53 protein-coding genes and 1 pseudogene (1 of these 54 running past the window's edge) are annotated in these 57,671 nt (G+C 50.9%); 27 read left to right on the top strand and 27 right to left on the bottom strand.

Annotated elements, in window-relative coordinates; all coding sequences use genetic code 11:
• The 9 genes from IFT98_RS05080 to IFT98_RS05040 form a co-directional block, all read left to right on the top strand.
• On the top strand, positions 1-2,024 hold the 3' portion of the coding sequence (locus IFT98_RS05080; RefSeq protein WP_192047632.1) for a hypothetical protein. It extends 193 nt beyond the left edge of the window; 2,024 of the gene's 2,217 nt are visible here — the last part of the coding sequence; its start codon lies beyond the left edge, outside the window; it ends in the stop codon at positions 2,022-2,024.
• On the top strand, positions 2,014-4,062 hold the full coding sequence (locus IFT98_RS05075; protein WP_192047631.1) for a tyrosine-type recombinase/integrase: 2,049 nt from the start codon (positions 2,014-2,016) through the stop codon (positions 4,060-4,062). Before IFT98_RS05080 ends, IFT98_RS05075 begins: the two co-directional genes overlap by 11 nt.
• Positions 4,059-5,054: a TetR/AcrR family transcriptional regulator gene (locus IFT98_RS05070; protein WP_192047630.1), complete on the top strand. Its 996-nt coding sequence runs from the start codon at positions 4,059-4,061 to the stop codon at positions 5,052-5,054. Before IFT98_RS05075 ends, IFT98_RS05070 begins: the two co-directional genes overlap by 4 nt.
• Positions 5,054-6,334 carry a hypothetical protein gene (locus tag IFT98_RS05065; protein WP_192047629.1) on the top strand — a complete coding sequence of 427 codons (1,281 nt, stop codon included), beginning with the start codon at positions 5,054-5,056 and terminating at the stop codon, positions 6,332-6,334. Before IFT98_RS05070 ends, IFT98_RS05065 begins: the two co-directional genes overlap by 1 nt.
• A 708-nt stretch (positions 6,335-7,042) precedes the next feature.
• Positions 7,043-7,870: a hypothetical protein gene (locus IFT98_RS05060; RefSeq protein ID WP_192047628.1), complete on the top strand. Its 828-nt coding sequence runs from the start codon at positions 7,043-7,045 to the stop codon at positions 7,868-7,870.
• A gap of 403 nt (positions 7,871-8,273) precedes the next feature.
• Positions 8,274-8,903: a hypothetical protein gene (locus IFT98_RS05055; RefSeq protein ID WP_192047627.1), complete on the top strand. Its 630-nt coding sequence runs from the start codon at positions 8,274-8,276 to the stop codon at positions 8,901-8,903.
• Between the two features lie 76 nt (positions 8,904-8,979).
• A complete protein-coding gene (locus tag IFT98_RS05050) occupies positions 8,980-9,774 on the top strand; it encodes a hypothetical protein (protein WP_192047626.1) in 795 nt (264 codons plus the stop codon).
• 335 nt (positions 9,775-10,109) lie between these two features.
• On the top strand, positions 10,110-10,328 hold the full coding sequence (locus IFT98_RS05045; RefSeq protein WP_192047625.1) for a hypothetical protein: 219 nt from the start codon (positions 10,110-10,112) through the stop codon (positions 10,326-10,328).
• Positions 10,329-10,401: 73 nt separating this feature from the next.
• Complete coding sequence (locus tag IFT98_RS05040) at positions 10,402-11,181, top strand: histidine phosphatase family protein (protein WP_192047624.1); 780 nt, start codon at positions 10,402-10,404, stop codon at positions 11,179-11,181.
• Between the two features lie 39 nt (positions 11,182-11,220).
• Here the strand turns inward: IFT98_RS05040 and IFT98_RS05035 are convergent, their stop codons facing one another.
• The 6 genes from IFT98_RS05035 to IFT98_RS05010 all read right to left on the bottom strand — a co-directional run bounded on the left by IFT98_RS05035 (position 11,221) and on the right by IFT98_RS05010 (position 14,097).
• Complete coding sequence (locus tag IFT98_RS05035) at positions 11,221-11,478, bottom strand: hypothetical protein (RefSeq protein ID WP_192047914.1); 258 nt, start codon at positions 11,476-11,478, stop codon at positions 11,221-11,223.
• Between the two features lie 179 nt (positions 11,479-11,657).
• Positions 11,658-12,101 (bottom strand): hypothetical protein, encoded by a 444-nt coding sequence (locus IFT98_RS05030; protein WP_192047623.1) that lies wholly within the window; start codon positions 12,099-12,101, stop codon positions 11,658-11,660.
• 347 nt (positions 12,102-12,448) lie between these two features.
• Complete coding sequence (locus IFT98_RS05025) at positions 12,449-12,901, bottom strand: hypothetical protein (protein ID WP_192047622.1); 453 nt, start codon at positions 12,899-12,901, stop codon at positions 12,449-12,451.
• Positions 12,902-12,914: 13 nt separating this feature from the next.
• On the bottom strand, positions 12,915-13,316 hold the full coding sequence (locus IFT98_RS05020; protein WP_192047621.1) for a hypothetical protein: 402 nt from the start codon (positions 13,314-13,316) through the stop codon (positions 12,915-12,917).
• 12 nt (positions 13,317-13,328) lie between these two features.
• Positions 13,329-13,817, bottom strand: coding sequence for a 3'-5' exoribonuclease (locus IFT98_RS05015; RefSeq protein ID WP_192047620.1), 489 nt, complete (start codon positions 13,815-13,817; stop codon positions 13,329-13,331).
• A 25-nt stretch (positions 13,818-13,842) separates the two neighbouring features.
• Positions 13,843-14,097 (bottom strand): hypothetical protein, encoded by a 255-nt coding sequence (locus IFT98_RS05010; RefSeq protein WP_192047619.1) that lies wholly within the window; start codon positions 14,095-14,097, stop codon positions 13,843-13,845.
• 122 nt (positions 14,098-14,219) lie between these two features.
• Here IFT98_RS05010 and IFT98_RS05005 point away from each other — a divergent pair, with 122 nt between their 5' ends.
• A complete protein-coding gene (locus IFT98_RS05005; protein WP_192047618.1) occupies positions 14,220-14,558 on the top strand; it encodes a DUF7693 family protein in 339 nt (112 codons plus the stop codon).
• A gap of 75 nt (positions 14,559-14,633) precedes the next feature.
• Here IFT98_RS05005 and IFT98_RS05000 read toward each other — a convergent pair whose 3' ends face one another.
• The gene (locus IFT98_RS05000) at positions 14,634-15,923 is read right to left on the bottom strand and encodes an RES family NAD+ phosphorylase (RefSeq protein WP_192047617.1); all 1,290 of its coding nucleotides are present in this window, start codon (positions 15,921-15,923) and stop codon (positions 14,634-14,636) included.
• A 123-nt stretch (positions 15,924-16,046) separates the two neighbouring features.
• On the opposite strand from IFT98_RS05000, the gene IFT98_RS04995 reads away from it, so the two are divergent.
• Positions 16,047-17,228 carry a hypothetical protein gene (locus IFT98_RS04995; protein WP_197976575.1) on the top strand — a complete coding sequence of 394 codons (1,182 nt, stop codon included), beginning with the start codon at positions 16,047-16,049 and terminating at the stop codon, positions 17,226-17,228.
• A gap of 202 nt (positions 17,229-17,430) precedes the next feature.
• On the opposite strand, the gene IFT98_RS04990 is transcribed toward IFT98_RS04995, so the two are convergent.
• On the bottom strand, positions 17,431-17,886 hold the full coding sequence (locus IFT98_RS04990; RefSeq protein ID WP_192047616.1) for a helix-turn-helix domain-containing protein: 456 nt from the start codon (positions 17,884-17,886) through the stop codon (positions 17,431-17,433).
• A 160-nt stretch (positions 17,887-18,046) separates the two neighbouring features.
• On the opposite strand from IFT98_RS04990, the gene IFT98_RS04985 reads away from it, so the two are divergent.
• The 4 genes and pseudogenes from IFT98_RS04985 to IFT98_RS04970 all read left to right on the top strand — a co-directional run bounded on the left by IFT98_RS04985 (position 18,047) and on the right by IFT98_RS04970 (position 20,071).
• Positions 18,047-18,442, top strand: coding sequence for a DUF6957 family protein (locus IFT98_RS04985; RefSeq protein ID WP_192047615.1), 396 nt, complete (start codon positions 18,047-18,049; stop codon positions 18,440-18,442).
• A gap of 42 nt (positions 18,443-18,484) precedes the next feature.
• Positions 18,485-18,955: pseudogene (locus tag IFT98_RS04980) on the top strand (hypothetical protein).
• 2 nt (positions 18,956-18,957) lie between these two features.
• Entirely contained in the window at positions 18,958-19,347 is a 390-nt protein-coding gene (locus IFT98_RS04975; RefSeq protein ID WP_192047614.1) for a hypothetical protein, read from the top strand.
• Between the two features lie 388 nt (positions 19,348-19,735).
• Positions 19,736-20,071, top strand: coding sequence for a hypothetical protein (locus tag IFT98_RS04970; RefSeq protein ID WP_192047613.1), 336 nt, complete (start codon positions 19,736-19,738; stop codon positions 20,069-20,071).
• On the opposite strand, the gene IFT98_RS04965 is transcribed toward IFT98_RS04970, so the two are convergent.
• Entirely contained in the window at positions 20,068-21,255 is a 1,188-nt protein-coding gene (locus tag IFT98_RS04965) for an MFS transporter (RefSeq protein ID WP_192047612.1), read from the bottom strand. The genes IFT98_RS04970 and IFT98_RS04965 overlap by 4 nt on opposite strands.
• Positions 21,256-21,553: 298 nt before the next feature.
• Here IFT98_RS04965 and IFT98_RS04960 point away from each other — a divergent pair, with 298 nt between their 5' ends.
• Genes IFT98_RS04960 through IFT98_RS04950 form a run of 3 tightly spaced genes read left to right on the top strand, consistent with a single transcriptional unit; the run spans position 21,554 to position 24,669 of the window.
• Positions 21,554-22,927, top strand: coding sequence for an MFS transporter (locus IFT98_RS04960; protein WP_342214130.1), 1,374 nt, complete (start codon positions 21,554-21,556; stop codon positions 22,925-22,927).
• A 42-nt stretch (positions 22,928-22,969) separates the two neighbouring features.
• Positions 22,970-23,875 (top strand): LysR family transcriptional regulator, encoded by a 906-nt coding sequence (locus tag IFT98_RS04955; protein ID WP_192047610.1) that lies wholly within the window; start codon positions 22,970-22,972, stop codon positions 23,873-23,875.
• Between the two features lie 14 nt (positions 23,876-23,889).
• A complete protein-coding gene (locus tag IFT98_RS04950) occupies positions 23,890-24,669 on the top strand; it encodes a cyclase family protein (protein WP_192047609.1) in 780 nt (259 codons plus the stop codon).
• 45 nt (positions 24,670-24,714) lie between these two features.
• Here the strand turns inward: IFT98_RS04950 and IFT98_RS04945 are convergent, their stop codons facing one another.
• On the bottom strand, positions 24,715-25,782 hold the full coding sequence (locus IFT98_RS04945) for a porin (RefSeq protein WP_192047608.1): 1,068 nt from the start codon (positions 25,780-25,782) through the stop codon (positions 24,715-24,717).
• Positions 25,783-26,157: 375 nt separating this feature from the next.
• On the opposite strand from IFT98_RS04945, the gene IFT98_RS04940 reads away from it, so the two are divergent.
• The gene (locus IFT98_RS04940; protein ID WP_192047607.1) at positions 26,158-27,159 is read left to right on the top strand and encodes an AraC family transcriptional regulator; all 1,002 of its coding nucleotides are present in this window, start codon (positions 26,158-26,160) and stop codon (positions 27,157-27,159) included.
• A 156-nt stretch (positions 27,160-27,315) separates the two neighbouring features.
• A complete protein-coding gene (locus IFT98_RS04935) occupies positions 27,316-28,716 on the top strand; it encodes a purine-cytosine permease family protein (protein ID WP_192047606.1) in 1,401 nt (466 codons plus the stop codon).
• Between the two features lie 45 nt (positions 28,717-28,761).
• Here the strand turns inward: IFT98_RS04935 and IFT98_RS04930 are convergent, their stop codons facing one another.
• Complete coding sequence (locus IFT98_RS04930) at positions 28,762-30,000, bottom strand: OprD family porin (RefSeq protein ID WP_192047899.1); 1,239 nt, start codon at positions 29,998-30,000, stop codon at positions 28,762-28,764.
• A gap of 324 nt (positions 30,001-30,324) precedes the next feature.
• Between IFT98_RS04930 and IFT98_RS04925 the strand changes: the two genes are divergently transcribed.
• The 3 genes from IFT98_RS04925 to IFT98_RS04915 all read left to right on the top strand — a co-directional run bounded on the left by IFT98_RS04925 (position 30,325) and on the right by IFT98_RS04915 (position 33,595).
• Complete coding sequence (locus IFT98_RS04925; protein ID WP_192047605.1) at positions 30,325-31,113, top strand: cyclase family protein; 789 nt, start codon at positions 30,325-30,327, stop codon at positions 31,111-31,113.
• 4 nt (positions 31,114-31,117) lie between these two features.
• Entirely contained in the window at positions 31,118-32,725 is a 1,608-nt protein-coding gene (locus IFT98_RS04920) for a phytoene desaturase family protein (protein WP_192047604.1), read from the top strand.
• Between the two features lie 252 nt (positions 32,726-32,977).
• On the top strand, positions 32,978-33,595 hold the full coding sequence (locus IFT98_RS04915) for a flavin reductase family protein (RefSeq protein WP_192047603.1): 618 nt from the start codon (positions 32,978-32,980) through the stop codon (positions 33,593-33,595).
• A gap of 22 nt (positions 33,596-33,617) precedes the next feature.
• Here the strand turns inward: IFT98_RS04915 and IFT98_RS04910 are convergent, their stop codons facing one another.
• The 10 genes from IFT98_RS04910 to IFT98_RS04865 form a co-directional block, all read right to left on the bottom strand.
• Positions 33,618-34,061 carry a MarR family winged helix-turn-helix transcriptional regulator gene (locus tag IFT98_RS04910; RefSeq protein ID WP_192047602.1) on the bottom strand — a complete coding sequence of 148 codons (444 nt, stop codon included), beginning with the start codon at positions 34,059-34,061 and terminating at the stop codon, positions 33,618-33,620.
• An 80-nt stretch (positions 34,062-34,141) separates the two neighbouring features.
• Positions 34,142-34,900: a maleate cis-trans isomerase family protein gene (locus IFT98_RS04905; protein ID WP_274603751.1), complete on the bottom strand. Its 759-nt coding sequence runs from the start codon at positions 34,898-34,900 to the stop codon at positions 34,142-34,144.
• The gene (locus tag IFT98_RS04900) at positions 34,897-35,922 is read right to left on the bottom strand and encodes a carbon-nitrogen hydrolase family protein (RefSeq protein WP_192047601.1); all 1,026 of its coding nucleotides are present in this window, start codon (positions 35,920-35,922) and stop codon (positions 34,897-34,899) included. Before IFT98_RS04900 ends, IFT98_RS04905 begins: the two co-directional genes overlap by 4 nt.
• Positions 35,923-35,945: 23 nt before the next feature.
• On the bottom strand, positions 35,946-36,890 hold the full coding sequence (locus IFT98_RS04895; RefSeq protein ID WP_192047600.1) for a fumarylacetoacetate hydrolase family protein: 945 nt from the start codon (positions 36,888-36,890) through the stop codon (positions 35,946-35,948).
• A gap of 36 nt (positions 36,891-36,926) precedes the next feature.
• Positions 36,927-38,051 (bottom strand): cupin domain-containing protein, encoded by a 1,125-nt coding sequence (locus IFT98_RS04890; RefSeq protein WP_192047599.1) that lies wholly within the window; start codon positions 38,049-38,051, stop codon positions 36,927-36,929.
• Positions 38,052-38,085: 34 nt separating this feature from the next.
• Complete coding sequence (locus IFT98_RS04885; RefSeq protein WP_192047598.1) at positions 38,086-40,407, bottom strand: bifunctional salicylyl-CoA 5-hydroxylase/oxidoreductase; 2,322 nt, start codon at positions 40,405-40,407, stop codon at positions 38,086-38,088.
• Positions 40,408-40,421: 14 nt separating this feature from the next.
• The gene (locus IFT98_RS04880; RefSeq protein WP_192047597.1) at positions 40,422-40,850 is read right to left on the bottom strand and encodes an acyl-CoA thioesterase; all 429 of its coding nucleotides are present in this window, start codon (positions 40,848-40,850) and stop codon (positions 40,422-40,424) included.
• Between the two features lie 5 nt (positions 40,851-40,855).
• Positions 40,856-42,373 carry an indolepyruvate oxidoreductase subunit beta family protein gene (locus tag IFT98_RS04875; protein ID WP_192047596.1) on the bottom strand — a complete coding sequence of 506 codons (1,518 nt, stop codon included), beginning with the start codon at positions 42,371-42,373 and terminating at the stop codon, positions 40,856-40,858.
• 51 nt (positions 42,374-42,424) lie between these two features.
• Positions 42,425-43,744, bottom strand: coding sequence for an MFS transporter (locus IFT98_RS04870; RefSeq protein ID WP_192047595.1), 1,320 nt, complete (start codon positions 43,742-43,744; stop codon positions 42,425-42,427).
• Positions 43,741-46,029: a thiamine pyrophosphate-dependent enzyme gene (locus IFT98_RS04865; protein WP_192047594.1), complete on the bottom strand. Its 2,289-nt coding sequence runs from the start codon at positions 46,027-46,029 to the stop codon at positions 43,741-43,743. Before IFT98_RS04865 ends, IFT98_RS04870 begins: the two co-directional genes overlap by 4 nt.
• Positions 46,030-46,626: 597 nt before the next feature.
• On the opposite strand from IFT98_RS04865, the gene IFT98_RS04860 reads away from it, so the two are divergent.
• Positions 46,627-47,655, top strand: a complete 1,029-nt coding sequence (locus IFT98_RS04860) for an AraC-like ligand-binding domain-containing protein (RefSeq protein WP_197976574.1) — start codon at positions 46,627-46,629, stop codon at positions 47,653-47,655.
• A gap of 20 nt (positions 47,656-47,675) precedes the next feature.
• Positions 47,676-48,167: a VOC family protein gene (locus IFT98_RS04855; protein WP_192047593.1), complete on the top strand. Its 492-nt coding sequence runs from the start codon at positions 47,676-47,678 to the stop codon at positions 48,165-48,167.
• Positions 48,168-48,549: 382 nt separating this feature from the next.
• Here IFT98_RS04855 and IFT98_RS04850 read toward each other — a convergent pair whose 3' ends face one another.
• From IFT98_RS04850 to IFT98_RS04840, 3 genes are all read right to left on the bottom strand, one after another.
• Positions 48,550-48,852, bottom strand: coding sequence for a monooxygenase (locus tag IFT98_RS04850; protein ID WP_192047592.1), 303 nt, complete (start codon positions 48,850-48,852; stop codon positions 48,550-48,552).
• Positions 48,853-48,910: 58 nt separating this feature from the next.
• Positions 48,911-49,336 carry an organic hydroperoxide resistance protein gene (locus IFT98_RS04845; protein ID WP_192047591.1) on the bottom strand — a complete coding sequence of 142 codons (426 nt, stop codon included), beginning with the start codon at positions 49,334-49,336 and terminating at the stop codon, positions 48,911-48,913.
• A 164-nt stretch (positions 49,337-49,500) separates the two neighbouring features.
• The gene (locus IFT98_RS04840) at positions 49,501-50,190 is read right to left on the bottom strand and encodes a DsbA family protein (protein WP_197976573.1); all 690 of its coding nucleotides are present in this window, start codon (positions 50,188-50,190) and stop codon (positions 49,501-49,503) included.
• Positions 50,191-50,425: 235 nt separating this feature from the next.
• Here IFT98_RS04840 and IFT98_RS04835 point away from each other — a divergent pair, with 235 nt between their 5' ends.
• Positions 50,426-51,364 carry a LysR family transcriptional regulator gene (locus tag IFT98_RS04835; protein ID WP_197976572.1) on the top strand — a complete coding sequence of 313 codons (939 nt, stop codon included), beginning with the start codon at positions 50,426-50,428 and terminating at the stop codon, positions 51,362-51,364.
• 821 nt (positions 51,365-52,185) lie between these two features.
• Here IFT98_RS04835 and IFT98_RS04830 read toward each other — a convergent pair.
• The 3 genes from IFT98_RS04830 to IFT98_RS04820 form a co-directional block, all read right to left on the bottom strand.
• Positions 52,186-53,469 (bottom strand): ABC transporter substrate-binding protein, encoded by a 1,284-nt coding sequence (locus IFT98_RS04830; protein ID WP_192047590.1) that lies wholly within the window; start codon positions 53,467-53,469, stop codon positions 52,186-52,188.
• A 106-nt stretch (positions 53,470-53,575) separates the two neighbouring features.
• Positions 53,576-54,844, bottom strand: coding sequence for a DUF1479 domain-containing protein (locus IFT98_RS04825; RefSeq protein ID WP_192047589.1), 1,269 nt, complete (start codon positions 54,842-54,844; stop codon positions 53,576-53,578).
• A 156-nt stretch (positions 54,845-55,000) separates the two neighbouring features.
• On the bottom strand, positions 55,001-55,873 hold the full coding sequence (locus tag IFT98_RS04820; RefSeq protein ID WP_192047588.1) for a helix-turn-helix domain-containing protein: 873 nt from the start codon (positions 55,871-55,873) through the stop codon (positions 55,001-55,003).
• A gap of 167 nt (positions 55,874-56,040) precedes the next feature.
• Between IFT98_RS04820 and IFT98_RS04815 the strand changes: the two genes are divergently transcribed.
• Positions 56,041-57,324 (top strand): sugar MFS transporter, encoded by a 1,284-nt coding sequence (locus IFT98_RS04815; RefSeq protein WP_192047587.1) that lies wholly within the window; start codon positions 56,041-56,043, stop codon positions 57,322-57,324.
• The last annotated feature ends 347 nt before the right edge of the window (positions 57,325-57,671 follow it).

Genomic DNA, 57,671 nt, shown 5'->3' with positions numbered 1-57,671 from the left:
CAATATGGATATTTTTTGACTTCATTGAAGCCTACAATGCCCGCAATCCAGCCCAGCTATGGATTCTGAAGATTACCGACCTGAGCGCGGAAGTATACAAGCAGTTCGAAAACCATCTCCTGAAAAGTGATGAAAGCCTGGCTCTTGCTGCCCGACTGAAGACCGCACTCAAAAATGCGTCATCCATGACAGATGCGATTCCAGACTTGTTACTTCCATTTGCGAAAAGAGCAAGCACTCAGGCTAGACTACCCTTTAGCGATGAAACTGAGAATTCGCTTGCAAATGCTTTCACCTCGAGTATTGATCGGCTCTACGAAATCCTTGAGTTTCGCAAGTTAGTTTCCCAAGCCACACCCTATACCTTCACAGAAATTATTTCAAAAGTCACTTACTCGAAAGAAACGATCTTCCAGTGGCTTCAACATAGGTTTGATAGTGGCTTTGAGCTCAATTGGAGTGCACTACATGCTAAGCTGAAACTTTCAAGCAATCCGGAATTACGCGAAATCGCTTCACTTCCCAACTGGCGGGGAGTGATTTACTCGGCCTACAAAAATAGAAGCGAAGAATTCCAATTTGAGAATCCAGAAAACCCATTTCAGTTCCGAAAGATTCTCAATTTTAATCCGGATCCCGCGCGAGTGATCAGAACGTTCATCGAGAACGGCTATCCGTTCGAAGTAGAACTGGATGAAATCATCGAAAAATATTCGGCTATCAAAGTCAACGCATTTGAAAAGTGCAGTGATGTAATCCAACTGATTATGCACAGATGGAGCAAGCCCGTAACGCCGCCTGGCTTCAGTAATCCGATCAAGTGGGACGACCTGCTCAACCTGTACTATCCATCAATGCAGGACATGTCTTGCATCGTACAGTTCATCATGCTTCAGACTAACTGGAACAAAGAGGCGGTCTTGGCGCTCGATCCTAATAATTTTGAGCACGCGCTTACTGGGGCAATGAATGAAAAGCATGTGATGATTCAGACGGAAAAAAACCGTAGCCAAGGGATCGCCAAACCTTACTATGCCCCGAAAGAAATAATCGCCGCGAGCACAACCACCGACATGTACTCGGCTCGGAATTTGATTTTGCTCGCGATAAAGCTTTCTGAGCCCCTTGCTAAGTACGAATTCGATTATGTCCGCCATGGCATGACTTCAGCAGACTACAACACAACATTTTTGTGCCTGCGTTTCTTTGCGGACTGGACGAAGAAAGGTGGACGTCATACCTCTGCTTCCAACGAAAAAGCTTTTCAGCAAGGCATTAAGCAGCTTCTCAAAGAATTTCCCATCTTCGATGAGGATGGTGAAAGGTTGATGAGCGGTATAGACCTAACGTGGCGGCTGCGCGCGACGTGGGTGAAGCGTCGAAAGCAAATCTCAGACAGCTCCAGTTCCCACGGCATGCTGGCAATGCTTCTGGGGCACGCGAGTACGGTCACCACAGACGTGCACTACGACAATTCACCTCCGGCCCAACAGGAGCGTTACGACCGACTCGAGTCCGAACTCGAAGCAGTCCTCCGGTTGATGCGGTCAGGAAAATTCGAAGGAATGCTGGGCACGCCTCCCAAAGAGGCGGCCATTCAGCTTCCACTGAAGATTTTTCATATCCCTGGGATGGAAAGGCCGCTCTGGGGGTGCGCTAACCAGCGCAAGCCCACTTGGATTGGCGCAGCCCGCAATGTGCCATTGGGACAGAGATGCTACGTGGTGAGCAAATGCATGTTCTGCTCTCAATGCATCATTTTTGAAGACTCCCTTCCTTACTTGATTGAGCGCCGCATCCATGTGGTTGAGATCATCGATGATCAGCCAGAGTCTGCTTCTGAATATAGCAACGACTGGGAAGTCGAGTTGATCAAAATAGACTCCATCCTTGAAAACTGGGAAGACGAGCAGGCAGTCAGAGAGGCATCTCGTTACCAGCGGCGGAATACGCCTTTGCTGCCACGAGACATGAATTTCCTCCAAGTAATCCTTGAAGAAGAGGACAGACAAAATGAAAAATAAGACTACTGATATCGTAGAGGAATTACCAGATGATCTCGCTGAGCAGCTGGATATCGACTTCTCTGAAGACATCTTGGACGCTGCAGAGAAAGAAATCGAAGATCTCCTGAAGGAGACCGGCGGCGACTACCGTCAAACGCAAAGCACCCTCTTACAAAAGCTGGCGTTGTATCCTGCCGGAAATTTCCCCGTATCCGAATACTCGATGTATTGCGATGACAGCTGGATAATATTTAAAGGGCCAGATGGCGAAGTTACTCGCATCAACTTTGACGCCATGTCAGAACATGGCGTATCCATCAAAAAATCAATCGTATATCATTTAATTCCTGATTTCGCACCATTTGCGGGTATCCGGTCGTATTTAACTACACTGAACCACGCTCAGAACTTTCGGCGCGTCTACAACTATGTTCTCGTAGATAATAATCTCACAGAAGATGCTGACTCATTATCTTTCATTACGCCAAGGCTTCTGAACGACGCACTTGACAGGTCAAAACTAGCCCCTCAATTCACTCATTACCATTATCTGTTTCTGCACATCCGCTTCTGGATTTCTCTCAGCGTACAAAAATTGATTCCGGAGGAAAATCGTTTATCAGTATCGCCAACTACCGTAGACACACCTGAGCGCAGGAAAGACGTTATTCGGAATTTTACGGGATCCATTGCAAGCTGGGCTCCCTACACCGAAAGCGATCTGAAAAAGCTCGTTGAGCACGCCTTATTCTGGACTGAGAAGGCGATGCCGCGTGTTAAAGAAGCTTCTGATTATATCAAGTCCCGAGAATTCGAAGTCACCTGGTCGAAAACGATCACTCGAAGTGCGGAAGATTTTGATTTAGAAAAAAATCTGAATGTAGTAGTTGCTAGTAAGCAGATTCTAAAACTTCAAAAGACTAAGCGTGAATACAATAACCAGGCCCCTTTCTGGCAGTATTCATGGACTCGCAGCTTTCAACATTCGCTCACCCACATACGGGACGCACTCTACATATTGCTGGCACTGGTTACAGGGCTGCGAGTGAGTGAACTTGAAGCGCTTAAATTTGATCACGTCGTTGAAACAAAGAACGGAAAATTCAAGCTACAAGTCACCCGATATAAAACTAGCCAAGACCCCAATTACAAAGGGGATACGTCTTTCATCCCACTTCCAAAATTTATCGGAAGAAAGGTAAAGGATTTCGAACACTTAAGATACGAACTTGACCAAAAAAGGGAAGGCTATATTTTTCAATCTATGCTCGGTACGAAAAAAGTCGTGCGAGAAGCGTCTATAAAGACAGAGCAAATTACGAAGCGTCTTCAACAACAGCTAGGTATCGACCGCGTCCATACTCATCGCTTCAGGAAAACCATTGCCGAAATTCTTATCAACCGCAGTGAACGGAATGTAGACATCATCCGCCTGTTGTTTGGTCATGCCAGCTATGCGATGACTCTAAGGTACATTGGCCGTAATCCTTACATTGTTCAGAGTGTTGCCAAGGCGATTGAGGAGAACTATATCCAAGAGTTCACCGATATCATCACATCGGTAAAAAGCTCAAGCTCGTCTGGCATCAATGCACAACGTCTCGTCGAAAAAATTGCTGCTCGTCCAGAGTCGTTCTCTGGACAAAGCCTCAAGGTTACAATTTTCACCTACGTCACCCATTTGCTTTCGTCCGGCGAACCTCTGTTCATTCACCGTACGGCCGTAGGCACTTACTGCGTAAGTACGGAAGTGTACTCGTCTCCCGATCTTCCGCCATGCCTGGCCCATCACCGAACTACGGTTAAGGATGCCCTTCCGGAACCACTCCATTGCGATACGGCATGCCCACACGCATTGATCGTCGGTAAGGCGGCACAGGCATTGAAGGACAACACGAACTTCTATCAACAGATGCTGGACAAGGCAAGCGACACTTTATCGGAGACCTCGAAAGCGATGCTGCGACTAAAGGTATTGGAAAACACCAAGCACCTCGAAGCATTGAATAATAATCACGCTTACAAAGTTATTCCTTCAGTGGGTATCAGCGTATGAGTAGCCAAGCCACACGCGACAAACTAATTGGCATCATCAAAGAGCACCAACTCAACCACGGCCAATCTAAACTTCCTATAGCTAAACTTGCTGACCTGGCGGGCATTAGCCGCCAGGCTTTCAACCGCTATTATGGTGATTTAAAGAACTACTCAATTGGCAAAGAATCCGTTGCTAAGTTATTTGCCAATGACAACGAATCACTCGGCGAGATGATCGAGAACAAAGAATCTATGATTCTGCGGCTGGAGCAGGAACTTGCAGCAACCAAAGCTGCACATAAAGCCGAACTTGAAGCTGCAATCTCGAATCACATTTCAACACTGATGAACAACGATATTATGGCGTTCGAGGCCGGACAACTTACAGCAACTCTCACGGGCCAGAGCAATCACAATGCCTACCTTAATAAACGGGTAACCGAGCTTGAAGTAAAAAATGCGAAGCTTACGATGGAGGCCGTGACTTCCGCCCACGCCACCAGCTCCAGTTATGCGGTGAAATCTGACAAAAACTTTATTATATTTGATCTGGATCTTTCGTCAGCTAAAAAATCATATGCAACCTCAAGCGACTTCGATGCATATGAGGACGCTAAAGAAGCAGCAATCACGAATATCACGAAGAATTTGATAAAACTGCCCAATCCGGAAAACATTGATATCGTACTCTTTCAGGATAAATATATTTCAGACTTTGATGCTTTCTGCACTAAGATTGCACCCTATCAAAATCGCACCACCGTTGTTGTACGTCTTCCAATTTACAGTCGAGAAGAGCTACAATTTATACTTAAAGATCTTCAGCAGATATCTAGCATCTCAATACATGTGCCTTTCACCGCGTCGAAAACAACAACATCGGCAAATCGCAGGTTTGGCAATCGCGATATCCCTCCAGAAGAGTTAAAAGATGCGGATAACGCGAAGCCTCCATCTATCACATGGGGCTTTGAACAAGTTATATTTTTCAGAGTTCGGCAGGGCGAATGATGCCAGATTTTGAATTCAAAGAAATTAGCTACTATAGCATCGACCTCAATCTAGAGGTCAAACATCAAGTTATCATTGCAGGTTTTAGAAAAAAGAAACTCTTACTGAGCATACCAAACTTATACCTATATGAAAAAACTCGCTCATCTAAAGAAACATCAAAAAGGTATGCTACCTTAATCACTAAATTTTATAAATTCTTATCGAAACTTCCAAGATTTAACTCTGTAAGCCCCGGCGACTATCATTTCCACGTCATAAACGCTGATTTAAAAAAATGGCAAGTATATCGGCAGATAAACCGCGTTAAAAACGGTAGTGCTCATCCGAGCTCTGAAACCATTTACAATGATGCCTGTGTCGTATTATATTTTTTTAAGTGGCTACACGAACGCCACATCCCTATTAACGTAACCATTCATCTCAAAACCTGGATCGCCAATTTTAAAGACAGACGACTTCTGAGTTACATTGAGACGAAAGCAAAGCAGGTACTGGACGCCGACTCTATTCGCGTGCTTGATAAAGAGTCCAGACAAAAAAGAGCTATTCGTCTAATATCCAATAATGATATTCATACTCTTCTATCTTGCTACCCCGACATGGTATACAAAACGCTTTTCAAATTTGCCCTTGCAACAGCAATGCGCCCTATGGAGCTGGTAAAATTTCCGTACATGGGAAATGGAAAAAACCGCCACATTCTTCCGTACAGCGAGATGAGCAAAGCTGATAAGACTTTTAAATACTCTCTCATTGGCAAGGGGAATAAATTCAGAAAGATCATCATTCCGGCATACGCCTTGAAAATGCTTGATTCTGAATACATCAAAACTGAATACCAAGCTCGCGCCAAGCTTTATAAGGAACGCTTTGGAAAAAAATGCCCGTTGTCAATACTCTTCTTGACATCGGAGGGCGTTCCCGTTACTCAAACTATGATAGCCCAAGCGACCAACTATGCAAAAAAGCTAGCATTCAAAAAAGATCCTGATTTCCAGATGAGCAATAAGTTTTATCATACTAGGAAATGGTGGCCGACCCTTATGATGATTCAGCATCACAACGGAGACGGTATTCTTGAGAAAAACGCAGAGGTCATGGATCTCGCGATCACCGAGGTAATCATAAATCAGCTTGGCCATGAAAATCCAACAACGACCTATCAGCACTACCTTGTTTTGGGACGATTTCTCGTTATGGCCAGAAAGGGTATCACTCATGAGCATATACATGAGAAGACCATCAATATATATGACGCTATCGCTGAGTACTCCTGACAGTCCATATGAGAGTTTTTTTTCAGACAACTCCTCATCAGCCCAACAGACCTTCCGCCTGGGAAGAATCTTGGAATCGAGGGAGCCCTTTTCACCAATTCTCAAAAGCTCGATCTTGCATCCGCTTATTCAACATCCTCCTCCTTTACTAATCCAAAGCAGGTCATATACCGGAGGTCTGCCGGGTCAAGACCTTTCTGCCACCCCAGGTGCGACTACAAGCGACCTCGACCCTATGCTTCGGGTCGATCTAGTTGAGCAGTTAGGCTGAAGCTCGTCTATCCATACCAATCATCGCATCCAGCTAGGAGTATTGTTTTCTAAGCATCACCTCTCGGAACGGCAGTCGTGAATTAAGCCTTCGTCTTGACCTGCGGGCTTTCATGCTCAAGCCGTCAGCCAATCGGGCTGCGCACTCCGCTCGGCTCTCGGAACCGACTCGAGATCATCGTAGGCGGATGTAGTGGTGAGTTGTGGTGTACAGCGCCGCGCTTTGGATTGCCACCGACAGCAAGTGTCTCCACGTCCAAGAGTACGAATGAGGGCAACTAGACAACAGCGGCAGGTATGCTAATTTAAGAGCCATCGGTTCACTGGATCGAGCGGTCGGTTCGCAAAAGGCCATGGGCCTCAGGTTGTCATTCCTCACCACGCAGGCTTTCGACAAGAGTCAGAGAGCAGCCGACATCCTGACCCTGGAAAAATGCCGTGCGCGTTCCTATCTATCCGTTCGATCTCGAGCGGAATCGCCGCTTCAAACGTATTGCGAATACCCTACGTTCCAACTGGCCTATCATTGATGGTCTCAGCCTCATGGTGGCCCACGAAGTCCTCGCTTCAGGGCTTGGGTATCGTGACTTTCACGACCTATTGAAGTCATCAAAAACCTGCCTGCCCGATGCTCCCGTTCCCTCATTGGCAGAGGTGCGGGATTCCGTCAGTACGGCGATCTACCTGCACGCGAAACTTCACGAAATTGCTGAGATTGATGATGGGGCAATAAACTCGTTGGTGATGGCATTGCCACTGCACGAGCTTTTGGCCTTCAAGAGCTTTCGCATGAAGCAGGAATCAAGTGCGAGTTCAGCGCCCGCGCGTAGCCAGCCAGACCTCCTTGATTTCGAGGTCTCGCGCGCCCCGAACCGCTCCTTGCTGATCACGCCCTTGAGCCAAGAAGATCTCAAAGCCCTCGCAGAGGCAGTAGATCGTATTACCAGTCTTCGCGATCGTGCACTGTGTGTCGTCGCGCTGTCAGGAATTCGGCAAGTGGAACTCTTACATCTCAAAGCAGGATACATTCAAGGTGATGGTTTGGTTTTCGATGGTTTTAAGGCTTCGATTTCCAGACCCAAGCGAATGACGTACAGGCTGCCCGCATTAAGTACAGCGGTGCTGTCTCAGTACGTAGAAGAAAGTGGGCTTTCCGACGGGGACTACCTGTTTACCTCCTACAAGAACACGAATCATCCTATGACTCAATTTGAGCTCAAACGGATTTTGCGGGCTTGGTGGCTGGAAGCTCAAATCGTTCCATAGAGCGTGTCCATTCGGGCACTACGAGAGGCGTTCATCATGTGTGCCATCCCACATCGTTCAGTCCCAACCCGCGACGCGCTGGCTGCTGCAATGGGCCATCCTTGGCCTGGGCTGTTGTCGCAATACATTCGCGGGATCGATAAAACGCCCAAGGCCTGACATGCTTGCTTGAGCGCTGGGCTTCGTTCATCGAAGCCCAGCCGCTCGACATTCCTGTTCTGATGCAACTCACAACGTGGTCGACTTTTCACGCAAAGCAATATGGAAAAATTTAGCCATGGATCTCATCGGTATGCTTCTAAGATACTGATATTTCGTCGGAAAAATAATCTTTCGCGGCCCACCAGCTTGACCAAAATCCTACCTACGGCTTTATTTCCTTAATCGTAGAGGAGAAATGTGTATGCCAGCTTTGTTCTATCCCGAGTGCGATCCTGTAGAACCCGGTGATGCCCCTCATCACATCATTTACAGCTGCCTGCAATGGAAAGGCCCGAATCTCGAAGCACTACCGCACGCCGCCAAACAAACCTTTTGCTTCCTGTACGGAGACTTTTTGGATGACCGCGTCATCAAGGCGTTGGAGCACATGCACATTCGCGGCGCCATGTCCCCGGTGAAACTGATCGCGTTCCACGACGACTGCCTCAGCGTCTTTCTCGACAGCGCCACCACGAGCGACACGATTCCTGCCCTTGAGGCGATGTGGGAAAAGTTCGTGGCGATTGATCCTATTCGGTTATATCACGTCAGTTTTTCCAGTGAGGCTGACGTCTACGCAGGCCGCTCGGACTATCCATACTGGGGGGTTGTTCAGGAGATTCTGGAATCGAATTCGTTGGGTATCGCCGACTATGAACCGCCTGCCTTTGATCATGGCGAGGACGAGATCAACTCTGATGAATGGCCGTTTTCTACTCCGTTAGGAGTGTGCGGTCATACCGGATTAGCCCCCTCCTCCCAGTCTGAATCGTCATATGGTCAGTGCTTCACATGCCTCTTCATCAAGTTCCACACCGATCCGAAGACCTGATCCTACCAAGGACGTCTCCGACTACTTTCGGCGTACTGCCGCAGTCACGTTAGTCAAATCACACACGGACATCAGCATGCTGACAGCAGAACAGATTAAGCTGAAAGGGATGTGCTACTTCGGCCATGAAGCTCTGGAGAAAATGCTCAACCCGGTGGTCGCCAAGGGCCAGTGTGGAGGTCATGACAGCCTCGACTGCCTGACCCTCTACGACGCGTTCCTGGTGATCGTTGGGGCGGTTGAGGGCTATGCATGCAGCGTCACTGCTTTCCGAGCATTCAAAGGGTTTTTGGCGGTCGAGCTGCGGCAAGATCAGGCGCTAGTGACGACTACTCTTTGGGGTACATGCAGTTTCTTCAAAGGCTTAGGCGTATTGGGTGACGATGACGTTCTCTGCATTATGAATTCCACCACGATTCAGTGTGACGAGAGCTACCTAGCCTGTAACCCATCTGCAGCAGCACTGGAGCATTATCGATCCTGGTACACAACATCGGAGCCTGGCGTTGGAGTGCACTTTAACCTAGCCGCGATCCACCCACATCTGAGTGAACAATCCCAAGATCACCTCAGCCCACTACTCGCCGCATACTTCGCCGGCTTGGGCGGTTATCAAGCATCGTTGGATGCAGGCCTGATCCAAGGACTGCTCCAGGGGCTCGTGCATCAAAACCCTCAGACTGAATTCAGTGAACTGCGCTTGGGCAGCACGGTAAGCAGACAGTTTGTTTCAGATGCCAAGCGTCACTCTGACCTGCAGATGGAATCGGCTGGCTACTCCGCACGCCAGCAAAGGCAAAATTGGAAATTCAATCTTGATGTGATTGTAAGGTTTTTCGTGGCAAATGGTTTTCTTGCTCTAACAAGGTAGAGGCTGCAGGGCCATCTGCTGTTTTCTTCGTTGATGCTTGTTTTGGCATGCTCCTCCGGAGCCGGCTGTCGTGAACCAAGCCTCTGCTATCGCATCGTCTTGGCCCGCTGGGCTTCCATCCTCATGCCTGCGCGCTCCGCTTGCCCAGCCTACTGCACCGAGACCACGAGTGGCGCGGCCTGACCAAACCATGTGTCAGCTCAGGCGTTACAGAGCAGTGCAAGATCTTCTGCCGATGACGCGATCCGAGGATTTCTCTCAACGGTGCCAGCGAGTAAGCTCCTGGTAACGGAAAGCATCAATCGGATTTTGAGCGGGCGCATCGGAGGTGCAACATGGGCTGGCTGAATGCACTACTTGAACGGCTCTTCAGGGACAGACGCCCAGAGTGGGAAATTCGGCGCGAGAAGGAGTTCATCCAAGCAGCGAATCAGCTCAGAACGTTGCGAGTGACACCCCGGGGTGGCATGTCTATAGACCCCGAAGAAATTCGGGATCAGATCATCGCGGCTCGTGAAGAATACAAACATCTCGTGCACGGAACCAAAGGCTGACCCGATTTGAGGAAGCGACGAAAGATCAGCGCCATGAATACTCCAACACCAGCAGAGGTCATCCGGGTGACGCATGACAGATAGCGTTAAGGCTGACACAGCCAAAGTCGTCAGATTGGTCAGACATGCCCAGAGCGCGGCGAATGCTGGCCTATCGACAACGGCTCCCGACACCATTCCTCTGACTGACCTCGGTCGGCTACAAGCGCAGGCCCTTGCTGACAGTATGACGTCGGTACCGGATCTCATCGTTGTCTCTTCATTTGAGCGCGCCAGAGATACCGCGATCCCTACAGCCAAGCGGTATCCCAACGTCCCGTTCGAGATTCGGGACGTTGAGGAATTTACGTACTTGAGTCCAGAACGCTTCGCAGGCACTACTCAAGCTGATCGAAAGCCGATGGTTGATTCCTACTGGAGCGCGGGAGATCAATTGTTGATAGATGGCCCTGGAGCCGAGTCATTTGTTGAGCTGCTCGAGCGAGCTAAGACGATGCTGGATCAGTTGGCGCATTCAGATGTCATGAGCGTGCTTATCTTTAGCCATGGCCAGTTCATTCGAGCAGTGGCCTGGCTTATTAAGCACGGTGACGAGGCCGGCTCACCAGATATGATGAGGCGCTTCCGAGAGCTTGATGTTGGTGAGCCGCTGGTAAATTGCGCTGGGTATGAGATCGTTTTGAAAGACGGCCAATGGACGGTTGAATTTCAGCTCTGCCAAGATGGCGTTGTAAAATTCATAGACCATTTTTGCACCGATCAGTCCACAGGGCACGTCCCGCTGGCTCCGATGTCTCGAGAAGTACGAGACTTTATCGCACGTTCGAAATCTACTCGAGGCATGCCAGAATAGCTGTCGGCAGACCAATGCCCCGTAGCCCACTTCCACGCCCTAGAACTTACCTTCGCCTTTCAGCAGCTCAGGGTATTGCCTCTCCAGGCTGACCTGCCATTTTTTCCAAGATCCTTCCAAGTTGCCATCGGCGATGACTTCTATGGAGTCTGTGAGCTCGTCCTGCATCTGTTGGAACACAGTGTCCAAGGTTGGATGATCCCCGGCTTCTCGAAGCTTGGTGATCAACTCAAGCAGCTCTGCCCCTGTTGCCAATGGCATTTGGAGGTTGCAGTACACAGTGTCGTCGTCGCCCATTGTGCCCATATCGATTCTCCGCGCTCATGGGTTGAGAGCCTAAATGCCCGCCATTTGGGCGTGCCCCACTGGGGTCGGCTGTCGTAAACCGAGTCTCGGCGTTGCCTCCGTCTCGGCCCTTCGGGCTTCCATCCTGCACGCCTGCGCGCTCCGCTTGCCAGTAGCTAGCTCAGCAGCGCTCAGATCGGGAGTTCGGGCGATGGCCTTGTGATTGCAAAGCCCATCTCCGCGTAGCGCCGATGATGTAACTCGCATGCTCTCAACGCCGCGCTATGTCCGTCAGGAGGCAGTACACCCATTTCCGCGACGTAATCCGCAGGATTAGTCGCTCTGAGGACAACCAGTTCGTCAAAGTTTTCTTGGGCTTCAGTGGTGCGCCTGGAGATGATCTTCCGAGCGATTTCCAGCTGTGCCGTGCTAGGGCCGTTGTCCCAGTAAAACTGCTTGAGATCCTTGTAGATCTGTAAGTGACGGCTATCAAAGCCACCGAGATGCCGGTTGGAATCAAAAGGGTACTGGTCACAGTCGTACTGGTGGAGCACGAAATCCTGCAAGAGGTAAGCGGTACCATACTTACCGTCAACGAGGATGTCACGGTACTGCTCATAGGGTGTTTGGATCATCTGCCTACGCCCTCTCCTGTGCGGCATCTTTCAACCGCAAGATGTTGACAAAATTTTTAACCCCACGATTATCACCACTTGGCCTGATACTTGTCGAGTGCTATTAAGAGTATGCTAACTGCATACCCTTTAGTTGCTTGATAGACTTAGCTCCTGCTTTGAAACCTCAACCGGTAATACTCATCAGGCCCAATTCTCCCCCCTCAACCAATTTGGTTACGGCATGAAATCGATATGGAGAAATTACCTAACCTCTGACCTGAGGCTTAGGTACACCCAGGTTGAGATCTATGCCTGAACAACGGCTGCGAGTTTCGATAGCATCCTACCTTTCGCTGTGTCCATGCCTAGAGGGCGAGCCCCTTCTTGAGGACTTCCCAAGCCAGCTTAGGCCCAGCATTTTCCGCTGCCTTGATCACCTTGCCCAGGAACACAAATTCCTCTTCACGATATGGTAGGTACAAAGTCGCGCCAGTCTTGTGACCAAAATGCTCACTCATATGGGCAAGAAGATTCGCCGCATGATCAGTTCTCTTACCGACGCTATGGAATCGAACGTACTCAACCAACGCGTTACTGGCCATCATGTAAGCGGGCACTTCACTCGCCCGCCCCGGGTCACCCTGCCACCAGACGACCACGTATGCATCTTCTGGCTCGGCCTCGTCTTCTGCCGTTGCTCTGATCAATGTTCCGTCGCGCAGTGAGCGAGCAGCTAGCTGATGATTGATTTCTTCTGTATGGAAAAGAGGTGCTAGATTGCCGATGAAGACAACAACCCTCTGAGATGAATAAGTCACGCCACCGTCCTATTTACGTTCGCAGCGATTCAATACGATGCTCCGCCACGTGCCGCATTTCTGCCTGCCATTTTCTAAGAAAACTATGCCAATCGTGCGCGTAGAACCCCTCAGTCACCCCTGTCGAGCCAATGCTCGCAGCCAAAAATCGAGATCGCCAAGGCTGAGGAATGGCCTCAACTCGCACGATGTTGAGAGTTGAGGCGTGAGGCTCCACCGGAACCTGAACTCGAACCTCCTCCACATCGGAGATCCTCATTACCAACGCGGCATCATCAATTTCTACTTGGTCAATTTCTTCGAGAACCTGGACAAGCTCCCGCGCTGCATCATCGCCAGGCTGCAGGCCGGCGAGGCGCCAGAGAGCCCTCCGCCTTTTGGTTTCGCGGTTTTGAATGTCGTTGTTCCCTTCCACCGCAATGGCTCCTCATTGCTTGAGAGTTGGTGCAAGCTCACGATATAGACTAGCTAGCAGCAGGGCATCCAGGAGCGCGTGGTGTGGGAGCTCCGGGATGGTCATGTCACCTATGTCGTCCGCCTCAAGCTCGCGAAACAGACGAATCAGATTCGTTGCTTGGTTGGTCACGTTCGAAGGCCAGCGGTGATCTACGTATGCGAGCTGACAAAAGAAGTCCCAATCCCACTCGGGTGCATCGGAACAGATCTCGAGGTTGCCATTGAGGTTGCCTAGGAAGGCCAGTAACAACTCCTGGGCTTCGGCCATGGTCTTCCCATGCTCAGGTAGATCCAGCTGCGGCAGGACGTTCTCGAGCACGAACTCACTGCAGTCCTCGACTTGATATGTGTCTGTAAGCTCCACGTAGAATTCATCGCCGCCTTCTGACACCAAGGCCAACGAAATCAGCTTTGTGTCCTCGTTGAGCTGTGTGAACTCACAGTCTAGGAATAGCTTCATGAGTTGGTCTCTCTGACAGCATCCATCACACGTTGAAATCCTCAGCGCGTCCCGTCGCCAGTGGATGAGCGTCATATGCTTTGTCAGCAAGATCAAGCAGTCTTGCCCATGCGTTCTCGTTGATAGCCTTCATGTCAGCGCAGGCGTTGACGTAGCCCGTTGCCGAAGCGAAACGAAAGATGACGTCGGCCACGGTGGCTGCTGCGCTGATCGAGTCGATGCGGATGATGGCCCTAGTCATCGCGTACTCAGTGCTTCCAAGCGTTTCAATCGTGTCCATAGCGCTGCCCTCCTGGAAGTTCGAGACATTGATCATAGCGCTCATTGAGAAGCTATGTGCCTACGCTCGACCCAGATGGATCTACTGCTACCATTGCGCGAAAGAGGGCTGGAGAGACGCCGATGATTGAAACCGACGGAAGTAGAGGGCCTTCACCTCCGCTCACCGCCAGGGATGTGAGCCAGGTATTGCGGGAGGTTACTTTCGGACGCCGCTTGATGGCCAAGGTAGGTAAGCAGACGTGGGACGAAGTCTATGCCTGCCATTATGTCGTCGATGTCGAGGGATGGCGTATCACTCTGTACAACGACTGTGATGAGCTCGACTACTGCGAAGAGTGCGTCAGCCTGGATGGGCGGCGCTGGTCGTTTGACTCTGGAGATCGCTTTGGCACTGATCCGATTGCACTGCTATCAGTGTGGGAGCATCAGACCCTTGAGAAACTGCTGAAGGCTCTCTAGCGGTCGGTTTTTCTTCGGCCACGACGACTGCCGCAGCCGCGCATCTTTTAACACCTATGTCAGCGTACATAGCCTTTAGTAAGCATCCCAGTCGTCGTAGTGCTCGTCGGACTCTGGCTGACCATCATCGCGCTGCAGGTCTTCAGTCATGAATTCGACACGACAAACCTTATGCCTTACCAGCGTGTCAGGCACGTACTCAATCGCAGGCTTCTGCGATGGGGAGCTGCTAAGCAAATCATCTAGGTTGGTGAAAGTAGTTCGAGGCTCGAGTGAAGCCACCGCCGCATGATTAAAAAGGGTCAGGTTAGTGCCCTTCCGCACTTGAGCGGATTCGAACAGTACACCGTCGAGCGGCGGGTCGAATTGTGTAGCTAGGAACTCCGCCATCACTTGGGTAGCCAGGTATTCGTGTTCCTGGTTCGGAAGCACAGGAACGGTAATTTTTGCGTGGAGCGTTTTCAAGAAAATGCGCCTACCTATTTGCTCTTCGTAGCTGGCTTCAAACGCACTCAACGGCCTCGCTTCGTAGGCTTCATCCAGTGCGATGAAATCAAGGACGCGAACGGGTCTTGTGAGTTTGAATTCGCCGCTTACGACTCGTCCTCCGACTGGCGGGCGAAGCTCGGCGACACAAGTCTTTCGGTCAAAAGCTCCATAAAAAGCGGCCAACCCTTTAGGGTTCATTCGGCCAGCACCTGCGGACTCCTTGGGTGGAGGGCCGAGTTCTGCTGCAGGCTTACTAATGATCGAGTCGTATTCTGAAGCGGAATCACAGCGCCTAGCACGAAAGATCTGGTCGTCGACAAGCTCTCTGACAACGGACATCGAGCCATCAGGGCTTTTGAAGGATGAAACTCCTTGAAACAGCCAGTCCAGAAAACCCCTGGCATGCTGACTAAAAAACCGATTTCCATGCTTCATTTCGTTCTGAAAATTCAGCCATCGAGCTTCTGCATCCCTTGGTCGAATCACTCTCCACTCATAGTTTTCCTCATCGCTGTACCTCGCTTCGCCTCCTTGCATGATGTCGTAAGGGGAGCCTTCGTTCAGGTCGCAGAGCACACGCTCTACGACCGGGTCATCCTCATTCAAGCCAAGCAATTCTGCGAGATGGAAGACAAGGGGATCCCCGGTCTGCTCGGTCTCAGAGCGCTTACCATTGTCATCGTACTGATCGTATATCGCTCCAGGGTGGCAATACTTCTGGAGGACATCGTCGACCATGTTGACCAGGCCTTCTAACGGGATTGCCTTACGCCTTTTTAGGCAGAACGAGCACTCCGCAGTCACGCCGGTTCGCCTAATCAACCCAATGAGATAGGCTTCTTTCAAGCATTGGTGGCAGATCAGGTCTTCGTCCATGGGGCTGTGCCTAGCAGAGTTCAGATAGCGGTGATTCTAAATCACAGAGTTGTGGCCCGATGAAAATTTGCTGAACTCCCAGTCGCCGCCTTCAGAGTCTCTCTTTAGGTGGCTACCCCTGGCATGGATTTTTCAGCTGCTAACCAATCCAACGCACCACTGCCCATGAAAGCCTCCTGTGGCGTCTATGCGGATTCAAGAGAACCTTTCGACGGTGGCCACACGCCATATTATGAGCTAGACAACCAGAAAAACTCTCAGCATTATTCATCATTGCCTAAAAGCTTGCCTAGCAAGCCGAGTTTTTGCTCAACGATCAGCCCTCATATCAAAAAACAACGCTTTAAACCTACCTCTCGAATGGGGAAATGCATGGATAAAATTTCCGAACACACCCGCCAAGGTGGCATACTTTCAAATGCCATGTTTGATGTTGAGCATGCGCTGGGAATGTTTGCCTACAGCTACTGTACAATTCCAGCTCAGGCAATCTACGATAAAGAACTATTGAAACCTATGATGGATGTTATATCCACCTGCCACATCTACATAATCGGCTACACACCCATAATAAACTTTATCGATGCTAATCAAGACGGCGAAAAGCTTACTTTGGATTTCAGAATTCTCAGCAAAGATCATTCTGTCTCCTATGACATACCTGGATTAACTCTCAAAAACAGAGAAGATGCTCCCTATTTGGAAGACGAGGACGGAGAGGCATACTGGCCGTCTGCAACAGAAACTCAAGCTAGACTAAACATCGAGTCAGATGGTATTAATTTTGATGTCAAATACATTGGCCAAGCCTATGGCCAAGATGGCTCAAGGAATGCTATAGATAGGCTTTTGAAGCATGAGACGCTGCAGAAAATCGCCTTGAAAGGGGTTCCGGACGGCTACAAGCTCTCCTTGCTACTGCTTGCTATACAGCCAACAAACCAACTGATAACCATGATGAATCCATTTGCGAAAAATGGAGATAGTGGAGATTTGAGAATACAGCAGGGACTTAACAAAGCGCAGAATACCACCGAGGCAGAAAAAATATCTCTGTATGAAGCGGCCCTTATTAGGTACTTCTATCCAGAATACAATAAAGAATTCAAGGACAGCTTTCCATCTACAAACTTGAAGATCCTTCATGACTGCTACGATAAGGATTTCAGCGCCGTAGTAGCGGAGATATGTATAGATGAGTTGCCTTTCATGCTGTGCTCACAAGAGGTCAGGCCAAAGCACTATCATGTAATTAAGCATTACTTGCACAAAGAGGAAGATCGAAGGATGTTTTTCGGGATGTGATCAACCGATGCCGTCAAGCACTTTCGAAACAGTCACCGGCTTCGGATCTCTTAGTCCCCGGTGCGACAGTTCTCAGAGTGCTTCGCGCCGGAGATTCAGACGTTCAGAGCACATCAGCCGTGCTTCATATCTCGATGTAAGTCCTCCAGAAGGCTTCTACAAAGGTTGGCAAGGGCAAGAGCGCTCTGCTGCGGGAGAACTATTAATCAGCACTATGCCACAGCCGCCCTACGGTACTACTTGGCAACCCCAGCTGTCGGCAGACCTCCGATTGAGACAGGCCTGCCTCTTTCAATTCGCGGATCGCATTGAGCTTCACTTCCGCAGCGAGCTTTCTGGGTGGCGTGAGCTTTTGAGGTTCGCCAGGTAGCTCCTCGTCAAGAACACCTAGCTGTTCCAATTCTGTGAGCGTGTCAGTCAAGGCTGCACGTGCAGTCTTACCATCATGGGCTGCAGCCACAAGCGTGAGAAACGACAGGGGCGTTAAGCCCAGCGCGTGAGCTAAATCGGCGCTGAGGTCGACACTGGCAGACGTCGTCGATGCCTCCAAGCGACTGATGTGGGCTTGGTCGGTTTGGGTTTGGAGCTCCGCCTGCGATAAGCCACGCCTAACTCTCAGCCACTGCAACGTTGCTGCGTATGCCTTGCGCAAGGACATCCAGGCGATCCTCTCCAAAAAGGAGACGGTATGCCGGGTTTGATCGTTCCCACTCAAATGTATATAGTCATGGTCGTGGGAATCGTGGGTTTGCCATGGGGTGATTAAGCCCCGGTGACTCGCGGTGAACTCCTCCTATCGCCATGAGGATCATCAATTTATGACTAACTCTCCTGAGCCCGAGCTGCTGCAGGAAGGTCAGATTTCGTCCGCAGGCACGACGCTGTCTAAATCTGAGGTAGAGGCATTGGTGGCTGAGTGCTTCGGTCGCAAGCCTTATTGCTTGGTGGAGGACTGGCTAATTTTTCACGTGGACGAGCCTCCTGAGTCGCTTGCCAGGGTGCGAGCCATGGGCCTGCAGACAATGTTCCTTTATTCCCATTGCGTCACCTACGACAGCCAGGGGCGGTTCCCTCCTGGCGGTTGGGTACGCTCGACGTTGTGCAAGTCCTTTGATGGAATTTGCCTGTTTGAGACGCGGAACACCGTCTACGTGCTGGTGGGCCAGGGACGCGAGATGAACGCCTCGCTGAAGACAATATTCGGCTTATGCTAATTGCAGGTGCGCCAGGCGGGCCTGCTTCACACGAGAGACACGATGTTCCGGATTCACATGCAAGACCTGGCTGGCCCTGTTGGGATGTTTGGAGACAGCCAGGCGCACTTTCACGCGGTGTCACGATCTCTCGCAACGCACTGGTATCACGTCAGTCTCAAGCGCCGGCATGAGGGGCAATTCCGGGCTTATGAAGAACTGGTCAGCGATGAGCCTCGTCTTGTAGAGCTACTCATTGCTCAGGACGAGAGTATGGTTGTGCAGGAAGTCTAGGTCGTCACGCCGAGCTGGATGAACAAAAGCTCGAGCTGGAAGATGGAGAAGTTGAGCACCCTATCCATGGGCTTCAACCGAGTAGATGTGCCGATCTGCGTCCTGGAAGTTGAAAGCGGTGAGGTGTACGTCAGCACGCATCAGCGTGACCTCGATGTCGGCTCCCTGAGCGACGTGAAGGAGTTCTACCGGCGCACTGCTGCGACCACTGATATGGCTTCAGCGGCGGAGGTTGTGTAGCCATGGCCGAGATCAACACTGTTGCGGTCGACTTGCACGTTAAACGCTACTCGGACTTTGACCTGCTTCGCCTCGCCAGAGCAGCAAGCCAGGATTACGACGGGCTGGTTAGTGCGTTTCTGGTAGGTGTCCACATTCATGCCTGCAGCGCCGTCGGCGTTGTCTTCAGTCACATTTCCCCAGGGCCATACCAACGATTTGCGGATGGTCGTCTGATTCGAACATCGGATATTCAATCTGTGACGAAGCAAGGCAGGTTTTGGGTAATCAACACAGTCAACTCGAAGTACGTTATTGCGACGTTCAGGCGTGATGTGGGACGGCGTAGCCTGCGTGAGTTCATCCGTATAGCCGAAGACAGGTATTTGCCAACGCCTGATCGCCTCCAGTAGCTCCTCGTTGTCCCCGTCTCGGGCCGGCTGTCGTAAACCAAGTCCCGCTTTAGCGGGTCTTGGCCCTAGCGGGCTTCCAGCCTCACGCCTGCGGCCATCCTTGGCCTGCGCGCTCCTTCCGGTTTGATCGCAAATCACATGGCCGGGTCTCTACCCGACAGCGAACCTTGAGCACTATGAAGACGCCGCCATAAGTCCTACCCGAGATCGCCATTGGAGAGTTCCGTCAGCGCCATCCGCAGCTGTTTTCTGACCCTAGCGTCGATGTGATTTACTGCGGGCAATCCGGATAAGCCTGGTGGCACCCTGCTGATCGTACCCAGCAACGGCGCAGGCGATGACTGCTCCCGCTTCGCCAATAAAATGAGCTGTTTATCCAGAGGTCGTAATGCAAAGCTTGGCTATTAGTCAGATCACCACCAAACCGCTATCGATTGAACAAGATTTGGATTTGTGCAGAAGACTGGGCTGCGGGCTAGAAATTGCAGAGAGCAAGCTGTCGACTGACTACAGTAAGGCGAAAGACCAGCTTGCGCACATTAAAGAATCAGGCATCCGTATCACCTCCATACAACCAAGAAAAGTCGCTGCTTCAGGCTGCATTGCTTCGGCGGCCGTCGACACATTCTTCTACATCACTGCTCTCTGCACCACCCACCGCACGCATGCGAGATTCCGAATGTTATCGAATCATGCTACGTCAGTATCTACAGTGACTGATTAATCGCCACCCTTCATTCGCCTCGCGATCAGATATACCCCTAGGCCAATTAAAGCCGTAGACGCACCAATGTATCCAGTACTCGTCCACCCCAAACCAGCAGTGATAGCCATGCCGCCAAACCATGGCCCTAGTGCGTTCGCCAGATTGAACGCTGCGTGGTTCGATGCCGCTGCCAGGCTAGGCGCCTCATGGGCGATGTCCATCAACCGAATCCGCAGCGGAGCAGCCAATGCCAGCATAGTACCTACCAGGCCTATACCAATCGCCACACCCCACAGCGAACCTGCAGCAAAGGGAAAAAACAACAACACTGCTATCGACCACACCAGCAACACTCCTACCGCACGAAATTGCAAGCGATCGAAAAGCTTGCCGCCGACGATGTTCCCAATAATACCGCCTACACCAAATGCCGCCAGGCCGAGCGGAATCCACTCCGGTGATGCATGCGTTACCTCAAGCATCGTCGGGGCCAAATAGCTAAACACGCAGAACATGCCCGCAAACCCAATGGACGCAATGGCAAGGGCCATCCATACCTGAGGATGCTTGAAAGCGCGCATTTCCTTGATTGGATCGCTACGCAATTCATCACGACGGTTAGGCACAAAGCGCCACACTAGGGCAAGAGAGGTGATCGCGATCAGCCCCACAAGCGCGAATGCAGAGCGCCAACCGAAAAATTGCCCTAACAGCGTCGCAATAGGGTTACCTAACAGCATCGCTAAGGTAAGCCCCATCATCACTCGTGCCACGGCGGCGGCTCGCTTGTTTGCAGGCACCATGCTTGATGCTACTACTGCGGCAATACCGAAAAAGGCGCCGTGAGGAAGACCGCTAATGAAACGAAACACCATCAGGGTCTCGTAGCTCGACGTGAACGCAGTCGCTAGATTGCCTATGGCATACAGGGCCATCAGCAGGATCAAGAGGTGTTTGCGCAGCAACTTGGCTCCGAGGATGGCCAGTAGCGGGGCACCTACCATAACGCCCAAGGCGTAGGCACTGATGGCATGCCCAACCTGCGGCTCACTTAAGTGAAGGTTGGTTGCGATGTCAGGCATCAGTCCCATGATGGCGAACTCACCTGTTCCAATGGCAAAGCAGCCAACCGCCATGGCTGCTTCCGTTTTGGAAGCGGAGCGGGAGGGTAGGACAATATCGGGGGCTAGCGGAATGGACATGAACGTCGCCTGTTCTAAAGGTGGTAAAGGAAAGAATGGGTAGCACTGACGCACCAAGGTCTCAGACACGTTCCCACCAGATTAACCTTGCAATCAACCAGCCAGATAGGCCAGCCGATGCTCACCAATGCCTGTGCACTGGGTCATGGCAGATAACGAGTTGATCTGATGATGAGCACGAACTCGCAGGCCGAGTAATCGCAGGTATGCGACACCGAAATTCCGGCCTCTACCCTGACGAATAACCCCAAAATCAACGAGGAGCGGGTGCCGGGAAGGCCGGCCGCATTAGCGAGGGATGTTCGTAAGCATATGGAATGTACTGACGCAAAGGGGAAACAATGCGTTGCATAAACTGAACAATGGAATTGGTACTATATGCTTACTCCATGAGAATCCAGATATGCGAAATCGTCCACTTTTGATATTAATGTTGATGCTCAGTGCTCTTGACCTTGCCAGTACCGGTGCATTTTATTTTTCACTTTCAGAAATAAAATCATTCTACGGAGTTAGCGAGCTCGAGCTCAACATGTTGATATTTCCGCCTACTATTATAGCGATCATACTTATTTCGCAAAACTGTCGCTTTATAGACTCGTTAGGTAGAAGGAAATTCCTGAGGTTTTTTCTAAGCGTCTACGTCTTAGGATGTGCGATTGGATTGGTCGGAGAAAATTTCATGTGGCTTCTTACCGCGCGCTGCATCATGGCGATAGGGGCAGCCGCTTTTGTAACCACTGCTCGAAGTCTTACATTCGAATTACATTCGTCAGACGAGAGAATGAGAGGGGTCAACTACTACGCTAGCGGTTTGGCCTTGGGGATGGCCTTGGGCCCCTTCATCGCCTCAAGCGTACCGTTTGGCCGTCTCATGCAGGCAGGCTTTGTAGTTTTCGGTCTTACAGCGTTAGCTTGTTTAGTCATAAATGAATTAACCATTGAACCTTCAAATGATTTCCACGCCCCTGCTCAGAGCCAGTATCAGAGCCAGCGCTCAATGGCAGCAATGCTGAGTCCGATAGTAATGCTCCTGATAATGCTAACATTCGCGCCATCCTTATACCGTGAAATGGGTACAGCGACGACATTAGTCTTAATTGGAGCGACTTGGTCGATCTACACTGGAGGAATTATATTATCAAGTTCAAAAACTCATAAATTCAGTATCTATAGTTTTTGGCGGAAAAGCAGGGCATTCCGGTTAGGAATTACTGCATTTAGTCTCTGCTTTCTGGTTATAGGATTCAACAGCTTCTATATATTCAATATCCTCAAAGATAGCAGTCAAATTACATGGGGTACGCTAGGCTCAGCCTATTCGACAGGATTTCTTTCGAGCCTGATCGCTTGGTTGGTCATGTATCACCTTCTTCCTAGAACGCAGGGCTCAAAGCCCTTCTGGATGACAGGAGTTGCTCTTTTTGGGCTGTATCTGGTTATCTTGGTTTGTATCACGAATGGTTACGGCGGAGTTAAGGCCTTTGCGCTCGGTGCTGCGGTGCTAGGCGTTGCTAGCATGTTCGTGCTGGCGTCGACGTCCATGCTGACTTTCCGAGATCTCCAGCAAAATCGCCATGAGTTCGGGCATGCGTTGCAGATTAAAAACGTGCTGAGCCAATTTTTCACGCTGATTGGTGTAATCGCAAGCCAGATCGTATTCTTGCACTGACAACCTGAATTATCGCGGCTGAAGATATCGAGGCAATGGACGATGAACCTGAACGATCTGTACTACTTTTTTTTAGTCGTCAAGCATGGCGGATTTTCAGCAGCCGAACGGTCTTCAGGGTTGACAAAATCTGCACTGAGCAGAAGGATTACCCAACTGGAAGAAAGACTACAAGTTCGATTAATCAATCGAAACACTCGAAACTTCTCACCTACCCCTGCTGGGCTGACGCTTTACGAGCGTACCCAGTTGCTTGTGCAAGAGGGTGAAGCTGCGTATGCATGCATGGCTACCCTCACCGATCATCCATCCGGACAGCTTCGGGTGCTGGCTCCAACTTTATTGGCGCAACTTAACCTCGCAACATTGCTACCTGGCTTCCTGAAAGCTTACCCAGAAATAAAAATCGTTGTGGAAGCTAGCGATCAAAGCCTGGAAATAATCGAAAACGGTTTTGATGTCGCATTTAGAAACAACAAGGACATTGATCCAAGCTCGGGGCTCATCGCAAGAACCATAGCTGAAATTGAGCTCATAGTGGTATGCAGTTCTGACAGCCCTGATATTGGAGAATTAAAAGCCCCATCAGATCTCAAAAAACGCCGCCTAACCAGTTCAGTGCTTGACCGCCTTGAAGGTGCAGTTGAATGGACTTTTATTAAAGACGGCGAAAGTCGAACAATCAAATTTCAACCATCACTGTTTTGCCTAAATCCAGCAGTACAACTGGAGGCGATCAAAAATGGAAGTCTTATCGGCCTGATCCCCAGCGTTCTTGCCGAAGCTGATATAAAAAACGGAAGCGTGTTGCGGATTCTACATGAGTGGCAAACGGAGACTTATAAAATTTACGCAGTTTACCCATCTCGTAAAAATATGAATCCCGCCCTGCGCGCCTTCCTAGATTATATGTACCTACATCTCCCAAGGCAGATCGCCGGAATTTAATTCGAGGAACAATTATGTCAAGCGTTCGCCAATTGGCCGAAGATCTATTAAATAGCAAAATTGAAATTGTTGATCTGTCACACACATTAAAGTCTGAGTTCCCGACCCTTACACTTCCTCCGCAATTTGGTCAGACATGGGCGTTCAAAAAAGAGGAAATTTCGCGCTACGATGAGCGCGGGCCAGGTTGGTACTGGAATAACTTTTCCTGCGGCGAACACACCGGAACTCATTTTGATGCGCCTATCCACTGGTACACAGGGGCCGATGCTCCAGAAAACTCAGTTGACCGTATTGACCCAAAGCGATTTATGGCTCCGGCTGTGGTAGTAGATGCTTCTCACGAAGTGACTAAGAACCATGACTGGATTCTCGAGCCCGAATTCATACTTGAATGGGAAAACGCACACGGTAGGATCACCTCTGGATCATGGTTCCTTTTTAGAACGGGCTGGTCGGAGAAAATCGATAACCCTCTCGAATTCGCGAACTTAATCGACGGCTCGCCGCACACCCCTGGCCCTAGCCAGCGCACGGTGGAATGGTTGATCGAAGAGCGTAATATCGTCGGCTTCGGCGTCGAGACCATTAACATCGACGCAGGGCAATCCGGTAGCTGGGAAGTCCCATACCCTTGCCACAACCGGATGCTAGGCGACGGTCGATTCGGTCTGCAATGCCTGAACAATCTGGAGAAGCTGCCACCAACGGGGGCTGTCATCGTCTCGGCACCCTTAAAAATCGAGGATGGCTCAGGTAGCCCGCTACGTGTATTGGCCATCTTCGACCGATAGTGAGTCTAATCCCCAACGCCTCATTCTAGGCGTTGGGGGCGGCCCTTACTCGTAGTAAAAACGTAGCCCGACTTGAAGAACGCTCTGTTCTCTCGCATCGGAAACACCATAAGCGCCAGAGATGTACGCATTCTGCCCAGTGCCCCCGGTGACCTGATAGACACCCGATACATAGCCCAGTAAATATCGATTCAGGTTATAGAAATAGGTAATACCCATCTGGTTCGCGCTTGAATCCCCAAGTTTGGCATTACCATCCATGTAAGCGTAGTTCGCGTATACGCCTGATTTATCATCGAATGGAACCAATAGGCCAAGCAGATAAGAATCAATCCCTGCGTCGCTATAGGTGTTGTTTGTCTTGGTGTATAACCCATCTAAAACAACATTTTCGAACTCATAAGCAAAACCGGCGCCGTAGTTCTCGATACCGTCTTTTCCGTCATTAATAGATTTATGCTCGGCGTTGGCGTAAGCCGCTGTCAATCTTAAAGGCCCTTTAGAATACGCAGCACTGTAACTTGTCGTGCGGCCGAAATTGTTGGAGCTATCTTTGTCGCCCTCTGCATACATGGCGCCTAACACCACACCATTGAAACTAGGGGTTTTATATTTTATAGCGTTACCCGTTGGGAAGCCGCCTGCAATCCGGTTGTAGTCGATAGAACCGAAAGGTAGCCCTAAATTGAAAGGCCCGGCGTGAACTTGAAAAAGAGAAACATAACCCAGGTTTTTACCCCAGCGCTCTGCGGAAAGCGTTTCAAACATAAAATCCCACTGCTTACCGACAAAGACATCCCCATAAGGTGTCTTTACCCCACCATACGCCTGCCTACTGAAAATGCCATGACCGGTGATACGCAAGTCCTGCAGCGAGTAGCCGGACTCAAGTTTGAAAACTCCCTTATAGCCATCCGCGATGCTGCCCTCCCCCTTGAGTCCGAAGAAATTCGGCGAAAGCCGTCCCTCCTGATAATGGTACTCCTGCTCTCCTCCAATGTTATTATGGGTATTCCAACCCACGTCAGTCAGTATATATGGCTTAAGGAAATCCTCAGCACCAGCAATTACCGGTAAGCAAAGGAGGGAAGCCAAAGCAATAGCGCTCTTCATCATCAGCCTCTTTGTATTTATGAGTTACGGCAGATTTGAGTAGGTGTTTCGAAAAGGTGGTCTATGCCACCGTTTGCCGTTCCAATTCTGTGAGCGCTTCGTACTCGACGACTATCCAAAACAGATAAATTTTTTATCCGCTTCGTGGCCTAAGTTTGCAGTTCAGTTGAGAACTGTACGACTTTCATTAAGCTCATCCGCCGACAGCAACCAAAATAAACAGAGCAATATGGACGAAACGCGTTTTGCATATACATTTTACGCAAAGAATATCCACCTAGTGCAATAATTTTTGTTTAGAACCTCGCCCTGCTTGTAAAGTTTAACCGATCAATAGTCAATTGCGAACAAACATCAAAAGCAGCGAGCCTGATCATGAGAGCATTCAACGGCGTACCGCAGCTGGATATTGATATCTTTAGGAACGACGAGTCGGGCGCTCACGCTTGGATGACGAGTATTTGCGGCCCACATGATTTGAACGTCGCCCGACCTGGCCACGTTGACTTTCGACATGTGGGACGCGTGCTCAATACAGCTACCATTGGCTACATAGAGTATGGGACGGATGCCCAGATCGACGTGTATGAACTATCAAACTTCGATAATTTTTGCATCAGCCTGCCGATTGTAGGCTCACAGGAATTGATACTCCAAGGAAAAAGCATTCTCTCTGATCAAAATACCGGATGTATCATCGCTCCATTTCAGGCTCAGCGTCTTTCAATGGACAAGCTTTGCAAAAAAATCCAGCTTACCCTTCCATCAGCGCTCTTACACGAAAAGCTTGAACATCTCCTAAGACGCCGAGTAGCCAGCCGCCTTGAATTCTCACCCTCAATTGATGCGGCGAGCGGAGCATCGGGAAACTGGTGGGGACTTATCAAGTACTACCTTGACGAAAGCCCACTTGGTTTGAGTGCATTTGGAAAAATGCATCTAGCTGCTGAAATCGAGTCAATTATTGTAAAGAGCCTCTTATTCAGTCAGCCCAGCAACTACAGCGACGAACTCACAGAGACAAGTGAAAAAACAATACCTCCACATATAAAAAAGGCGAGATGCTTCATAGAGCTTAATGCAAAGTACGAGCTCTCACTAGAGGACATAGAAACAGCTGCGGGAGTCTCACGCTACAAGCTATTGAATGACTTCAGGAAGTGCCTAAACACATCGCCCATGGCCTATTTGAAAAAATACAGACTTATGAAAATAAGGGAGGCACTACTTAGTGATCGATGTTCCACAAACGTTTCGACAGTCGCAATGAACTGGGGCTGCTCGCACCTCGGAAGATTTTCAACGGAGTACCGAGCCCTATTTGGAGAAAGCCCGAGCGTAACCTCACGCCGCTTCGACTCTAAAGCACATGAATAAAACATAATCAAGCGGTACCTTTTCGCAAGAACTGGATAGATCTTGCTCCTTATCTGGATTGGATTTTAGAGCATCCTGAGCGAACTTGTAGTTTCCGACAGGGCGTCAGTAACAGCTATTGATGAACACCGTTTGCCAACAATAACCGGAGAGCATATGGCCACCTTCAGCAAGTCAACAGACGATCACTCATTAGAGTCTGTGCCTCACAGTGAACGCCAGAACTGGCTTCAGTTAACCTGGAATACCACCGGAATCGTCACGACTCTCATCCAAATATTTCTCGGTGCACTGGTGACATTTGTTGCCGGCATCTGGATTGGTATAATTGCAGGCCTAGTAGTAACCGTGGTAGGCGCACTCTTGGGGTGGGGAGTTGGACATGTTGCCTACAAGACAGGGCTTGCCAGCTCTATGCTATCGCGTCAACACGGTTTTGGCCGAAAAGGTTCTGCATTGGTAGCGCTTACGTTCGGCTTTATGATAATTGGGTTCATCGCGCTTGAAAACGCCTTGCTTTACAAAGGTTTATTATTCTGGCTTGGCCTTGAAGATACCTTACTGCTGCAGGTAGCAGTTTATGGCGGGATGTCGGTTGTATGGATCCTACTTACAGCCTTTGGTTTCCAAGTGGTAGCTCGGTTTTCGTCCATCACGCTGGTTGCATTTCTAGCGCTACTGGTCTACATGATGTTCGACGTAATCCATTCGTCAGGTCAGAGCTGGGAAACAGTGTTGTCCTTCGGGGCGCAATTTCCTCCTGAGGCCTTGGCAGCTATGGGTGCGGACACCGATATGGGCAAATTCGTCTTCTGCATTAATGTGCTGATCGGCTCAGCAGGTGCTTTGGCACTTATTGATGGCGACCTGGGTCGATATGCAAAGTCCAGCAAGGACATTTTGGTCGCGGCCATTTTTGGCAACGTGTTCATGGACATCGTGATGCTCATTTTTGGAGCGGTCATTATGTATGCCGGTACAGAACGACTGGTGGAATACTATGTGGCCCGAGGCATGAACCACGAGACGGCATTGCAGGCGGTACTTCAAAGCCCGGACAGCGTTGCCGCTGCGTTTGTCATTTTTGCTGGTAGCCTTGGTGCGGTCATGCTTTTTCTTGCCCAGGGTAAAGCTCAGGTGCTCAACACGTACAGCGCTTCGTTGTCTCTTACAGGATTGGCAGACGTAGCGTTCGGATGGCGCCCTGGTCGCATCTTATTTGTCATCCTAGCCAATGTGCTGGCGTGCGTTATGTTGGCGGGATCTATCCTGGAGTGGGTCAACAGTTTCATCACCATCCTAGGAGTACTCACAACCTGTTTCGCCGGCATCATCATAGCGGACTATCTTATCGTGGCCCGCCTCGGATCGAATCGTTCAACACCCGAAGTAAACTGGGCTGGTGTAGTAACGGTTGGCATTGGCTTCGTACTGGCTCACTACGTACTCAAAGCATGGGTTCCCATTGAATTCGCTACATCATTGGTAGCATCCTTCGTTCTTTATCCAACGCTTCGATTAGTTAGTCGAAAAAAATCACTTGCAGCGGCAACCTGATAATCAAACAAAGGCCAGCACGCTGGCCTTTTTTTCTTCATTCGATCACCAAAATTTCCATGTATAGGTAGTCGCTAGCCTATTTTCATCAAAGTCAGAGCCATATCGGCTTTTGATCTGGATGTTCCTCATCTCAAACCCCAACCCCTTAAGAGCTCCTCGTTGTACAACATAGCTCACTACGAAGTTTCGCTCGCTTTCCAACCCGCGTGACAAATCTTCTCCGCGATCAATTTCGGTACCTCGCATATATCGGGTCATAAATTTCAGCCCGGGAATCCCAGATTTCGTAAAATCATAATCATAGCGAGCCTGCCACGAACGCTCTTCTGCTTGGTAGAATGCAATCGTCGACCAGTTCACCAAATGAAGCTGTGGCGCATAGCCGAGAAGGGGGAAAGGATCCGACCCATCCATCTCTTGATAGGCGATGGTGAACGCATGCCCGCTCTTGCGTAAGGACGTCATCAAACCCAGCGATTTGTTGTCGTAGTCTCCATTCAATTGCTGGCCATCACCCGTATTTTTGTAATACCTGACGTCGTTCTTCAACGAGTAACCATCACCAAGGTCTGCGATGTACGTCAGCCCTAGATAGTTCTGGTTGTAGATATCCTCCAGCTGCGCGTAGAAATAGCTGACACTGAGCGCAGGGCTAAACGTGTACGTACCGCCGGCGAAATTCAAACCGTCACTGCCCCGATCAGGGGTTCCCAAAAGGTAGAGTTTTTCACGGTTAGAGGATTCTCGGGATGCGAACGTCCAGAAACGTCCAGCATTCAAGGTCAATCCATCCCACTCTTTGGACTCCACGGTCGCGCCCTGGTAGGTCGTCACGAGTTGGCGTGAATCGTCCAGATACGCGACAGGCAGCGTCGGTCGATGCTCGCCAATCTTGACCTCTGTCTTAGAGGCTCGCAGCTTAACGGCTGCGCCCGACCGCCCGTATTCTTTTGCCTGCTCTTTACGACTCCGGTCGTACGGGATGATGGAGTCCGGGCCTCTTCCTCCGCCTCCGTCGAGGCGGTAAGCAAACTGACTGGAGGTTTCCAGCGCAAACTGCACCGGCCCGGAGGTGTAGCCTGATTTGAACTGAAGGTCGAACCCTTGGCTCCAATTACCAACCCTGGACTTTGGTGCATCCGATTTTTTAAAATCACGGTCGAAATAAAAATTTCTCAACCCCAGGCTCAAGCTCGACTCTTCAAAAAAATCTGCTTGCGCCTGACAGGCGATAAGTCCAACAGAAATGCCAATCAACGGAAAACGTTTACTCGCACACATTTTTCGACCTCTGGTTCTTGTTTTTCGATACTTTGAAATCGGGATGGGAACGGAGACACCTGAAAGCCGTGGATTCATTTTCCACATTGCAAAAACACGAATCGCGACAACTTAGAACGCTTGCACCCAGGATTTTAAAGTGCGAAGGCAGCACAGGGCAGCCCGCGCATCGCGACAAAAAGCAATAACAAAAAAAACATGCAATTTCAGGATAGTTAACGCGCTAATTGGATATCAGCATTGTTCCACGAAAGGCGACTATTGCTTGATGGTCAGGCGCGACTCGCTTTAAGCGACCTACCCAAACACAGGAGCCAAAAAATCATGAATACCGGCAAAACCACGCTCGCCACACTGGCAGAAAAACTCGCTACCGGTCAGCTAAAGATCATCGATCTCACCCATACCCTTTCGCCCGATTTTCCAGCGCTGCAACTGCCCTCTCAGTTCGGGCAAGTTCAGCCGTTTAAAATTGAGCGCATTTCGATGTATGACGAAGCGGGCCCAGCGTGGTACTGGAACAACTTCACCTGCGGCGAGCACACCGGCACGCACTTCGATGCCCCTGCGCATTGGATCTCAGGCCGTGAACACCCGGCTAATACGGTGGATCTGATCCCACCCTCCAATTTCATCGCACCTGCCGTCGTGATTGATGCGAGTCCGCAGGTTGCGGCTCATGAAGACTGGGTTCTCACCGTTGAGTTTCTTAAAAGCTGGGAAGCCGAGTACGGTCGCATCCCCAAAGGTGCCTGGGTTTTCCTACGCACGGACTGGTCGAAGCGGCTTCCTGACGCACAGGCGTACCTGAATATCCGTGAAGACGGTGCTCATACACCAGGCCCTTCGCAAGAGGCCATCGAGTGGCTGATTGATAAGCGTGATGTTCATGGCTTTGGCGTGGAAACTATCAACACCGATGCGGGCCAGTCGTATTCGTGGCCTATTCCTTATCCTTGTCATACGCTGATGCATGGGGCCAACAAATACGGCCTGCAGTGCTTGAACAATCTTGATCAGCTCCCCCCGGTTGGCGCACTCATCTTCTCTGCCCCTCTAAAGATCCAAGCTGGATCTGGCAGCCCGCTTCGCGTTCTAGCCTTGGTGGAGTAACGAGATGACCGTTCCAAACAGCTCCCAGATCCTCTTTGTGGGAAGCGGAATCAACTCCATGATAGGAGCTGCTCTGCTTGCCGTCCGTGGAAAGCAAGTGACGGTGCTGGAGCGCAATGACCGTTTAGGTGGTTGCATACGGACTGAAGAACTGTTCCCTGGCTTCACTCACGAAGTCCTCTCCTCGTGGCACTCTCTGCTCGCCGGCAGCCCAGCCTACGCAGAGTTAGAGCCCGAGCTCCGTAAGCGCGGGGTCGAGCTACTGTCCAGCAAATACTCAACTGGATGGGTTCATCCAAATGGCGAAGGGATCGCGCTGACGCGAGACTTGGACGACGCATGTGCGCGCTTGGAAAAGGTCGCTCCGGGTGATGGAATGGCGTTCAAAAAAACCGTATCTCAAGTCATGGGGGATGATGCCGGCCTTATCTTTACACTACTTGGTAAAGATCCGTATGGATTAAGCATGCTCCGCCCTCTCTTCCAAGCGTGGCGTAAACGTGGCGTGGATGGATTGTTGACCTTTGCTACCGAGTCTTTAGAAAATTTTCGTCGTTGGTCTGAACGCACGTTCACCTCCAATGAAGTACGTACCCTAATCGCACCTTGGACGCTGCACTCCGGGTTAGGCCCTGACGATGCTTGTTCCGCTCTCATCGGTAAGCTGACGTTCGCTTCGGTGGTTACTGCAGGAATGCCTGTGATCAAAGGTGGTGGCAGCCGTTTGGTTGACGCCTTGGCAAGTATCATCGAAGACAAGGGTGGTGCCGTACGAACCGATAGCGATGTGGTACAGGTGAACACCGAAGGTCAAGGTGCAAAAGAACGCGCAACCGGCGTCATGCTTTCCGACGGGTCGAGGTTCCTAGCCTCAGAGGCTGTAGTTTGCAATGTGACCCCCGAAATGCTGTATGGCAAGCTCATCCAATACAGTCCTAAAGCTGTACGCGATCATGCCAATGGGTACCGCTATGGGCGTGGTTGCATGCAGATCCATTTCGCGCTGAGCGCAAAGCCTGGTTGGCTTACCGAGGAGCTGGGCGAAGTACCTCTAGTACACTTGACGGAAAGCATGGAACAGACCTGCCTGTCCGTTACTGAGGCAAACAATGGAATGCTTCCATCGAAACCCACGTTGGGTATTGGGCAGCCTGTAGTGGTTGATAAATCGCGTGCACCAGATGGTTCGTGGATTCTATGGATTCAAATGCAAGAGCTGCCCACTACTCTTAAAGGTGATGCTGCTGGCGAAATTGCTACACCCAAAGATGGCAAGTGGAACGAACAAGTGAGAGAGGCCTTCGCCGACCGCGCGCAGAAGCGTCTTGAGCAAGTAATGCCCGGGCTCTCTTCAATCATCGTAGGCAGGAAGACCTACTCCCCTGCTGACCTTGAAAGACTTAACTGCAACCTTGTTGGTGGTGACCCTTACTCAGGCATCTGTTCGCCCGATCAGTTCTTCTGGCTGCGTCCGTTTGCTGCAACCCATGGCGCAAGGAGCAACAGAACTACGATCAAAAATGTCTATCACATCGGAGCTACTACGCATCCTGGGCCTGGATTAGGAGCAGGCTCAGGCATTCTTGTGGCTGACAAGCTTTCACGTCGCTGAATACCTCCTATTTGAAATCAGGGAGGGGGCGCGAGCCATCTCCTCGACTGCTAATGGTTCAGTAACATTTTCTCGCTGCAGAAAAGCTCTTCTATGTCTCCAGTCACCGTGAGCATCAAGACAGGCCCTGTAAGTTGATAAGCACGTGGTATCGTGCTTTCACCATCCACTTTCTGCATGAATTTCCTCTCCACTCGTGCGCGGCCTCTCTGCCTGCGCTAAGTTTACGCTTCACTCCAGTGAGAGAAAAACATGGCCTCCTCTACCTATAGCTATTCAGTCGCCGATGGACATGGCCTTCCTCATGATCCGCTACCGGCTATCCTCGGCCCTCGGCCGATTGGTTGGATCTCGACAGTCAATCAGCATGGCCGCGCAAACCTCGCGCCTTATAGCTTTTTTAATATCATCAATTACCGCCCACCAATCCTGATATTCTCCAGCGTCGGAAAAAAAGATAGCGTACGCAATGCGCAGGATACAGGCCATTTCGTTTACAACCTGGCCACCCGCCCGCTGGCCGAGTTGGTAAACGACAGTAGCACTGAAATCCCAGGTATTGATGAGTTCGAAGCGACCGGCTTGACCCCAGTGCCTTCGATCCATGTGGCATCGCCCCGTGTGGCTGAAAGTCCCGTTTCGCTGGAATGTGAGGTTATCTCTGTTCAGCAGCTTAGCGGTCTGAACGGTAGGTTACTGGACACTTGGATGGTAATGGGAGAGGTCGTGGGGGTTCACATCAATTCGGCATTTCTGAAGGATGGGGTTTACGATACTGCGTCTGCTCGCCCTATCCTGCGAGGTGGGGGGCCTACAGACTACTTTGAGATTTTAAAGTCTGGCCTCTTTCATATGACCAGGCCTAAGTGAAACGCCCTTGCAAAAGGGCGTTTTACATCTTCGGCTGATGACGCGCAATCAGCTCATGCAGAACTTCTTTCAGCGCGGAAATTTTCTCATCCTCGAAAGAAGCTAAGATTTCAACCTCGTGCTTTTCAGCCAGCTCAATCAATCCGGCCACAAGGCGCCGCCCCGCGCGTGTTACTCGTACCAGGGTAAAACGGCGATCATCGAGGCTGGTTGACCGATCGACATAGCCTTGCGCCTCAAGACGCAGCAGCAGTCGAGTTACGGTGGGCTGTTTGCTCACCGTCACCTGCGCCAGAGCGGAAATGGACATAGCCCCATGGCTGGCTAAGGTAGATAGCACACGCCATTCGAGTACAGAGAGCCCGTGCTCCTCCACGACGGCATGAAATTGCGTAGAAACCAGATGCCATGCCTGACCGAGGAGCGCGGGAAGGTAGTTATCGACGAAATCCTTGGTTTTGGTCATGCAAAAGATGGCCTGTAGCACAAAGTGATTCCGTTGATTCTAGCGTTTACGAATGAGCGAGGAAAACCCTGTTCGCGACATCAGTACCGCCCTGACAACAGCGAACCGAAACCAGGCACCGTCGTATCAAGGCTCAATTGCTTGAGCATCATGTAGGTGGTAGCCACAGATGACGACAGCACTGGCAAGCCCACCCGATCCTCGATCGCCTGGATCGATTGAAGCGACGGCATTTGCACGCAGGCCGACGCCACGATAGCGTCCACACCCGTTGTTTTAAGCTTCTTGGTGATCTCGATTGGCGCTCGCGAGTCCTGACGACCCACCTCCAGATTGTCTGGGATTTCCAGCGAGATGCTATCGACGACCTCGATACCCTCGCTTTCGATGTATTCAATCACAAGACGTGTCAGAGGCTTCATGTATGGAGCCAGCAACGAGATCTTCTTGGCACCGATAGCATGCAACCCATCCACCAAAGCCCCCGCACTTGTCACGACAGGCGCGGGCCCACCGTTTTCGACCGTTCGCTGATGGAGCCGACTTTCGGAAACACGATGGTAACCGTTGCCCATGCTCATGATGGCCACCAAGCATGCATACCCGAGAACATCTACGCGGGCGTCGGAAAGCTCTAGCGCGCAACGGTCGCTGTCACCATCCATCGCTGCCAACTCCTCTTTGGTTACATTCTTCATTCGCATTCGACTGGAGTGGAACGTAAACCGCTCAGAAGCCAGAGTCTCACGTACTCTGAGAATGGCCGGGATTTCCGTCTCCATGGTTGTATTCGAGGATGGGACGATCTGGCCAATGCGATAAATCCGGCTATCACTCATGAGGCATTCTCCTGGATTTGTTCGGATGCACCATTCGACGTACTGAAGACTTCGGCGGGTTCATCATCAAAGCGCACAGCCTGCTGAGGACTGCGATTCACTTTCAGATCGAAGATATCGAAGCGGTTGTAATGCCCTGCGATGTCGTGCATCTGTCGGGGTTGAATACAACGAGACAAATCAATATCGGCATAGACGATGCCCTCTTCGTCGATTAATGGTTCGCCGATAACACGCCCATCAGGGCCAAGAAAACCAGAGAACGCGCTGTTCTTGCGCGTTAGTAGCTCTCTAGCCCGAGGAAAGTCTTTCTCTAGGGCTTCGATGATCTCTTCAGAGACGGTCGAACATGATACCGCCGTGAACAACTTGCCCTCGAAGCAATGGGCTGCAGCGCGAACCTTGATAGCGTCGGCCATATCGTAGTCTGATGGAGCTACCGGTAGAGAAATGTAGCTTGCGACATGGATTAATTCTCCCTGGGCGATCAATGAAAAGCGCGCCAAGGTGTTGGTGTTTTCACCACAAGCGAGAGATCCCAGCGGGCCGACACTTGTTTCGTGAACTCGTAAGGCGGAAGCATCACCCGGAGCCCAGGTCAGCTTCTCCGCCCAAGTCGGCACCAGTTTGCGATGACGACCCAAAATCTTACCATCCTCACTGATGGTCACCAGGGTGTTGTACAGCGTGCCTATGCCATTACGGTTGCGCTCGTTCACGCCAATGACCACGTTAATCTTGTGGCGCGCCGCAGCTTGAGCAATCTTGTTGATTTCCGGGCCAGGAATTTCGATGGCCGAACGTACAAGTCGCTCAAACCAAGAGCTACCTTCGATTGGGTTACCGATCCAGCTCCAGTAGGGATATCCGGAGATGAACACCTCAGGAAAAGCAACAAGCTTAGCGCCGTTTCCTGCTGCTTCTTGGATCAGCGAAATGGTTTTCTCCACCGTCGCATCGGTATTCAAGAAGACGGGGGAAGTCTGAACAGCCGCCGCTTTAAAGCGAGGTAATTCGAGCATGAAATAGTTCCTTTTAGAGAGTCTTATGCCTGCTGCTTACCCAAACGAGGCTCGTCACCCACTGCTACTATTGGGTTCCTGAGCTCACCGATCTTCTCGACGTAGGCTTCAACAACGTCACCAGGCCACAACCACTCTTGAGGCGTACGACCAGCCCCAACGCCTGCTGGGGTGCCGCTGGCGATGATGTCGCCTGGCTCCAGCGTGATGCCGGCGCTGATGTCAGCAATGAGGGTGGGGATGTTGAACAGCAAATGACGGGTATTGGACTCCTGTTTGATGACGCCATTGACCTTAAGGCTGAGATTCAGATTATGTGGATCTGGGAGCTCGTCAGCAGTGACGATGATTGGCCCGAAGGGAGCATAGGTATCTTGGCCTTTGGAGTAAATCCACTGCCCAGCACGACGGTTATCGCGTGCACTGATGTCGTTGATGACGCTATAGCCGAACACGTAACTCAACGCTTCGGATCCACTCACACCTTTAGCGCGCTGCCCAATGATCACCGCCAGCTCAACTTCCCAGTCCATCTGGCGAGTAATTGTTTCATTGTGCTCAATGGCATCGCCAGGGCCGATCACAGTGGTTGGTGGTTTTGAGAAAATAACTGGCTGCTTCGGAAGATCTTTGGATGTGTCCAAAGTGCGGCTTGACTCTTCTACATGCTCAACATAGTTCAGTCCGATACCAAAAATGTTTTTGCGAGGGCGCGGGATCGGCGCCAACATCTTCACATTGCTCGCTGGAACAGCGACGCCTAAAGGCCATTTGCCTTCAAAGCTCTTCAGTAAAGCGGTGGTAGCTGTGACTGCCTGCGGGCCCAGGTCGATGAAGTCAAGCATGTTGTCAGGAATGACGTTGCCCGAGTGTTTACCCAGAGCATTGAGATCGACGACAAGGCCGTCAACCATGGCCCCAAGGCGGGCAGCAGCGTTGACATTGCTACGGAAAGTTACCAAGCGCATAAGAACTCCAAATTCTTGTTTATTGTTTGCAGGGGTTTATTGGGCAGCGATGGGCTGATGACCATCGTTATCCGCAAGGGCCTCTTCGCGATAGAGCCCAAGTTTTTCCATTACGGGCAGGTCGCTGAAGCAGAACAGGCAGGTGTCATCGGTGCTTTCGTTGACGTGCTCATGCCATGCCCAGGAAGGAACACAGAAGATGTCTCGTTCTTGCCAGTCGAGGCGTTTACCGTTGATGATGGAGTAGCCCTTACCTTTGGCTACCTGATACAAAAAGCTGCCGGTATGCCGGTGTGCCTTACCAACAAAGCCTGGGCGAAGAAGCTGCATGCTCGCGCCGATGGTGGACAAAACATGCCCGCCACTAACGGGGTTGGTGTAGTGCATAAGCGCACCGTCAAAAGGGTTGTCTTCTTTGGCCGCCGCATAGCGGCGAAGCGCTTCGTAGGTAGGCTCCCACTGGTACTTAAACAGCGGGGAATAAGGCTTGTTCCAGCCAATGTCTTGGGGGCGAAGGCCAGCGGCGCCCCACAAACTCACAGAGTCATCGACAGGAAAACCCACCGCTTGCTGCAGATCAGGATGCACAGCGTAAAAGCCCGCTTCGAGGGCATTGACCAGCGGGATATCCAAGCCATCCTGCCAAATGCACGGCAGGCCATCAGACTCTACGCCGTGCTCATGCCAGGTACCATTTGGCGTCAGAACGAAGTCGTTCGCCCCGAGCGTCATTTTGTGTCCATCAACAATGGTGTATGCACCACGACCTTCCATGATGAAGCGCAGCGCAGAAGATGAGTGTGCGTGGGCAGAGGCCAGCTCGCCGGGGTGCATCACTTGCAGACCCGAGTACAACCAGCCTACCGCTGCTGAAACTTCCGTGCGCCCCGGATTATTCAAGTAAATAACGCGTCGGCCAGCTTTTTCTGGCGTGACCAGATCCACGGAACGTAGAACAACCTCCCGCAAATCCTTGTATCGCCATACAACCGGTACCGAATCGGATTTGGGCTGCCACGGCTCGATCTTGTTGGCGACAGTCCAGAGCGCGCCCACTTGCAGGTCATTAAGTTGGCGGTAGTAGGCAAGTAGCTCCGGCGTATCTTCAACGTCGGCGCGCCCAAGCTTGCTCTCGCGGTATTGATCATAGGACTTAGTCATCGTCTACTCCTCAGGACATCAATGTCTTTCAGGTCTACTTACGGGTATTGAAGCTGCGCTCGAGGGCATCCTTTCCCCAAAGATAGGCTGGGGGCCACTGGTCTGAATTCCATCCCAATCTAGCTACTTCACGAAGGAGCCAGGTCGGCTCCGCAAGGTACGGCCTGGAAATAGCGCACAAATCAGCACGACCGGAAGCGATGATCCCATTCACCTGGTCTGCATCGCTGATGGCACCTACGGCGATGGTCGGGATACCCGCCTCATTCCGCACCCTATCTGCGAATGGTGTCTGGAACATGCGCCCGTAGACTGGACGTTGATTAGCAACAACTTCACCGCTTGATACATCAATGACGTCCACACCCACTGCCTTTAAAGCGCGTGCGATATCGACGGCTTCATCAACCGTGGTACCACCTTCTGCCCAGTCGGTTGCAGAAATGCGAACTGAAAGCGGAAGATGCGCAGGCCAGGTGTTGCGAACAGCTGCGACAACCTCGAGCGGAAAGCGCATGCGATTCTCAAGCGAGCCTCCGTATTCGTCGGTACGTAGGTTGGTAAGAGGCGAAATGAAATTGGAAAGAAGGAAGCCATGCCCGGCCTGAATCTCTAACCAATCAAAACCGGCGCGCGTAGCGCGTTCCGCTGCCTGAGCAAAGGCCACTCGAATCTCGGCAAGATCAGCCTGAGTAGCAGCCTTGGGTGTCTGAGTGACGCTTTCGATATAAGGTATCGCGCTAGGAGCAATGAGAGGCCAGTTACCGTCTTTGAGAGGCTGATCAGGCTTTTCCCATCCTTTTTGGGTCGACCCTCGGCGCCCGCTGTGGCTGAGTTGAATGCCTACTTTGGACTGACTGCTATCATGCACGAAAGCTGTGATCCGTTTCCACGCGGCAACTTGGTCTTCATTCCACAACCCGGTGTCGCCCGTGCTCACCCGACCATTGGGGCTTATAGCGGTCGACTCGGCCATAACTAAGCCAGCGCCGCCAAGGGCCCGACTGCCAAGGTGCACCAGATGGAAATCACCGGCAACGCCTTCGGTAGCGCTATACAGCATGGTAGGCGAAACTACGACGCGATTTACCAACGTCAAATCGCGGATGGTGAAAGGCGTCAAAATAGGAGGACATGGCTTAACACCCTGCCCCACGTCGATACCGACGCGTTCTGCCAGCCAGGCTTCATAACCTCCTAGCCATTTCGAATCTCGCAATCGCAGGTTTTCATGCGAAATACGTTGTGAACGCGTCAGTAAGGAATAGGCGAACTGCTGAGGTTGCAACCCTTCATAGCGCGCCACGTTCTCGAACCACTCAGTGGAATTGCGAGCCGCGTTCTGGATCTTCAGAACTTCAATGCCACGCACCTCTTCGTAGTGGGCAAGGCGTTCACACAACTCACCGGGCTCCTTGAGGGTGTTACAAAGCTCAATCGCATCTTCAAGAGCAAGCTTAGTGCCGGAGCCAATGGAAAAGTGAGCGGTATGGGCTGCATCCCCCATAAGGACAACCGGAACGTCTTGGCCGTCCTGACCATATGGCTGAGTCCACTGAACCCAGCGGCTGCACATCACACGCGGGAAACGAATCCAAATCGCGGAACCACGCAGATGAGCTGCGTTAGAGATCAGCGGCTCACCCTGCAGCCACGGTGCGAAAATCTTCTCACAGTATGCGATACCTTCTTCCTGTGACATCTGGTCAATGCCAGCCGCCTGCCAAGCCTCGTCGGTTGTCTCGACAATGAATGTGCTGAGGCCATCTTCGAACTGGTAAGCATGGGCTTGGAACCATCCGTACTGAGTCTCAACGAAGATGAATGTAAAGGCATCAAAAACTTTGCGTGTACCTAACCATACAAAACGGCAGTTCCGTTGATCAATATCAGGCTTGAACGTATCCTTGTAACGGGTGCGGGTTGGGCTATTAAGGCCGTCCGATGCGATCACCAGATCTGCCCCATATTTGCGGGCGATTTCTTGGTCGTCCTCTACGAACGTCTCGAACACCAATTCGACACCTACCTCCTCGCAACGCGCTTGGAGGATATTCAGGAGTTTTTTACGACCGATCCCGATGAACCCGTGACCTCCGCTACGCACCATTTCATTTTTGAAATGTATATCGATGTCGTCCCAACGGTTAAACGCGCTAGAAATGGTCTTGGCCGAGACAGGATCTGCTTCCCGAAGATTTTCCAAAGTAGCGTCAGAGAAAACTACCCCCCAACCAAAAGTGTCATAGGGGCGATTGCGCTCAATAATGACGACATGATTGTTAGGATCTTGCAGCTTCATTAGCAGACCGAAATACAGGCCAGCTGGCCCACCGCCAATACATACGATTTTCACGATGCGATCCTCTTTTATTCTTGAATAGGTGATGAAACCAACGCCTGGCGTATCACGTCAGGAACTTCAATGGCTTTGTGGGTTACCAGCGAGGTAGTAACCAGAACCTGAGTGACACTGACGCGAACCTCACCATCAGGAGAAACGCATTGAAGTAGCAACGTGATGGACTTAGAACCCAGACGCAAAACCTCCAGAGTCAGGACGACTTGATCACCCATTTTACTAACGGATTTGAAGTCTGCTTCAATTCGAACCGAGGGCATTCCGAATTTTAGTTTACCAATATAACCAGCGAACCCGACTCCAGGAAGCAAGTCATCAACCCATGCTTCTAAGAGGTTATTGAACATGACGAAGTACTGGGGATAGAAAACGATACCAGCCGGATCACATTCAGCAAAACGAATCTTGTGCGACTTTTCAAACTTATTCGAAGCCATATAATTTATCCTTCAACAGTAAGCGCATGCTGCATGAGAGATTCTTTTAATTTCAATCCGTGTTCATCAGCGAGCGCTGCGTTTCTAAGCTCACGCAGCGTTGGTGCGCTAAGGACATTTTTGTGGCGATCTACAACTGCCATTAACACTTCGAAATTTTTGAGTCCACGACTGTGTGTATCGCTGTATCCCTTTACCAGGCGTTGGCATTGGACGACTTCCAACGCCACTACTGGATCAATCGCGGCGAGGTTTCTGACACGCTCTAGCCACGCTTCGATGCGGGCATCTTCCAACTCGTAGCGAAGAGTCGATCGTCGCCAGCGACGCCATTTGGCCAGTCCATGCAGCAGCAAGAATCCGCTCAAGGCACTCGTCTTCACAGTGCGGCCACTTTGAGTCATCCGTCCAACCAGACGGTTCACTATGTGCGGCTTCGCCAGCCAGCGTCCAAAACCTGCAGGTAGCGTTTCGCAGATCTCATCCAGCCTAGGGTGCATGTACTCCTGAATGTGCAGAACCTGGTCGGCCTTGCTGCGAACCTCTCCACGCACTCGGTCGAAACGGGTGCCACGGCTTTTCAAATCCGCAACACGGATCGTGTCTTCAAATGACATCCAAAGAGCTAGATGGCGAGCCAGTTCGCGAAGCATCCCGCGATCGGTACCGCCTGGTGCCTGAGCGATTCGTTCGAGGCGATCCATGTAGAGCGCGGCATAGGCTGGATCTTGGTAGTCGATTAGGCGCTTCACGCCTTCATAGGCGACCTCTGACACGTCTTCGGGCATAAGGCACACACGATCAATGATCGTGACCACATCCCGATGGAGACTGTCCGGCCTAGCCTGCTGCCAATTAGGAGCGACTTTGGTCGCAGTTGCGGCTTGGTCACTCGCACCCTCTCGTACCAAAGTAAAGCCGAGATCAAAAGCTTTGAGGCTTGGTTTGACACCTACCCCACCTAGTTCGATAGTTTCCTCAAATTGCTTACGGTTGAATGGCAGTACACCTGCACCGCTCAATGCTCCGAACAAAACCGCAGAGATAACGCTGCCCGTTTTCTCTGCCGCCTTTTCCATGTCGAAGCAAATGAACTCTCGAGCGGCACTCCGGGCCTGATCCAGAAGAGCAGGACTTGAAACACGACCATCCCCCATGGCAGATTTTTCAGCGATGGAGTAAACCCGGTGAGTGGATGTGATCAAGGTTGTACGGTCGGTAGTCACAAACCCCCTTTGTACAGCGCGACCTGCCTCCATCAGCTCTGACGCTAGAACGATATCGACGTCACCAGGGAGCGGAGCTTGCGCCAGTACAGGTACACGGCGACTTTCCACGTTCGCACCTGGAAAAAGCTCTACATAGTAGATAGTCGCCCCCGTCCGTTGAGCAACGCCAGGCACTGAAGTGGTTTGAGCGAAGTAGCCATTATGCTCGCCCAAATTAACGATCCAGTCGGCTAATACACCGCCCCCCTCACCACCCATGGCAAGAATGGCAATTTTGATTGGCTCATCAGTCATCGCGATTATCCCAGCAGTGTTTATTTTCTTTTATCAAACAAGATTGAATTGTCACTTGTGATTACCCGACCGTTGGGGAAGAAAAGCCACAGCAACGGCTGCTAACGCCGCAATCACAGCGAAAGTGATGAAGTTCCACTGAACATCCAGTCCACTTCCAGCCACATAACCACCCAATATCGGGCCGGACATGGCGCCCAATCGGGAAAAACTCAGCCCCCAACCGGTTGCAGCTGCACGGACATTAGATGGGTAGTAACTGGCAAGATGGCCAGTTAGGATCAAAGAGGCTGAGATGGTTCCAACTCCTGCTACAGCAACCAACGCATAGTTGATAAACATCGAGTGCTGCCACATAAGCGCGAAGATCGCTAAAGCACCCAGCAGATAAAAAACCGTCACCATGATTCGCACACCAAAACGATCCGCTGCTTTACCCAAGAACATTCCACCAATTGCAGAAGCGAGACTGAAAACAATTAGCAGACTTAGACTTGAGCCAAGGTCATAACCGTTGCGACGCATGATCGATGGCAGCCAAGTGTTGAGTGCATAGATCAAAAGAAGCCCGCAGAACAACGCCAACCAGAAACAAACGGTCGCTCTGAGATGACGCGCAGAGAAAACCTCAGCAAGTACCTGTCGCCATCCAGCACCGAGGTTTGAGCTTCGCTCCTGTCGCTGAGGCATCGAAACGCCAAGCTTTTTTGCCAGTTGCTCAGCTTGTTCCTGACGCCCGCGACTAACCAGGTTTTCAAGGGACTCTGGAAGCGCACGGGCCATTGGCAAGATCGCAATCAATGGAATGAGACCGAGCCCAACAACAGTTCTCCAACCGTGATCCTGTATCAGCCACATCGCCACAGATGCCGCTGTAAGTATGCCGATCGAGTATCCCGAGTACATGATTCCGTAGTTTAGGCTGCGTCGGTGCTGGGCCGAGTACTCGATAGTCAACGCTGCAGCTACAGGAATGACGCCACCTAAGCCCAACCCACCAATGAACCGGAAAGCGCCGAACCACTCTGGAGTCGGCGCCCAAGCCGCTCCGCCCATCGTGAGCGAGAAGAGCGTCACGCACATCAGCAGCATGCGTTTACGTCCGACCAGCTCGCTAAGCGTACCAATCAAGAAGGCACCAAAGAACATTCCAAGTAGCGCGTAGCTACTTAAAGCCCCCAACTCTAGCGGAGTCAGGTTCCAGGCCTTTTCTTCAGCCATAGACGGAAGAATGGCCCCCATGACGCCTACGTCGTAGCCTTCAAAAAGGATGGCGAGCCAGCACACGAATAGTACCCTTGCGGTTACCTTGGCTGGCGGATCTGCAGTCGTCGCGACGACTTCACCGCCTTTCGCGGCTGCGGTATTCATAGCGCATACCTCGCTCGACGTTTGGCTTCCCCGCGCTGAAACCAACCGATGATACCGCTAGTGATTTTCTGACCTAAACGATCCATCAAGGTAGGGTTGCTGACGATCTGAGCCCGATAGAACGATGGGCACAGCACAGCCGCATGAGCTACCTCCCCGCAGGTGCCACAACCCACACAGCTGTCCATGACCATTGCCACTGGATCTTGACGGAGCGGATCCGGGTTATCCCGGATAGAAAGTGAAGGACAACCAGACAAACGAATGCAGGAATGGTCGCCGGTACAAGTATCTGGATCGATACCGAAGCGTTCCCTGACTACACGCTTACCTTCACTCAACGCCTTACGAGTGATTTTTTTCTCGCGGCGCTGGAGGTTAAGCATGCACTCGCTTTGGGCAATGAGGACTTTTGGCCCAGGTTCAGTAGTCGTCAGCGCCTCACGAAGCGTTGCGGTCATCGCTTTAAGGTCATAGGTACGCTTGATAGTGCGCACCCACTTCACCCCGACCCCTCTAACCGCCTGCTCGATCTCATGACCCGTGCTACGGGTCGGATTATCCGCACGCGAGGAAAGCACATCCTGACCTCCGGTTGCCGAGCTGTAGTTGTTGTCGACGATAATGGTGAGGTTGTCACTCTTATTGAATACCGAGTTGGCGATTCCGCTAGTAAGACCGTTGTGCCAGAAACCGCCATCGCCCATCACCGCAATGGCGCGCTTCTTCGCAACAGCACTGCCAGGCGCTACCGTGAATGCAGCCGCAGCGGCGCCGCCCAAACCGTAACCCATGGTGGTATTGCCCAGGTTGAACGGGGGGAGAATTGAGAACAGGTGGCAGCCAATGTCAGCGCTATAGTGGTGAGGGCCAAGCTCGCGCTCGATCAGCTTGACTGCTGTGAAGATCGGACGTTCTGGACATCCTGTGCACAGCCCTGGGGGTCGGGCATGCACGGTCTCTTCCAGGGTAAGCAAATCTGCCTTTGCCGGGACGAAGGAACCAGTCATATCAGTGATAGCCAACTCCGCCAAAGGTATCCGCTCGCCTTTCCACTCGTCATTGGCAACGCTTTGCCCTTTCTCCTCCGCTCCAGTCAAAGGATCGAAGCGGATTGGCGCAGGCTGCTTCTTTACGATCTGAGCAGGGTCTTTAAGGAAACCAACGCTTGTCAGAAAGCTACGCAGCCCTTTGAGCACCGTCGCAGTGTTGTAGTCCCCAGCCAATGGCAAGACGTTTTTGCCATGGATCTCGGTATGAAGGCCACGCTGATGGAAGATCGCTGCGATGTTCTGTTCAACGAAATTGGGTTGCCCTTCCTCTACTACTAACACGGCCCGCTTATGCTGCGCGAATCGCTGCAGTTCATCGTCTACCAAAGGGTACGCAACGTTCATTACGTACAAAGGAATCTTGGAGTCGCCATAGGCATTCGCCAGCCCTAACTTCTGGAGGCTCCGTATAACGGTGTTATAGAGTCCGCCCTGCAAAGCGATACCAATATCTGCCGCGCCATCCGAGAAGAACTCGTTCAATTGCCTTTGTTTGATGAATTCAATAGCCGCAGGCCAACGCTTTTCGATCTTCTCCCGCTCATGCAGAAAGCTCGCCGGAGGTAGGACGATACGACTCAAGTCGCGAGTGGGATTTTCAAGTGCATCCTTTACAGTAAAGGCCGGTGGACGATTGTCAGAGGTAACAAACTGACCATGCAAGTGGCATGACCGAATGCGCATTTGCAGCATTACAGGAGTATTGCTCGCCTCTGAGAGTTCAAAACCATCCTTGACAGACTGAACGATGCTAGGGAGATTTGGACGGGGATCTAATAGCCACATCTGTGACTTCATCGCAAATGCATGGCTACGCTCCTGCATGATCGAAGAGCCTTCGCCGTAATCTTCCCCAACAATAATTAACGCACCGCCCGTTACCCCACCTGAGGCGAGGTTCGCTAACGCGTCCGAAGCAACGTTGGTACCGACTGTAGCTTTGAACGTAATGGCACCACGTAGCGGGTAGTTGACCGATGCAGCGAGGGATGCTGCAGCGGTAGCCTCACTCGCACTGTTTTCGAAGCGGATACCATACTCTGCTAGGATATCCTGGGCATCTGAGAGTACGTCCATCAGATGAGAAATTGGAGAACCTTGGTAGCCACCAACGTAAGCGACTCCCGACTCTAATAGAGCCTTGGTAACTGCAAGGATGCCTTCGCCACTGAACACCTCACCAGCACCCATCCTCAGCGTTTTCACTTCTTCGACAAACGATCTTTCGGCCATCGTGCTTCCTCTCAGGTTCACCCTGTCAAGCGCGTTCTTATTAGCCGTTACTTTTCTCCCCGGAAGGGCACCTAGTCAATCCATGATTTATCATGCGTTTTCACAAAAAGCATGGAGAGGATAGTTGCTGCACAGGATCGAAAAAACAACAGCAAGGTGCCCAAAAATAGCGCAGAGCGTGTGAATTCGGTGCACTGAATCTCCAGTAGATAGCTAATTTTCCTGAAACGGAATCCGGGCGGCGGCGATGCCTGCACGGGCATAAGGTGATATCACAGGATACTGAAAACCTAGGCATGGCCTATCATATGCTGAACCGCGCGGGATTTTTTCCTCCTAATGCGCGCTATACCAGGCACCTTTTTTGAATCAAAGCTGCAGGCTAGAGAGGCTCTACTCGAATGGCTCCTGAGTGAGCAACTGCAGAGGCGATATACGGTAGATTGATTTTTTCATGACCTCATGAGACTAATGGCCTACTAAGTGCATGATCAATCATACAACGCCGTCTAATTTCGAAGCGTCGGTGCTAGGGTGATCAGGGCTTCGAATAACAAAAAAAGCTGGATACCAGCCACCTCCGAGGAGGGCCTTACCGTGCAGAGTTATTTTTCTCCCCCGACTAAATCTGGCAGGAGCCTGCTACCTTTGGGCTCTGTAGAGCAGCTCCTGAGCACGCCTGATAAATTGCTATTCGCCTCTTCAAGCCTGGAAGAGGCTAGGTCGATGGTCAGCCGGGTCATGAAGCCGCATCGGATTATCCAGATGGACAGATCGGAGAAACTAGATGCGAAAATGCATCACCTTGCGCTAGGTGAGATTTCTATCAGTCGCCTGAGGTACGGCGCGAAAGTGGAGATCGACTGCGACCCCCTAGACGGATGCTTCCTTATTCAGATGCCGATGGGCGGCACGGCGAATATCACCGTTGGCAATCATGGACTCGTCGACGGTGGAGAGGTCGCAACTGTCCTGAGCCCATCGGACGCGGCCCATATGCAATGGAGCCATGACATGGATCAGCTGATCATGAAGGTTTCCCGAAACCTTCTAGAACGCACCCTGGTCGGCCACTTAGGGCACTCGTTACACGAACCATTGAGGTTCGAACATGCGTTCGCTTGGCGAAGCAGTCCTGCCTGGCGTCACCTACTTTCATATCTGATGGAGTGCGCAGTTCAAGCCCCTGACTTGGCACAGCATAAATTCGTGCTCCCACAGATCGAGCAGTTGACAACCTCGATCCTTCTGGCCACTCATCAGCACAATTACAGTAAAGCCGCTCCCGAACGCCGCCATAGCATCTTGCCTCGCCACGTGCGACGAGTGCAGGACTTCATTACCGCCCACGCGCACGAGCAAATTTCGCCCGAGCAGTTGGCTATGATCGCAGGCGTGAGCCTGCGCAGCCTTTATTCAGGCTTTAAGGAGTTTCTGGGCATCAGTCCCATGCAGTACCTGCGCAATCTTCGTATGGAAAGCGTGCGTGAGGAACTGGTGAGCGGGGAAGCAAATAACGTTGCGGGCGTAGCCCTACGCTGGGGCTTCGCCCACCTAGGGCGTTTCAGTACCGAATACAAACAAAGGTATGGAGAAACGCCCCGACAAACCCTCAGGCGAGCCTGAGCTTTCAAGGAGTAAATCATTTGATAACAAGATCTTTCACCGCCCCTCATTTTGGATTAACTGTTCCTGACTTGGCAGCAGCGATTGCATGGTACGTTGAAACCTTGGACTTTCGGCTTCTCGCAGGGCCGCTGTCCGTTAGGGAAGACGACCAGCCACTCGGCCCAGCAGCGGCGCAGATCTATGGTCACGGTTTTGGAGCCTTTCACTTCGCCCACTTGGCAACGAGTGACAACGTCGGCCTTGAACTTTTCCATTTTGAAAAGACCGAGACCGATCCTGGAACCGAACATTTTACCTATTGGCGCAAAGGCTATAACCACCTGGGATTAACCACGCCGGACATACACCAAGCCGTGGAACGCCTTGAAGCTGCAGGCGGTAAAGCAAGAACGGAGATACTCACGATCAATCCAGTGAAAAACTACAAGATCGTATACGGCGAGGATCCGTGGGGAAATACCATCGAGTTTTGCTCTCATCCGTACGTCGAGATGTGGGAAAGCGTCTGATTTAAATCTCGCCAGCAATGTAAGCGGATGCTTAGTACACAAGGATGTGGCAGGGCAGGTATAAGAAAGGTATCAGTTTGGCAATGAAACAGGCGGCACAGAACTTATTTACATAAAATCTGTTAGATCGACATATAATAAAATGCTTAGTTTTTTATAACATTTACACGAGATCTTTTTCGCACAGAAAACCTGAACACGGACTGACCAGCTCCATAGATCAGACCCAATTAAGAAATTGGTGGCCGGCTTTACTAAGTAGCGGAAAACAAGGTTCTGATGCATCGAGGAGAATAAGAAGATATATGATCATCGACTTCCAATAGTCCTCAGTAGCAGAAAAAGATTGGCCGATAGACAGCCTGAGCCTATAGAGTGTCGATCATATTGGCCCATGATCTAGCTCAGTCAGTCCCTGGTGTACTGCGAAGACTTTTCCCTTTATATCTGAAATTCCAAAACCTTGTAATCGCGAAGAGTGCATCTCCAAATAAGCTATCGCACTGGGCTCATCGCTGAACAAATAAATCCCGCCAGCCTCCTGCTGTTGCTCGTTCACTGTCCAGACTTTCCAGATTAATCCGGGCTCCTTAGCTATGGATCTTGCGATACCCTCCATTAATACATACATATCTTCACCCCATGGGCCATTATAAGGAAAATCGACTTGAAGTATGTATGACATCATTCCTCCTACTACACGAAAACTGCACGAAAAGGGCAGCCTAGCCGCCCTCAGTGCTTTAGATCAAGGTCAGTTTGACATTGATATTCCCACTGGTAGCATTCGAGTAAGGGCAAACAATATGCGCCTTCTCAACTAACTCCTGAGCCATACTTTCATCCAGTTCGGGTAGCGAAATTTTTAGCTCAACCTCGATACCAAAACCGGTAGGAATTGGGCCGATACCTACAAAACCGTCGATGCGGGTGTGTGCCGACAACTTGATTTTTTGTTGACTTGCAACAAAGTTCAAAGCGCCAAGGAAGCACGCGGAATAACCCGCAGCAAAAAGCTGTTCAGGATTGCTACCGGATGCGCCATTTCCTCCTAGCTCACGGGGCATTGTGAGTGCAACATCAAGCACACGGTCGTCAGTATGGGCTCGGCCTTCACGACCACCCGTAGCTTGGGCATGCGCAACGTAGAGTATTTCTTCAACAGGCATAAATCGCTCCAGTTTTATACAAAAAAATTAAATTAACCGCCCTTGTTTTCTTGGGCACAAAAAGACAACTCAGCAGACTGCGGAAAAGCTAATTAACTCGATAAAGTTTATAAGCGTCTAGCCGCTGATAATTTTATGACCCATAAACCCACCAATCTGATAGACTAACTCTTCAGTTGTCGTGAAACTGACTGTAAGTAGCGTTGTTTTCTGATCGTTTTAATCAATACTGTAGGGAATGAACGAACGCCCCAGTGCCGACACCGGCTGAATGCCTTATTTACACGATTCCTGGCTTCAGTAGCCTCGTAATTACGCAAGAAGTTTCCATAATCCAAAGCTATTTCAGCACACGGCCCCTCATAGAAACCAGTGCAAGTTGCGTCATGACCGTCTACATAAAGTGTTTTTTGTACGGCAGAGAAAAACCTCAATACGATTTGTTCACTACCATCTTGTCCGAGCAGTAGATCTTGAACTGTCGCCACTGCTCTACAAAACGGTTCTGTATCGTAATAAAAGTCTTCCGCGTCAAGTAAAGAATAACCGAACGGTTGACCGGTCACCTTTGAAACGTGCTGCCACTCATTACGAATAAGTTTTTTGAATCCAGCATCCCACGGATCTCCGCCGCCTGCTCGCAAGCCTCCCATCGTTATTGAAAACTGGACTCCTATGAGTGCACAGAATTCCGCAGCCCCATGTACAGCCGGAGGAATTCCCCAGCACCATGAACACATAGGATCACCCACATATCGCACTGTTAATTTTCTGTGTCCAGAACCTTGGTACTGCTCTTCAGGCTCGGCTCTCACAATGCTGCATGCACCCATATCTGCATCACAATTCATCATGACTTAACTTCCGGAGACGATTCTTTACACGAATGTTTGCGGTTCTGATACGACCCAGCACTGACCAACGCAAAAGTTTAGCCTAAGAGCTCGAAACAGGCATAGTCCAGGCTCAAATTCTTCATGTGGCTAATCGTAAGCTGGCCAAAAAAGCAAGCATACTTTAACTGATTGAGGCTCGTAGAGATATATGCTAAAAGCATGATTCTTTGTTCAACATTCAGGAACAGTAGGTTTGGACAAATTATCGGCAATGACCACGTTCGCTACCGTGGTGGAAGCAGGCAGCTTTACTAAAGCAGCGCAATCACTTGGGCTACCCAAAGCAAGGGTGTCGCAACGGGTCTCAGATTTGGAGCACTTGCTCGGAGTCAGGCTGCTCCATAGAACCACTCGTTCCTTGAACCTTACAGAGGATGGAAAGGCTTATTTTCCTCGATGTCTGGCGGTTTTGCAGGAAATTGATGACTTTGAAAGCGCTCTCAACAGCAGCGCTTCAAATCCGCGCGGGCGCGTCAGAATCGAGGCGCTGGTTTCAGTCGCACGCTGGGTAATATCTCCACACCTGCATGAATTCAAAACGATGTATCCCGATCTTTCCGTAAGCCTTAGCAGCAACGACAGGATTAGTCATCTATTGGATGAAGGAATTGATGTGGCGATTCGGGGCGGGCACTTGGACGATTCAAGCCAGATCGCCCGGTACATATGCGATGTTCAGTTTGGCCTTTACGCCTCAGCCCTATACTTCGATCACCATGATAATTTAAAGCATCCGCATGCTCTGCATTCTCATCAATTGATTTCTTGGTTCGGCGGCCAGCAAAATCCATTCTCCTGGAACCTTTTCTCGCCGTCGGAGCAATATGAAGTCACTACCAGGGATGGACTGCACTTCGATGACCCAGAAGTTGCCATTGCCTCATGTATGGCAGGTGGAGGTATCTGCCCAGGCTCACCTTTCGCAGTCGAGCATTGGGTGAGATCAGGGCTACTGATTCCTGTCCTTCCAAACTGGAGCTTCGCGCCCAAGCCTATTCACCTCCTCTATCCCACCAACAAGCATCTAGCACCGCGCGTCCGCTGTTTTGTTGACTGGATGCTTGAACTGGCGAAGAGAAGTCACACGATTCGTATGACCCCACGTGAACTCGCGGACAGCTTGTCACAATAACGGATTTGAGTAGCTTTCACTCGCTATTGGAAAAATCGGAGAACAAAGCCACGATTGAGCCAAGGTATCGAACATTAATGAAATCTTATCCTGCGGTGATCCTGGTGCATTGCAATCCAAGCGCCTTAATGTGAAATCGACCATTACTGTATCAACTCTTAGGAAACCAACCAGTAGTTTAGCCCCACTCGCGTTTAAGCCCCTTCGTTTTGGCGTAGATGCCGCTTGGCGGCAAGACTCCTGCAGTTAAAGCTCATTAGCTGTGGATCCACTAAATGGACGGAAACAAACAGTGGGGTTGCTCAGTCTTTGTCTAAGAAACAGATATTGCAGTCTTTTAGTTGATGGTTCGAATGCTGCCTACGTGGATAGCGTCATCGTCTGCATTTGATAGCGTTTAGACGCCTGGCCATTTAGTTCTTCCATCAGTACGCGGCAGGTTTCCAATGCGATTAAGGCAGCAAGGCGCATAGGCAGATGATGCCGGCTGCCAGCCCCCCGATTATTAGCAAATACCGTTCAAGCCTGACAGATAGAATGGTGCCAATGCTCTGCGCTACTACCGTAATGGCGCGCTCAATCCGCTAGGCGAGCACCTGATTGATACCGATGCTGATCTCTCAAATATCGTAAGGTGAATGGTTTTTCGCCCCTTGATGCTGTTCATCTTACGACTGACCAATCGGGTTATGAAGTTCAGACAAGCCGCCCACCTGGAGGAAGCGCGGGCACTGGCGAAAATTAACACGGCAAGCGTGGTTTTTTACGCTGTCTCCTTCAAGATCTGCCGGGCTACTGCAGGTCTAGAATTACGCTGAGCGCTATTGGGAGGCCGCTTTCATCGCAGTGAACAGCTGTCTACCTGCCTTGCTCGGCTCGGCGCTCTTGTCGCTCAAGAAATTGCTGACAACATCGAAAACAGCTCCTTGCACTGCCTGCGAGGTTGACATGTTGAACGCCATGCTCGGCTCGAGTGTGCCAGCCTTCTCCGCTTCGGCAAAATCTCTGGCTGAAGCCTGTGCACAACTATCGAACTGACTCATGTCCAGGCCCTTGATCACTGGGATTGAGCCTTTGTTCTGATTGAAAACGTACTGGAACGTAGGCTCCATAGCAACTTTAGCTAGGTAGTCGCGTGCCGCATTGTTACCGTCCGTATCGTTCTTATTGGACAACTTGAACATTGCCAGAGAATCGATGGTGTAGGTGTAAATACCTTGCGATCCTGGGAACGGTACGCATTGGTAATCGGTATCAGCCAGCTTGCCGGCCGCAATCCACTCACTTTTGGCCCAGTCCCCCATGATTTGCATGCCGGCATTGCCATTGATGACTTTCCCGGCTTCCAGGTTCCAGTCTTGACCAGCACCGTCGGGATCCATATATGTTTGAAGCTTACGAAGCGCCGTGAATACATCCTTCATTTTAGAGCTCGTCAGCGTCTGCTCGTCAATTTCTACAAAGGCTTTTTGAAAGCCATCGGCTCCTATAATGCTCAGCACGAGATCTTCAAATACAGTGGTGTCTTGCCAGGGTTGGCCACCGTGTGCAATCGCAATGAAGCCTGCCGCCTTGAGCTTGTCGCCCGCAGCATAGAGTTCCTCGAGGGTTGCCGGCGCCTTGTCCACGCCGGATTTTTTTAACACTTCAGGATTTATCCATAGCCAATTGATCCGATGTATGTTTACCGGTACCGCTACGTAGTTACCATCATATTTCATGATATCGGCGATCGCTTTTGGTAGGAGATTATCCCAGTCGTTCGCTTTGGCGACGTTGTCGATACTGGCTAACAGACCCAAGTTGCCCCATTCTTGAATATCCGGCCCCTTGATCTGCGCTGCGGACGGCGGATTGCCGGAAATTGTGCGTGTTTTCAGCACGGTCATAGCCGCAGCTCCGCCGCCGCCTGCCACGGCACTGTTTTGCCAAGTGAAGCCATCTTTTTCGATAATCTGTTTAAGTACATCTACCGATTTTGCTTCTCCCCCCGATGTCCAATAGTGAACGACTTCAACAGTGCCCTTGCTTTCGGCAGCCTGCACTATGATAGGGATAAGTGTGGCCAAGGAAATGGTTACGGCAAAGCGATTGGTCTTGTTCATCTTTACACCTTTTTTGTTTTTATCAGCGAGGCATGCGAAGCTTGCTGTTACAGCAACGTCTTTGCATTGAGGGTACGCCAGATTCAGCAACAACCATCACAGGCGATCAGCGAATGCCCAATCCGTTGCGACCAAGAGCGTTCAACTGATCTGGTGTGAATCGGTCTTGCCACGCAGTTTCGTAATGTTCTGGCGGAAAATCATCTGGCGATTTTCCCGCCTCAAAGGCTCTTCGTACGTCGTGAGCATATCTAAGATTCTTTGGGCACATGGGTGCTGCTGGTACATACATCACATTACCCCAGCCTTCTTGGTTTTCGACGGGTGCCACACTGTGGATGATGTCGCAGTGCCACCAAACTGAATCACCTGCCTCGACATCGGGGATCGGCGTCATTCCCTGCACCAGTAGCGGATGCCATTTTTGTGAAACTGGCAGTACCTTACCCGGTGCTACACCACACAACTCATCCTCTGGTACGTCTTTCAACAAAGGTCTCAGAAGCATATAAGCCATCGCTTTCGGAATGGGCAAGGTATGCAGCACTCCCTGACTGGCTTTCATGTCAGAGAGGGCTGTCCACCCTTGAAAAGTTCTGAAAGCCGAGCACTTTACCGTGTCTCTGTAAGCGTATTCATCCACTTCAGTGCGGTGCGCTGCGTCCCACGGATCATAGGACTTAAAATCGTTGCTATAGATTTTATCGAAAACCTTAAGGTAAGCCGGATGTAGCCATCGCTCCAAAGCGCCTGAATCAGTGTGAGGCCCCAACCCTTTAGAGGTGGTACCCGGTGGACGGCGGCGCACACGATCGGGGTAGAGAGCGTTAACGTCCGGATTGAACCACTCCTGACCCTGGGAGTGGATTTTCCATAGCCTGTTCAGAAATGATTGAGCTGCGGCCATACGCTCATCTTGGCGAAGTTGCATCTGCGAGTTCGACCAATAAATTGGGAAAATCTCCGGTCGCGAAGCGTCAAGGTTGCCAAAAAACTGATCGACAGGCCCGCGATACACCCGATCAAAATCATTCCTATCTAGATACTCAAGTAGGTTCCTATCCCAAGTCAGGACTTGCTCTCTCTGGAAGTGGTTTTTTATGACCAAGCAGCCGCGACGTTTGATTTGCGCCAATTGCTCCTGTGTCACGTTCCTATTGGCTACGGCGTCGAACTCGAGCAGAGGCAAACCCGACCCGGTCATCGCTTGCTGCTCCTTGATCGATGCGATTTCGGTTGCAATGAACTCGCTGACCTCGGCGAAAAGCGATTCGACATCGCCTATTTGCGCACGCAACGTCTTTTTCATTTTGACGATGCTGTCTTTGTAGTTTTCGGGGAGGTCTACACTTTCGAAAGATCGATACTTGGTCATAGGACACCTGAATTCTTATTTTCCCGCAAGCATCAAACCACCAAAAAGACGATTTCGGCAGTCACGTTCCCGGCGTTGGCTAATATGATTCTGGCGTTTTCTGAGCTTGCAGAACGATCAAGCTAATGACCAGCCTCTGTCGGTCACATGGCGGCATCATTTGAAATGGCGCCCATGCTGGCGCCGGAACTCTGATGGTGTCACGCCTTTTTGTACCTTGAATTGACGATTGAAGAGTGCTTGAGAGGAGTAGCCTACTTGCTCGGCGATCGTTGAAACGGGCAAGTTGCTCTGCATCAATAGCGAGCATGCATGCCCGGTACGTAATCGGACGATGTAATCCAAAGCTGTACACCGAGTGTGCTTTTTGAACATGCGATGAAATGCTGAAACGCTGACACAGGCTACGTCTGCGAGCGTCGGCAGACTAAGGGAGGTCGTGTAGCGAGCGTGAATATGATCGAGGACTCGACGGATCCGGGCATCCTCGATGATTTGACTGGATGAATCCGAAATTGCCGCTACGGAGATTTTCCTGGCATCCGTATCTTGAGACAGCTTGCTCAGGACTACTAACAGCGAAACCAAACGTTGCGAAGCGTCCTGATCCACCATCGATTCAATGATAGGACGAAGCTCACGCGAAGCCGCTTCAGTGAAATGCACCGCTGTCTGTGCAGCACTCAGTAGAGTTCGAATAGCGCCCATTTCTGGGAACAGAGCTACGAGCGACTCGGCCCATGAATCAGAAAACCAAATCACTAAAGCAATATAGGGTTTCGCCGGGTCGTAACGCTCGACTGACGACCAGCTGTGCGGAACATTAGGGCCCATTAGCACCAGGTCGCCATCCTCGTACGGCGCTACATCGTTGCTGATGTAGCGGTGCCCACGACTGTTCAATGTGAGCGTCAACTCATATTCTGGGTGATGGTGCCATTCAAATGGTATCGCGTCGGGTAAACGCCTGTTCAACATCGTCAAGGAGGCATTAGCTTCGGTCGGAACTTGTTCGAAACTGGGTCTCATGAGCGCATGCTGCTTTGCAGGGATATGAACACGCCACAATCGTACCATCGAACGCCATTAGTGGCACTGCCCTACCCATCCAAACCTCGGCATCCTCCTTGATCGCCACGGTCGGAAAAATCGTGGTGCCAACCCTCCTACCAAAAAGACAATAGGGAGTGCCTGTGATGCACGGGACAACTGCTGCGAAAGTACAGACATCGACACCCGCCCATCCCAACGTCCAACGCCTCAGTTTTCTCGTTTTCTCGCTATTCTTCATCTTTGGGAGCATTACCAGCCTGAACGATGTATTGATCCCTAAACTCAAACATCTCTTTAGCCTAAGCTATGCCGAAGCCATGCTTGTTCAGTCGTCATTTTTTCTTGCCTACTTCCTCGCCTCAATTCCAGCAGGCTTGCTGATCGCACGAATAGGTTATATGCAAGCTGCCACGGTTGGTCTACTTACCATGGCCGCAGGTTGCCTACTGTTCATTCCGGCAACTCAAATAGGATTATTTGCAACGTTTCTAGGAGCGTTATTCATTTTGGCGACCGGGGTCACCATCGTGCAGGTGGTTTCCAACCCCTTGATATTACTGCTCGGTTCTTCCAGCTCCGCACACAGCCGGGTAACGTTCGCCCACGCGTTTAACTCTCTAGGAACTACCCTAGCGCCCTACCTAGGCGCAATTTTGATTCTCGGGACGCTCAATGATTTCGATCCTTCAGTATTGAACGGCTCCGCGCTAACTTCTTTCCTCGCTGAAGAAGCTGAGGTTATCAGCAATACTTATGTGGGGATTTCACTCGTGCTATTGGTTGTCGCCGCGATCATTTGGCATCAGCGAAAACAGCTACCAGCGGAAACCAAACCTGAGCCCAGCAATCCGCTGACAGCACTTAAACTTCTCAAACGCCCGCGATTCTCCCTCGGTGCGGCGTGCTTGTTCTTTTATGTTGGCGCCGAGGTCGCTATTGGAAGCTTACTAACCAACTTCTTGATGCAAACTTCAACCTTTGGCTTCGATTCTGAAACAGCAGGCAAATACGTTGCCTATTATTGGGGTGGCGCGATGGTAGGTCGTTTTATTGGTGCGGCCCTCCTTAGAAGGTTTGCCCCGGGAAAACTGCTTACCTACGCTGCGAGTGGAGTGATCATGCTTCTGAGTCTAGCAGCCTCTGCCGAAGGTATATCTGCTGGCTGGGCAATTTTGGCAGTAGGATTATTCAACTCGGTTATGTTTCCTACTATATTCGCAATGGCCTCCGAAGGGCTGGGCGAAAAAGCGGCGCAAGGTTCAGGCCTCATATGCTGCGCTATCGTGGGTGGCGCTATTATTCCGCCCCTCACCGGTTTTGTTGCGGACTTAAACACTCTGTCATTTTCGTTGGTTGTGCCTGCAGCTTGCTACGCGGCTATCGCGTTCTACGGATGGTTTGCACGCAAACCTGAAATTTCCAGTTGACCTGAGCGGGAAATGCAGTGCCGTCACAGAAAAAAATGCTAATAGGGAATTGCGGTGCTCGTTCTTGAAGAGCCCCTAGGTGCAGGTCGTTTGATTTGCGAATGCGATGGAACCTCGATCGAAAGCGCCCCAACGTTCACGATTCGGGGATCTTTCGACCGGCATTCGACGTTTTTCGCATGCTTTCAAAGAGCTGTGTCATGCCGGTAGCCATTCATGCAGCGTATGGATAAGCGAGGTTACCAGTCTGGACATGCGTGGTGTTTGGATGAAACCTCTTCTGCTCCTGCTCAATGTACCTGCGGCGAAATGGCGCACCCTTGTAAAATGTACATCGCGTGTTAAAG

This window comes from Pseudomonas sp. CFBP 8770 (genome assembly GCF_014841705.1).
GTDB lineage: Bacteria > Pseudomonadota > Gammaproteobacteria > Pseudomonadales > Pseudomonadaceae > Aquipseudomonas.
Note: the sequence above shows the minus strand (reverse complement) of the source record. Positions and strands in the feature narration are given on the sequence as shown.

Excerpts from the sequence above, each read along its gene's own strand:
- IFT98_RS04920 (WP_192047604.1), top strand. The coding sequence starts at position 31,118 with ATGACCGTTCCAAACAGCTCCCAGATCCTCTTTGTGGGAAGCGGAATC.
- IFT98_RS04815 (WP_192047587.1), top strand. The coding sequence starts at position 56,041 with ATGCACGGGACAACTGCTGCGAAAGTACAGACATCGACACCCGCCCAT.
- IFT98_RS04940 (WP_192047607.1), top strand. The coding sequence starts at position 26,158 with ATGAGAGCATTCAACGGCGTACCGCAGCTGGATATTGATATCTTTAGG.
- IFT98_RS04830 (WP_192047590.1), bottom strand. The coding sequence starts at position 53,469 with ATGAACAAGACCAATCGCTTTGCCGTAACCATTTCCTTGGCCACACTT.
- IFT98_RS04865 (WP_192047594.1), bottom strand. The coding sequence starts at position 46,029 with ATGGCCGAAAGATCGTTTGTCGAAGAAGTGAAAACGCTGAGGATGGGT.
- IFT98_RS05055 (WP_192047627.1), top strand. The coding sequence starts at position 8,274 with ATGCCAGCTTTGTTCTATCCCGAGTGCGATCCTGTAGAACCCGGTGAT.
- IFT98_RS04970 (WP_192047613.1), top strand. The coding sequence starts at position 19,736 with ATGCAAAGCTTGGCTATTAGTCAGATCACCACCAAACCGCTATCGATT.
- IFT98_RS04870 (WP_192047595.1), bottom strand. The coding sequence starts at position 43,744 with ATGAATACCGCAGCCGCGAAAGGCGGTGAAGTCGTCGCGACGACTGCA.
- IFT98_RS04895 (WP_192047600.1), bottom strand. The coding sequence starts at position 36,890 with ATGCGCTTGGTAACTTTCCGTAGCAATGTCAACGCTGCTGCCCGCCTT.
- IFT98_RS04990 (WP_192047616.1), bottom strand. The coding sequence starts at position 17,886 with ATGTCCTTGCGCAAGGCATACGCAGCAACGTTGCAGTGGCTGAGAGTT.
- IFT98_RS04960 (WP_342214130.1), top strand. The coding sequence starts at position 21,554 with ATGTTCGTAAGCATATGGAATGTACTGACGCAAAGGGGAAACAATGCG.
- IFT98_RS04900 (WP_192047601.1), bottom strand. The coding sequence starts at position 35,922 with ATGCTCGAATTACCTCGCTTTAAAGCGGCGGCTGTTCAGACTTCCCCC.
- IFT98_RS04880 (WP_192047597.1), bottom strand. The coding sequence starts at position 40,850 with ATGGCTTCGAATAAGTTTGAAAAGTCGCACAAGATTCGTTTTGCTGAA.
- IFT98_RS04975 (WP_192047614.1), top strand. The coding sequence starts at position 18,958 with ATGGCCGAGATCAACACTGTTGCGGTCGACTTGCACGTTAAACGCTAC.
- IFT98_RS04840 (WP_197976573.1), bottom strand. The coding sequence starts at position 50,190 with ATGATGAATTGTGATGCAGATATGGGTGCATGCAGCATTGTGAGAGCC.
- IFT98_RS04905 (WP_274603751.1), bottom strand. The coding sequence starts at position 34,900 with ATGAGTGATAGCCGGATTTATCGCATTGGCCAGATCGTCCCATCCTCG.
- IFT98_RS04950 (WP_192047609.1), top strand. The coding sequence starts at position 23,890 with ATGTCAAGCGTTCGCCAATTGGCCGAAGATCTATTAAATAGCAAAATT.
- IFT98_RS04845 (WP_192047591.1), bottom strand. The coding sequence starts at position 49,336 with ATGCCTGTTGAAGAAATACTCTACGTTGCGCATGCCCAAGCTACGGGT.
- IFT98_RS05065 (WP_192047629.1), top strand. The coding sequence starts at position 5,054 with ATGCCAGATTTTGAATTCAAAGAAATTAGCTACTATAGCATCGACCTC.
- IFT98_RS05035 (WP_192047914.1), bottom strand. The coding sequence starts at position 11,478 with ATGGGCGACGACGACACTGTGTACTGCAACCTCCAAATGCCATTGGCA.
- IFT98_RS05075 (WP_192047631.1), top strand. The coding sequence starts at position 2,014 with ATGAAAAATAAGACTACTGATATCGTAGAGGAATTACCAGATGATCTC.
- IFT98_RS05045 (WP_192047625.1), top strand. The coding sequence starts at position 10,110 with ATGGGCTGGCTGAATGCACTACTTGAACGGCTCTTCAGGGACAGACGC.
- IFT98_RS05015 (WP_192047620.1), bottom strand. The coding sequence starts at position 13,817 with ATGAAGCTATTCCTAGACTGTGAGTTCACACAGCTCAACGAGGACACA.
- IFT98_RS05010 (WP_192047619.1), bottom strand. The coding sequence starts at position 14,097 with ATGGACACGATTGAAACGCTTGGAAGCACTGAGTACGCGATGACTAGG.
- IFT98_RS05040 (WP_192047624.1), top strand. The coding sequence starts at position 10,402 with ATGACAGATAGCGTTAAGGCTGACACAGCCAAAGTCGTCAGATTGGTC.
- IFT98_RS04955 (WP_192047610.1), top strand. The coding sequence starts at position 22,970 with ATGAACCTGAACGATCTGTACTACTTTTTTTTAGTCGTCAAGCATGGC.
- IFT98_RS04995 (WP_197976575.1), top strand. The coding sequence starts at position 16,047 with ATGGATTTTTCAGCTGCTAACCAATCCAACGCACCACTGCCCATGAAA.
- IFT98_RS05000 (WP_192047617.1), bottom strand. The coding sequence starts at position 15,923 with ATGGACGAAGACCTGATCTGCCACCAATGCTTGAAAGAAGCCTATCTC.
- IFT98_RS04850 (WP_192047592.1), bottom strand. The coding sequence starts at position 48,852 with ATGTCATACATACTTCAAGTCGATTTTCCTTATAATGGCCCATGGGGT.
- IFT98_RS05005 (WP_192047618.1), top strand. The coding sequence starts at position 14,220 with ATGATTGAAACCGACGGAAGTAGAGGGCCTTCACCTCCGCTCACCGCC.
- IFT98_RS04965 (WP_192047612.1), bottom strand. The coding sequence starts at position 21,255 with ATGTCCATTCCGCTAGCCCCCGATATTGTCCTACCCTCCCGCTCCGCT.
- IFT98_RS04875 (WP_192047596.1), bottom strand. The coding sequence starts at position 42,373 with ATGACTGATGAGCCAATCAAAATTGCCATTCTTGCCATGGGTGGTGAG.
- IFT98_RS05070 (WP_192047630.1), top strand. The coding sequence starts at position 4,059 with ATGAGTAGCCAAGCCACACGCGACAAACTAATTGGCATCATCAAAGAG.
- IFT98_RS04890 (WP_192047599.1), bottom strand. The coding sequence starts at position 38,051 with ATGACTAAGTCCTATGATCAATACCGCGAGAGCAAGCTTGGGCGCGCC.
- IFT98_RS04930 (WP_192047899.1), bottom strand. The coding sequence starts at position 30,000 with ATGTGTGCGAGTAAACGTTTTCCGTTGATTGGCATTTCTGTTGGACTT.
- IFT98_RS04825 (WP_192047589.1), bottom strand. The coding sequence starts at position 54,844 with ATGACCAAGTATCGATCTTTCGAAAGTGTAGACCTCCCCGAAAACTAC.
- IFT98_RS05050 (WP_192047626.1), top strand. The coding sequence starts at position 8,980 with ATGCTGACAGCAGAACAGATTAAGCTGAAAGGGATGTGCTACTTCGGC.
- IFT98_RS04910 (WP_192047602.1), bottom strand. The coding sequence starts at position 34,061 with ATGACCAAAACCAAGGATTTCGTCGATAACTACCTTCCCGCGCTCCTC.
- IFT98_RS04985 (WP_192047615.1), top strand. The coding sequence starts at position 18,047 with ATGACTAACTCTCCTGAGCCCGAGCTGCTGCAGGAAGGTCAGATTTCG.
- IFT98_RS04935 (WP_192047606.1), top strand. The coding sequence starts at position 27,316 with ATGGCCACCTTCAGCAAGTCAACAGACGATCACTCATTAGAGTCTGTG.
- IFT98_RS04925 (WP_192047605.1), top strand. The coding sequence starts at position 30,325 with ATGAATACCGGCAAAACCACGCTCGCCACACTGGCAGAAAAACTCGCT.
- IFT98_RS04945 (WP_192047608.1), bottom strand. The coding sequence starts at position 25,782 with ATGAAGAGCGCTATTGCTTTGGCTTCCCTCCTTTGCTTACCGGTAATT.
- IFT98_RS05030 (WP_192047623.1), bottom strand. The coding sequence starts at position 12,101 with ATGATCCAAACACCCTATGAGCAGTACCGTGACATCCTCGTTGACGGT.
- IFT98_RS04915 (WP_192047603.1), top strand. The coding sequence starts at position 32,978 with ATGGCCTCCTCTACCTATAGCTATTCAGTCGCCGATGGACATGGCCTT.
- IFT98_RS04820 (WP_192047588.1), bottom strand. The coding sequence starts at position 55,873 with ATGAGACCCAGTTTCGAACAAGTTCCGACCGAAGCTAATGCCTCCTTG.